Annotated in this window: 55 protein-coding genes and 1 pseudogene (1 of these 56 running past the window's edge); 27 read left to right on the top strand and 29 right to left on the bottom strand. The window is 65.7% G+C overall.

Annotated features, from left to right (window positions below; translation table 11 throughout):
• A protein-coding gene (locus tag A5745_RS13645) for an NAD-binding protein (RefSeq protein WP_076116598.1) crosses the window boundary here: on the bottom strand, positions 1-196 show its 5' portion. Its footprint begins 1,565 nt before the window's first position; the window shows 196 of its 1,761 coding nt (coding positions 1-196); its start codon is at positions 194-196; its stop codon lies beyond the left edge, outside the window.
• A 436-nt stretch (positions 197-632) separates the two neighbouring features.
• Here A5745_RS13645 and glnA point away from each other — a divergent pair, with 436 nt between their 5' ends.
• Entirely contained in the window at positions 633-2,069 is a 1,437-nt protein-coding gene (glnA, locus tag A5745_RS13640; protein ID WP_076116596.1) for a type I glutamate--ammonia ligase, read from the top strand.
• Positions 2,070-2,097: 28 nt separating this feature from the next.
• On the opposite strand, the gene A5745_RS13635 is transcribed toward glnA, so the two are convergent.
• The gene (locus tag A5745_RS13635; RefSeq protein WP_076116593.1) at positions 2,098-4,275 is read right to left on the bottom strand and encodes a glutamine synthetase III; all 2,178 of its coding nucleotides are present in this window, start codon (positions 4,273-4,275) and stop codon (positions 2,098-2,100) included.
• 397 nt (positions 4,276-4,672) lie between these two features.
• Between A5745_RS13635 and A5745_RS13630 the strand changes: the two genes are divergently transcribed.
• The 4 genes from A5745_RS13630 to A5745_RS24390 all read left to right on the top strand — a co-directional run bounded on the left by A5745_RS13630 (position 4,673) and on the right by A5745_RS24390 (position 7,764).
• Positions 4,673-5,926, top strand: coding sequence for a cytochrome P450 (locus tag A5745_RS13630; RefSeq protein WP_076116591.1), 1,254 nt, complete (start codon positions 4,673-4,675; stop codon positions 5,924-5,926).
• The gene (locus A5745_RS13625) at positions 5,919-6,599 is read left to right on the top strand and encodes a TetR/AcrR family transcriptional regulator (protein WP_076116589.1); all 681 of its coding nucleotides are present in this window, start codon (positions 5,919-5,921) and stop codon (positions 6,597-6,599) included. The genes A5745_RS13630 and A5745_RS13625 overlap by 8 nt, the downstream gene beginning before the upstream one ends.
• Before the next feature lie 56 nt (positions 6,600-6,655).
• Positions 6,656-7,222: a dihydrofolate reductase family protein gene (locus A5745_RS13620; protein ID WP_076116657.1), complete on the top strand. Its 567-nt coding sequence runs from the start codon at positions 6,656-6,658 to the stop codon at positions 7,220-7,222.
• A gap of 113 nt (positions 7,223-7,335) precedes the next feature.
• On the top strand, positions 7,336-7,764 hold the full coding sequence (locus tag A5745_RS24390) for a hypothetical protein (protein ID WP_139329592.1): 429 nt from the start codon (positions 7,336-7,338) through the stop codon (positions 7,762-7,764).
• A 9-nt stretch (positions 7,765-7,773) separates the two neighbouring features.
• Here A5745_RS24390 and A5745_RS13615 read toward each other — a convergent pair whose 3' ends face one another.
• From A5745_RS13615 to A5745_RS13605, 3 genes are all read right to left on the bottom strand, one after another.
• A complete protein-coding gene (locus A5745_RS13615) occupies positions 7,774-8,409 on the bottom strand; it encodes a TIGR03085 family metal-binding protein (protein ID WP_076116587.1) in 636 nt (211 codons plus the stop codon).
• 71 nt (positions 8,410-8,480) lie between these two features.
• On the bottom strand, positions 8,481-8,909 hold the full coding sequence (locus tag A5745_RS13610) for a nitroreductase/quinone reductase family protein (protein ID WP_076116585.1): 429 nt from the start codon (positions 8,907-8,909) through the stop codon (positions 8,481-8,483).
• Positions 8,910-8,944: 35 nt separating this feature from the next.
• Complete coding sequence (locus tag A5745_RS13605; RefSeq protein WP_076116583.1) at positions 8,945-9,790, bottom strand: oxidoreductase; 846 nt, start codon at positions 9,788-9,790, stop codon at positions 8,945-8,947.
• 108 nt (positions 9,791-9,898) lie between these two features.
• On the opposite strand from A5745_RS13605, the gene A5745_RS13600 reads away from it, so the two are divergent.
• On the top strand, positions 9,899-10,459 hold the full coding sequence (locus A5745_RS13600) for a TetR/AcrR family transcriptional regulator (RefSeq protein WP_076116580.1): 561 nt from the start codon (positions 9,899-9,901) through the stop codon (positions 10,457-10,459).
• Positions 10,460-10,488: 29 nt separating this feature from the next.
• Here the strand turns inward: A5745_RS13600 and A5745_RS24385 are convergent, their stop codons facing one another.
• Positions 10,489-11,997 (bottom strand): hypothetical protein, encoded by a 1,509-nt coding sequence (locus A5745_RS24385; protein WP_175879820.1) that lies wholly within the window; start codon positions 11,995-11,997, stop codon positions 10,489-10,491.
• On the opposite strand from A5745_RS24385, the gene A5745_RS13590 reads away from it, so the two are divergent.
• The gene (locus A5745_RS13590) at positions 11,906-12,433 is read left to right on the top strand and encodes a DUF732 domain-containing protein (RefSeq protein ID WP_371336938.1); all 528 of its coding nucleotides are present in this window, start codon (positions 11,906-11,908) and stop codon (positions 12,431-12,433) included. The two genes, A5745_RS24385 and A5745_RS13590, sit on opposite strands and share 92 nt — an antisense overlap.
• Positions 12,434-12,442: 9 nt before the next feature.
• Here the strand turns inward: A5745_RS13590 and A5745_RS13585 are convergent, their stop codons facing one another.
• Both A5745_RS13585 and A5745_RS13580 read right to left on the bottom strand, forming a co-directional pair.
• Entirely contained in the window at positions 12,443-12,931 is a 489-nt protein-coding gene (locus A5745_RS13585; protein ID WP_076064731.1) for a glutathione peroxidase, read from the bottom strand.
• Positions 12,932-12,985: 54 nt separating this feature from the next.
• Positions 12,986-13,969: a glycoside hydrolase family 6 protein gene (locus A5745_RS13580; RefSeq protein ID WP_076116574.1), complete on the bottom strand. Its 984-nt coding sequence runs from the start codon at positions 13,967-13,969 to the stop codon at positions 12,986-12,988.
• An 86-nt stretch (positions 13,970-14,055) separates the two neighbouring features.
• Here A5745_RS13580 and A5745_RS13575 point away from each other — a divergent pair, with 86 nt between their 5' ends.
• The 6 genes from A5745_RS13575 to A5745_RS13550 all read left to right on the top strand — a co-directional run bounded on the left by A5745_RS13575 (position 14,056) and on the right by A5745_RS13550 (position 22,910).
• The gene (locus A5745_RS13575) at positions 14,056-14,955 is read left to right on the top strand and encodes a YgcG family protein (protein WP_076116571.1); all 900 of its coding nucleotides are present in this window, start codon (positions 14,056-14,058) and stop codon (positions 14,953-14,955) included.
• Positions 14,956-15,109: 154 nt separating this feature from the next.
• A complete protein-coding gene (locus A5745_RS13570) occupies positions 15,110-17,575 on the top strand; it encodes a SpoIIE family protein phosphatase (RefSeq protein ID WP_076116655.1) in 2,466 nt (821 codons plus the stop codon).
• Positions 17,575-17,901: an STAS domain-containing protein gene (locus A5745_RS13565; protein WP_076116569.1), complete on the top strand. Its 327-nt coding sequence runs from the start codon at positions 17,575-17,577 to the stop codon at positions 17,899-17,901. The genes A5745_RS13570 and A5745_RS13565 overlap by 1 nt, the downstream gene beginning before the upstream one ends.
• Before the next feature lie 112 nt (positions 17,902-18,013).
• Complete coding sequence (locus tag A5745_RS13560) at positions 18,014-18,922, top strand: DUF4436 domain-containing protein (protein WP_076116567.1); 909 nt, start codon at positions 18,014-18,016, stop codon at positions 18,920-18,922.
• A gap of 83 nt (positions 18,923-19,005) precedes the next feature.
• Complete coding sequence (locus A5745_RS13555; protein ID WP_076116565.1) at positions 19,006-20,310, top strand: esterase family protein; 1,305 nt, start codon at positions 19,006-19,008, stop codon at positions 20,308-20,310.
• Positions 20,307-22,910, top strand: a complete 2,604-nt coding sequence (locus tag A5745_RS13550) for a bifunctional lysylphosphatidylglycerol flippase/synthetase MprF (protein WP_083662923.1) — start codon at positions 20,307-20,309, stop codon at positions 22,908-22,910. The genes A5745_RS13555 and A5745_RS13550 overlap by 4 nt, the downstream gene beginning before the upstream one ends.
• 21 nt (positions 22,911-22,931) lie before the next feature.
• Here A5745_RS13550 and A5745_RS13545 read toward each other — a convergent pair whose 3' ends face one another.
• The 7 genes from A5745_RS13545 to A5745_RS13515 all read right to left on the bottom strand — a co-directional run bounded on the left by A5745_RS13545 (position 22,932) and on the right by A5745_RS13515 (position 29,184).
• Positions 22,932-23,561: a Type 1 glutamine amidotransferase-like domain-containing protein gene (locus A5745_RS13545; protein WP_076116563.1), complete on the bottom strand. Its 630-nt coding sequence runs from the start codon at positions 23,559-23,561 to the stop codon at positions 22,932-22,934.
• Positions 23,558-24,247: a glycoside hydrolase gene (locus tag A5745_RS13540; RefSeq protein ID WP_076064376.1), complete on the bottom strand. Its 690-nt coding sequence runs from the start codon at positions 24,245-24,247 to the stop codon at positions 23,558-23,560. The genes A5745_RS13545 and A5745_RS13540 overlap by 4 nt, the downstream gene beginning before the upstream one ends.
• A 69-nt stretch (positions 24,248-24,316) precedes the next feature.
• Positions 24,317-25,561 carry a hypothetical protein gene (locus A5745_RS13535; RefSeq protein WP_076116561.1) on the bottom strand — a complete coding sequence of 415 codons (1,245 nt, stop codon included), beginning with the start codon at positions 25,559-25,561 and terminating at the stop codon, positions 24,317-24,319.
• 23 nt (positions 25,562-25,584) lie between these two features.
• Positions 25,585-26,325: an esterase gene (locus A5745_RS13530; protein WP_254848569.1), complete on the bottom strand. Its 741-nt coding sequence runs from the start codon at positions 26,323-26,325 to the stop codon at positions 25,585-25,587.
• A gap of 46 nt (positions 26,326-26,371) precedes the next feature.
• Positions 26,372-27,028 carry a hypothetical protein gene (locus A5745_RS13525; RefSeq protein ID WP_076116559.1) on the bottom strand — a complete coding sequence of 219 codons (657 nt, stop codon included), beginning with the start codon at positions 27,026-27,028 and terminating at the stop codon, positions 26,372-26,374.
• Complete coding sequence (locus A5745_RS13520; protein WP_076116557.1) at positions 27,028-27,933, bottom strand: hypothetical protein; 906 nt, start codon at positions 27,931-27,933, stop codon at positions 27,028-27,030. The genes A5745_RS13525 and A5745_RS13520 overlap by 1 nt, the downstream gene beginning before the upstream one ends.
• Before the next feature lie 69 nt (positions 27,934-28,002).
• On the bottom strand, positions 28,003-29,184 hold the full coding sequence (locus tag A5745_RS13515) for a hypothetical protein (RefSeq protein ID WP_076116555.1): 1,182 nt from the start codon (positions 29,182-29,184) through the stop codon (positions 28,003-28,005).
• A 140-nt stretch (positions 29,185-29,324) separates the two neighbouring features.
• Here A5745_RS13515 and A5745_RS13510 point away from each other — a divergent pair, with 140 nt between their 5' ends.
• A complete protein-coding gene (locus tag A5745_RS13510) occupies positions 29,325-30,689 on the top strand; it encodes a serine/threonine-protein kinase (RefSeq protein ID WP_076116649.1) in 1,365 nt (454 codons plus the stop codon).
• Positions 30,690-30,712: 23 nt separating this feature from the next.
• Positions 30,713-31,846, top strand: a complete 1,134-nt coding sequence (locus tag A5745_RS13505; protein WP_076116553.1) for a BTAD domain-containing putative transcriptional regulator — start codon at positions 30,713-30,715, stop codon at positions 31,844-31,846.
• On the opposite strand, the gene A5745_RS13500 is transcribed toward A5745_RS13505, so the two are convergent.
• Positions 31,843-32,814, bottom strand: coding sequence for a YihY/virulence factor BrkB family protein (locus tag A5745_RS13500; RefSeq protein ID WP_076116551.1), 972 nt, complete (start codon positions 32,812-32,814; stop codon positions 31,843-31,845). The genes A5745_RS13505 and A5745_RS13500 overlap by 4 nt on opposite strands.
• 542 nt (positions 32,815-33,356) lie before the next feature.
• Between A5745_RS13500 and A5745_RS13490 the strand changes: the two genes are divergently transcribed.
• Positions 33,357-33,992 (top strand): class I SAM-dependent methyltransferase, encoded by a 636-nt coding sequence (locus tag A5745_RS13490; RefSeq protein ID WP_076116549.1) that lies wholly within the window; start codon positions 33,357-33,359, stop codon positions 33,990-33,992.
• A gap of 10 nt (positions 33,993-34,002) precedes the next feature.
• Here A5745_RS13490 and A5745_RS13485 read toward each other — a convergent pair whose 3' ends face one another.
• Entirely contained in the window at positions 34,003-34,689 is a 687-nt protein-coding gene (locus A5745_RS13485) for a histidine phosphatase family protein (protein ID WP_254848572.1), read from the bottom strand.
• Positions 34,690-34,793: 104 nt separating this feature from the next.
• Here A5745_RS13485 and A5745_RS13480 point away from each other — a divergent pair, with 104 nt between their 5' ends.
• On the top strand, positions 34,794-35,717 hold the full coding sequence (locus A5745_RS13480) for a TIGR03619 family F420-dependent LLM class oxidoreductase (RefSeq protein WP_076116546.1): 924 nt from the start codon (positions 34,794-34,796) through the stop codon (positions 35,715-35,717).
• Positions 35,718-35,723: 6 nt separating this feature from the next.
• Here the strand turns inward: A5745_RS13480 and A5745_RS13475 are convergent, their stop codons facing one another.
• The 3 genes from A5745_RS13475 to A5745_RS13465 all read right to left on the bottom strand — a co-directional run bounded on the left by A5745_RS13475 (position 35,724) and on the right by A5745_RS13465 (position 39,060).
• A complete protein-coding gene (locus tag A5745_RS13475; RefSeq protein ID WP_076061186.1) occupies positions 35,724-36,206 on the bottom strand; it encodes a hypothetical protein in 483 nt (160 codons plus the stop codon).
• Between the two features lie 82 nt (positions 36,207-36,288).
• Entirely contained in the window at positions 36,289-38,214 is a 1,926-nt protein-coding gene (locus A5745_RS13470) for an alpha/beta hydrolase (RefSeq protein WP_076116544.1), read from the bottom strand.
• Positions 38,215-38,469: 255 nt separating this feature from the next.
• Positions 38,470-39,060 carry a chitin-binding protein gene (locus A5745_RS13465; protein WP_076060996.1) on the bottom strand — a complete coding sequence of 197 codons (591 nt, stop codon included), beginning with the start codon at positions 39,058-39,060 and terminating at the stop codon, positions 38,470-38,472.
• Between the two features lie 270 nt (positions 39,061-39,330).
• Between A5745_RS13465 and htpG the strand changes: the two genes are divergently transcribed.
• Together htpG and A5745_RS13455 are read left to right on the top strand one after the other, a co-directional pair.
• Entirely contained in the window at positions 39,331-41,265 is a 1,935-nt protein-coding gene (gene htpG / locus A5745_RS13460) for a molecular chaperone HtpG (RefSeq protein WP_076116645.1), read from the top strand.
• Between the two features lie 82 nt (positions 41,266-41,347).
• Positions 41,348-41,566, top strand: coding sequence for a hypothetical protein (locus A5745_RS13455; RefSeq protein WP_076061000.1), 219 nt, complete (start codon positions 41,348-41,350; stop codon positions 41,564-41,566).
• A gap of 24 nt (positions 41,567-41,590) precedes the next feature.
• On the opposite strand, the gene A5745_RS13450 is transcribed toward A5745_RS13455, so the two are convergent.
• Positions 41,591-41,950, bottom strand: coding sequence for a hypothetical protein (locus A5745_RS13450; RefSeq protein WP_254848568.1), 360 nt, complete (start codon positions 41,948-41,950; stop codon positions 41,591-41,593).
• Here A5745_RS13450 and A5745_RS25060 point away from each other — a divergent pair.
• Positions 41,943-42,113, top strand: a complete 171-nt coding sequence (locus A5745_RS25060; RefSeq protein WP_254848567.1) for a hypothetical protein — start codon at positions 41,943-41,945, stop codon at positions 42,111-42,113. The two genes, A5745_RS13450 and A5745_RS25060, sit on opposite strands and share 8 nt — an antisense overlap.
• A gap of 3 nt (positions 42,114-42,116) precedes the next feature.
• Here the strand turns inward: A5745_RS25060 and A5745_RS13445 are convergent, their stop codons facing one another.
• Both A5745_RS13445 and A5745_RS13440 read right to left on the bottom strand, forming a co-directional pair.
• Complete coding sequence (locus A5745_RS13445) at positions 42,117-43,796, bottom strand: NRAMP family divalent metal transporter (protein WP_076116540.1); 1,680 nt, start codon at positions 43,794-43,796, stop codon at positions 42,117-42,119.
• A complete protein-coding gene (locus tag A5745_RS13440) occupies positions 43,793-45,118 on the bottom strand; it encodes a magnesium transporter MgtE N-terminal domain-containing protein (protein WP_076116538.1) in 1,326 nt (441 codons plus the stop codon). The genes A5745_RS13445 and A5745_RS13440 overlap by 4 nt, the downstream gene beginning before the upstream one ends.
• Before the next feature lie 193 nt (positions 45,119-45,311).
• Here A5745_RS13440 and A5745_RS13435 point away from each other — a divergent pair, with 193 nt between their 5' ends.
• The 3 genes from A5745_RS13435 to A5745_RS13425 are packed head-to-tail and all read left to right on the top strand — an operon-like array spanning position 45,312 to position 48,099.
• Positions 45,312-45,671, top strand: coding sequence for a VOC family protein (locus A5745_RS13435; RefSeq protein ID WP_076116642.1), 360 nt, complete (start codon positions 45,312-45,314; stop codon positions 45,669-45,671).
• A gap of 56 nt (positions 45,672-45,727) precedes the next feature.
• A complete protein-coding gene (locus A5745_RS13430; RefSeq protein WP_371336937.1) occupies positions 45,728-46,570 on the top strand; it encodes an acyl-CoA thioesterase domain-containing protein in 843 nt (280 codons plus the stop codon).
• Positions 46,567-48,099 (top strand): class I adenylate-forming enzyme family protein, encoded by a 1,533-nt coding sequence (locus A5745_RS13425; RefSeq protein ID WP_076116536.1) that lies wholly within the window; start codon positions 46,567-46,569, stop codon positions 48,097-48,099. The genes A5745_RS13430 and A5745_RS13425 overlap by 4 nt, the downstream gene beginning before the upstream one ends.
• A gap of 5 nt (positions 48,100-48,104) precedes the next feature.
• On the opposite strand, the gene A5745_RS13420 is transcribed toward A5745_RS13425, so the two are convergent.
• Together A5745_RS13420 and A5745_RS13415 are read right to left on the bottom strand one after the other, a co-directional pair.
• The gene (locus A5745_RS13420) at positions 48,105-48,965 is read right to left on the bottom strand and encodes a DMT family transporter (protein WP_076116534.1); all 861 of its coding nucleotides are present in this window, start codon (positions 48,963-48,965) and stop codon (positions 48,105-48,107) included.
• Positions 48,966-49,180: 215 nt separating this feature from the next.
• Entirely contained in the window at positions 49,181-49,573 is a 393-nt protein-coding gene (locus A5745_RS13415; protein WP_076061012.1) for a hypothetical protein, read from the bottom strand.
• Positions 49,574-49,673: 100 nt separating this feature from the next.
• On the opposite strand from A5745_RS13415, the gene A5745_RS13410 reads away from it, so the two are divergent.
• A complete protein-coding gene (locus A5745_RS13410; protein ID WP_076061014.1) occupies positions 49,674-50,849 on the top strand; it encodes a thiolase family protein in 1,176 nt (391 codons plus the stop codon).
• A 9-nt stretch (positions 50,850-50,858) separates the two neighbouring features.
• Here the strand turns inward: A5745_RS13410 and A5745_RS13405 are convergent, their stop codons facing one another.
• The gene (locus A5745_RS13405; RefSeq protein ID WP_076061194.1) at positions 50,859-51,416 is read right to left on the bottom strand and encodes a hypothetical protein; all 558 of its coding nucleotides are present in this window, start codon (positions 51,414-51,416) and stop codon (positions 50,859-50,861) included.
• 182 nt (positions 51,417-51,598) lie between these two features.
• On the opposite strand from A5745_RS13405, the gene A5745_RS13400 reads away from it, so the two are divergent.
• Entirely contained in the window at positions 51,599-52,327 is a 729-nt protein-coding gene (locus tag A5745_RS13400) for a 3'(2'),5'-bisphosphate nucleotidase CysQ (RefSeq protein ID WP_076116532.1), read from the top strand.
• 121 nt (positions 52,328-52,448) lie between these two features.
• On the top strand, positions 52,449-53,432 hold the full coding sequence (locus tag A5745_RS13395) for an amidohydrolase family protein (RefSeq protein ID WP_076116530.1): 984 nt from the start codon (positions 52,449-52,451) through the stop codon (positions 53,430-53,432).
• A 52-nt stretch (positions 53,433-53,484) separates the two neighbouring features.
• Here A5745_RS13395 and A5745_RS13390 read toward each other — a convergent pair whose 3' ends face one another.
• On the bottom strand, positions 53,485-54,390 hold the full coding sequence (locus A5745_RS13390; RefSeq protein ID WP_076116528.1) for a haloalkane dehalogenase: 906 nt from the start codon (positions 54,388-54,390) through the stop codon (positions 53,485-53,487).
• 115 nt (positions 54,391-54,505) lie between these two features.
• On the opposite strand from A5745_RS13390, the gene A5745_RS13385 reads away from it, so the two are divergent.
• Positions 54,506-55,234 (top strand): DUF2652 domain-containing protein, encoded by a 729-nt coding sequence (locus A5745_RS13385; protein ID WP_076061020.1) that lies wholly within the window; start codon positions 54,506-54,508, stop codon positions 55,232-55,234.
• Positions 55,235-55,267: 33 nt separating this feature from the next.
• Here the strand turns inward: A5745_RS13385 and A5745_RS13380 are convergent, their stop codons facing one another.
• Both A5745_RS13380 and A5745_RS13375 read right to left on the bottom strand, forming a co-directional pair.
• Entirely contained in the window at positions 55,268-56,464 is a 1,197-nt protein-coding gene (locus A5745_RS13380) for a MalY/PatB family protein (protein ID WP_076116526.1), read from the bottom strand.
• A gap of 9 nt (positions 56,465-56,473) precedes the next feature.
• Positions 56,474-56,807 (bottom strand): annotated as a pseudogene (locus A5745_RS13375) (dihydrodipicolinate reductase); the annotation flags it as partial.

Genomic DNA, 56,807 nt, shown 5'->3' with positions numbered 1-56,807 from the left:
TTGCCAATAGCGCGATTTCGAGGTTCACCGCGTCGTTGGGACCGGCGCAGACGACGGCGCGCGCGCGATTAACCCCGGCGCCGAGCAAATCGGCGGCAGTATTGATCTTGATTATCCGCGCCCCGGCGCCCCTGAGTTCCTCGGCGATCGTCTTGGACAGCGCGTCATCACCGCTGACGATGACCTCGCGATGCATGATCTCGCGTAGTTGGGGAGAACCGGGTTGCCGCCCAAGCTTGTTAGCGAGATCGACCTCTGGCGTTCGTTCAAGCCCGGGAAGCGCTGACATCGCCTTCATCATTCGACCGTGGGTTTGTGTTGTGCGGCATGAATGATCCGACCACTGCTGGCACCTGCGTTCCCTCGTCGTACCTCGTTCATATGACTATCGGGCACCGCGCCGGATCGCGCCACCGGAGCCGACTCAGTGGCGCCAACGGCCTTCAACGCAGATGTCACGCAGACGGAGGCGCAACAGGTTCGACTCGGGCCCGTCACGCATACGAAATAGATGAAGCGTACAAAAAACCGGCGCGCCAACACTGCCCATGTGCTGCGATGGCATGGCGCGCGTGAGTCGTCAGTGAGGGGTTCGGCGTCAGCCCGCGGACACCCAGGGAAGGGAGCGTTCCGTGCCCGAACAGACGCCCGACGATATCTTCAAACTCATTAAGGACATGAACGTCGAGTACGTCGACGTCCGCTTCTGTGACCTGCCAGGCACCATGCAGCACTTCACAATTCCGATTTACGCGTTCGACGAGAACGTATTCGAGGAGGGTCTGGCGTTCGACGGCTCCTCGATCCGAGGATTCCAATCGATTCACGAGTCCGACATGCTGCTGCTTCCGGACCCGGAAACCGCCACGATCGACCCCTTCCGAACCGCCAAAACGCTGAACGTGAACTTCTTCGTGCACGACCCGTACACCCTCGAGTTGTACTCACGCGATCCACGCAATGTCGCCCGCAAGGCCGAGAATTACCTGATCAGTTCCGGCATCGCGGACACCGCCTACTTCGGCCCGGAGGCCGAGTTCTACATCTTTGACTCGGTGAAGTTCGACTCGAACATCAACAGCTCGTTCTACAAGGTGGACGCGACCTCGGGGTGGTGGAACACCGGAGAAGAGACCGAGTCCGACGGCAGCCCCAACCGCGGCTACAAGGTCCGACCCAAGGGCGGCTACTTCCCGGTGGCCCCGGTCGACCACTACGTCGACCTGCGCGACGAGATGCTAACCAACCTCACCAACGCTGGATTCGTCTTGGAGAAGGGCCACCACGAGGTGGGCAGCGGCGGCCAGGCCGAAATCAACTACAAATTCAACACATTGCTGCACGCGGCTGACGATCATCAGATGTACAAATACATCGTCAAGCAAACCGCATGGCAGGCCGGCAAGACCGTGACGTTTATGCCCAAGCCGCTGTTCGGCGACAACGGCTCCGGCATGCACTGCCACCAGTCGTTGTGGAAGGACGGCGTCCCGCTGATGTACGACGAGACCGGGTACGCCGGCCTGTCGGACACCGCACGCCACTACATCGGCGGCTTGCTCTACCACGCACCCTCGTTGCTGGCCTTCACCAACCCCACGGTCAACTCGTACAAGCGTCTGGTCCCCGGCTACGAGGCACCGATCAACCTGGTGTACAGCCAACGCAACCGCTCGGCGTGCGTGCGCATCCCGATCACAGGCAACAACCCGAAGGCCAAGCGGCTGGAGTTCCGTTGCCCCGACTCGTCGGGCAACCCGTACCTCGCGTTCTCCGCCATGCTGATGGCCGGCCTGGACGGTATAAAAAACAAGATCGAACCGCCTCCGCCGGTCGACAAGGATCTATACGAGCTGCCGCCGGAGGAGGCCGCGGAGATCGTCCAGGCCCCTACCCAGCTATCAGCGGTGATCGATCGCCTGGAGGAAGACAGCGAATACCTCACCGAGGGAGGCGTATTCACGCCCGACCTTATCGAGACGTGGATCAGCTTGAAGCGCGACTACGAGATCGCGCCGCTCAATCTCCGGCCTACCCCCGGCGAGTTCGCGCTCTACTACGACGTCTGACCAACGTAACCCCTGACGTGTTAACGGCTTAGAGGATGTAGAGCATCTCCTGGTAGGTGGGTAGCGGCCACAAATCGTCGGCCACAACGCTTTCCAGCGTGTCGGCGGCGGTGCGCACCGCTTGCATCGCCGGCAGCAGCTGCTCCTGAGCGTGCTTGGCCTCGTCGAGGGCCGACACCGCCGAGTGGTCGGACAGCGCCGTCCTCAGCGTCGCCAACGCCCCGGAAAGCTCGGCAAGCGGAGCCGAAACCGCTTCCAGCGCAGCCGTGCTGGGATTCACCCCGGCGGCCTTCAAAGTCGCGACGTTCTGCGCGAGCTCCGTTTGATAGCGAATCGCCGCCGGCAGGATGATTGTCGTTCCGATCTCCAGCGCCAGCTTCGCCTCGACTGCGATGGTTAGCGCGTACTGCTCCAGGCGCACCTCGTAGCGACTCTGCAGCTCGCGCTCGGTGAAGACGCCATATTTCTCGAAGACTTCGATCGCTGCCGGCTTGATCAGCTCCGGAATCGCGTCCAGCGTGGTCTTGAGGTTCGGCAGTCCCCGCTCGGCCGCCTCGATCTGCCAGTTCTCGGAATACCCGTCCCCGTTGAACACCACCGCGCCGTGTTCGGTGATGACCTCGGTGAGCAGCTTTTGCACTGCCACGTCGAAGTCTTCGCCGTTTTCCACAGCCCGCTCGAGGGTCGTCGCGAGGTAATCGAACGAATCGGCCATGATCGTGTTGAGCACAATCATCGGCACGGCTACCGTCTGCCCTGAGCCGGGCGCCCGGAACTCGAATCGGTTGCCCGTGAAGGCGAACGGACTCGTGCGATTGCGGTCGCCCGCGTCGGTCGGCAGCGGGGGCAGCGTATCGACACCAATGATCATGGTGCCCTTGCCCTTTGATGACGTCGCCGCTCCTTTGGCTATCTGCTCGAACACATCGGCGAGCTGTTCGCCGAGGAAGATCGAGATGATCGCCGGCGGTGCCTCGTTGGCGCCCAGCCTGTGGTCGTTGGTGGCTGACGCGACCGATACCCGCAGCAGCCCGGCGAACTTGTGCACGGCACGGATCACCGCGGCGCAGAACACCAGAAACTGTGCATTCTCGTGCGGGGTGTCACCGGGCACCAGCAGCGAGCCCAGCTCAGAGTTGCCGACCGAAAAGTTGACGTGCTTGCCCGATCCGTTCACCCCGGCAAACGGCTTCTCGTGGAACAGGCACTCCATGCCGTGCTTTTTGGCCAGCGTCTTGAAAATCGTCATCAGCAGCTGCTGATGGTCGGAGGCGATGTTGGCCCGTTCGAACATCGGGGCCACCTCGAATTGGCCCGGGGCCACCTCGTTATGCCGAGTCTTGGCGGGAATACCGAGCTTGAACAGCTCGCGCTCGGTGTCCATCATGAAGCCCAGGACACGCTCGGGCACCGCGCCGAAGTAGTGGTCGTCGAACTCCTGGCCTTTGGGCGGCTTGGCGCCGAACACGGTGCGACCGGCGTTGATCAGGTCGGGCCGCGCGAGGAAGAAGTGCCGATCGATTAAGAAGTACTCCTGCTCGGGGCCGCAGAACGACACGATTTTGTTTAGGTCCTTGTGGCCGAACAGTTTCAAGATGCGCTCGGCATGCACACCCATCGCCTGCTGGCTGCGCAGCAGCGGTGTCTTGTAGTCCAGTGCCTCACCGGTCATCGAGACGAAAACCGTTGGGATGCAGAGTGTGTTGCCGTTCGGATTCTCCAGGACGTAGGCGGGGCTGGTGACGTCCCAGCCGGTATAGCCTCGCGCCTCGAAGGTGCTTCGCAGGCCACCCGAGGGGAAGCTGGACGCATCGGGCTCACCCTGGATGAGGGTCTTGCCGGCGAACTCGGCGAGCGTCTGCCCGTCGGACACGGGCTCCAGGAAACTGTCGTGCTTCTCGGCGGTCAGCCCGGTCATCGGGTAGAAGACGTGGGCGTAGTGGGTGGCGCCTTTCTCCAGCGCCCAATCTTTCATGGCTACCGCGACCGCGTCGGCGACGGCGGGGTCGAGCTTGGCGCCTTTCTCGATGGTCGCCGCGACGGACTTGTATACCGACTTCGGCAGCCGTGCCTGCATCTCCGCCTTCGTAAAGACGTTGGAGCCGAAGACCTCGCCGGGGGCTTCACCAGCGACAAAGCTGACGGCCGGAGGGATATAGGCCTCGACGTTGTTGATCGCCTGCAGGCGGACGGGGTTTCCGCTCAATTGAGTTCCTATCGCTGAGGGGGGTCCGCGATTTTCCGGTTCGGACGATGGACCGCCTCACCCTAGGAAGGTCCGATGACAAATTTGTTACGGCGACGTCAATGGTAAAACCCGAACGGTTAGAACCTTGATCGCGAACTTTCCTGTAATGAACCGTGACCCCCGGCAGGTTCATCTGCGGCACAACGTTGGACGGTCCGGGACGCTGGCTCCATTGGATTACTGCCCCAGCGATACGACGCCATCTAGCAACTCGTATGACCGCAGCAAGCAGCGAGTTTGCTCACCTGCGAATACTGTGTCTTTTCTTGACCGTCTTGGGAGAGTGGTCATACACTTTGGACACATATGTCCGTGCCCAGCACCTATCCGGGCGTCAACGGAAGTTGAGACATCGATGAACGCGCACAGCACCGCCCCCAGCGTCTTCGACGCTGGTCTACCCACGTTCGATTACAGCCTCACCGCCAGTCCACACGACATCCTCGAGGACGTCCGAGAGGCGCAGTCGTGCGCGCCCATTGCCATTGGGCCCTTCGGCCCGGAAATTCTCTCCTATGACTTGGCTCGGGCAATATTGCGCGACAGTAGATTCCGCCTGCCGCCCGGTATCACTCTGGCATCGCAGGGCATCACGTCAGGTCCGTTGTACGACAAGATGGCGAACAGCCTCCTGGGCCTGGACGGCGCACCACATGTCCGGTTACGCAAATTGGTCTCCAAGGCGTTCACCCCCCGGGCGACATCACGTCTGCAAGAAACGATCCACGAGGTGGTGAACGGGCTGATCGATCAGGTGGCGGACGCCGGACGGTGCGACGTCGTGACCGACATTGCGCGTCCCTACCCGACCCCGATCATGTGCGCGCTGCTCGGTGCGCCTAGCGAGGATTGGCAACTGTTCGCGGACTGGACTGAGGAAATCTTCAAGGCCCTCAACTTTCAGCCGGATGCCACCTTCGATGAGTCCGCGATCATGCGCGCATGGGGTGAACTCGACGCCTATGTCGACGACATGGTCGCCGCCCGCCGAAATAGCCTGACCGATGATCTGCTCTCCGAACTCATCCGCGCCGAAAGCGACGGCGATCGTCTCAATCTCGACGAACTCCGCATGCTGGTGGCCGGCTTCTTGATGGCGGGAACGGATACGACGCGGAACCAACTAGCCGCGTCGGTGCAGGTGCTCTGCGAGCATCCGGATCAATGGACGAAGCTGCGTGACCATCCAGAACTCGCGATGCAGGCGGTGGAGGAGAGCATGCGCCACTCACCCGCGGGCAGTATCGTGCCGCGAGCCGCCCTCGAGGATGTCGAGTTTGGGGGCTATATGTTCCCGGCGGGGACCTTCGTACTCGCGAACACCTTTGCAGCCAACCGAGATCCAGCGATCTACCGCGATGCTGACCGCTTCGATATCGGGCGCAAGGACGTACCCGCCATTCTGACGTTCGGTGGAGGTGCGCACTACTGCCTGGGGGCCAACCTCGCGCGCCGGGAACTGGCGGAAGCACTCACAGTCCTCACCCGCCGGCTCCCCGTTGTCCATCGCGCCGGTCCGGCCCCGTGGAAGTCCCTGCTGGGAATGACCGGTCCGACAACTCTTCCCATCGAATTCACCAGCGAAAGGCTGGTGACGGCGGATGCGTAGTCGCGGTTGGGCGGGTTCGACGCCCTCATCGGACGAGGAGGCGATTTCGCGCATTCTGACCGCGGTAGACGAAGAAGTCGCCGAGCACGGATCGGACTTACGCCTCGCCGACGTCGCCCGCAGGCTCGGTGTCACTCGCCAAACTGTGTACCGCTATTTCCCCAACGCTGACGCGCTACTTATCGCCAGCTCTATGCGCGCTGTCAACGGGTTCATCGACCAGGCCGTAGAACACGTCGGGGGCCTCAACGACCCGGTCACTGCGGTCGTCGAATGCGTTTCGTTCGGCATCGAGAACCTCACGGGTGATCCGCAGCTGGAGAGCCTATTGACCCGGCGACATGAGGGCGAATCCGTCACCTCGCTGACGTCCGACACGGCGATCGCATTTTGCTTGTCGGTTCTGCACCGCCTCGATGTCGATTGGAGGCTCCACGGCTTCGACAGCGCCGCGCTCCATGAACTCGCCGAAATGACCCTACGTACAGTGCAGTCTCTCCTGACCGACCCCGGGCCGGCGCCGCGCGACGGAATCGCGTTACGCCGCTTCGTGTCTCGATGGCTCGGCCCGGCGATCCTCTATCCACGGATTATGTCGCTATCGATCCACGAACGACACGCATCATCGGACCAGTTCGAGGCCGCCGCGATGCGCACGCCTGGCGCGCCGTGAAGGCGCCGCACCGGGGCGTCGCGATGAGTTTTGCCCTCTGGTGCAGTCTGATCAGCATGGGCAAACTCATCTATGGCTTCAACGTGTCGGTGGACGGGTACATCGCCGACGCACAAGGCAATATCGACTGGGCCGATCCGAGCGAAGAACTGCACCAGTACTGGAACGACTTCGAGCGGGAGACCGCCCTGTCGTTCTACGGCCGGCGGCTCTACGAACTGATGTCCGCGTACTGGCCGACCGCCGACCAGGCTCCGGACGCCACCCCTCTGATCGTTGAGTTCGCTCGCATCTGGCGCGACATGCCCAAGGTCGTGTTCTCGCGCACCCTCGAGTCCGTCGACTGGAACTCCCGCCTGGAACGCGGCGACCCGGTCGAAGTGGTGACGAAGCTGAAAGCCGAAACCGACGGCAGGCTGGAGGTGGCCGGCGCGACGCTGGCCGCACCGATCGTGCAGGCCGGACTGGTGGACGAATACCGGATCGTGGTCGCGCCCACCGCGGTGGGCGGCGGCACGTCGTTCTTCCCGACCCTGCCCTCTTGGATCCCGCTGCGCCTGCTGGAGAACCGCACCTTCCCTGGTGGCACGGTCCTGCTGCGCTACGAGGCGAAACACGACTGACCGGACATATACAGCGCGGAGCGCCCGGAGCAGAATCGAAAGCGTCCGCAACAGCGTCCACATCGTCGGGGAGAGTTGCCCGTAACGATCGATCGTCAGGGAGGAACAGGATCATGACGATCACACGGGGGATCGCCGCAGCCGTCATGCTCGCCGGTTCAGCGGTCGGTACAGCTAGCAACGCGTCTGCGGACACGACGATGAGCGGCCACTACATCATGACTGAGACGTATAAAGATGGTCGGCCGGTAACCAACGATTGGGATTTCACTCCGTGCGGTGACGGATGCGCCTCATTAGTTAGCAATGGAATCCCTATTGGTCGGGCGCGATTGGTCAACGGACAATGGATCAGTCCAGAGGCCGCGGGTGACATCCACTGTCCCGACGGCACAGTGGTTCCCAATGCGAGTTCCGCACATATGGTGTGGGATCCGAACACCCTTGCAGGCATAGACCAAATAACCCTGACCGTGCCGGCCTGCGGTGCCCCGGCGGGGTATCAATACGATCGCAAGATCCAACTCACGCAGGCGCCCTGACGCAGATGTCTAGAAGCCGCGCTTGGCGGCCCGCACCGCGGCAACGCTATCGTCATCCCCGCCGAAGTCGGCGCGGACGGCGTTGCGGCCGAACGCGAACAGCAGCAGCTCCAGCGGTTCGCCCGTCACCGTGACCGGCGAACCGCTGCCGACCGCTACGACTGTCTGACCGTCGGGGGTGCGCAGCGTCAGCCGCGCGCGCACCGCGTTCATTGACTTCGACATTCCGGCCCGGCTGATCATCGCGACGCGCCGCTTCACCGCCGCGCTGGTGCGCGCATCGAGTTCCCTTGGTTCCCAGCCATTCTGCGCACGGCGGACGTCCTCATGGTGGACGAACATCTCGTGGATGCTCGCCACCGGGTCGAGAACCTTGAACAGGGAGAGCGCCGGGGGACCCGAAGCGAACAGTTCGACCAGATCCTCCCACGTCCTCGTCGTCGCCAGTCGGGTCTGCATGCGTGCGGTGTAGGACGCCAAGGGCCCGAACACGAGGCCGGGCAACGCGTCGGGGCGGCGTTCACGCACAACGAGGTGCGAGACCAGGTCGCGGGTCGTCCAGCCCTCGCATAGGGTCGGGGCGTCCGGTCCCACTGCGCGCAGGGTTTCGACCATGGCGACACGTTCGCGTTGAACTACCGACATGCCCACACGATAAGCCCACGACGCAAGGGTCTACGCAACTCGGACGTGCCTCCGCACGCCGGCCCATCCCATCAGTCGGTGAAATCGATCCGCACCGACACGGGTGTCGTTTCCAGAGCCTTTACCACCGTGGCTCCCAGTCGCCCGAACTTGCGACCTCGCGCGACGACGTCATCGTCTGGCCTCAATGTCGCGATACCGGTGCGCCACTGATCCCCTTGTCGCACACGGATATTCGGATTGCCAGCGATATTACGGCCCCACCCGGAGCGGGTGCCGTGCTGACTAATAACCCACGCGCCTTTGTCGTCGAATTGAGCGGACACGGGGACGCGGCGCACCTGGCCAGTCTTGCGCCCGATGGTCTCCAGTTCGGTGGCCAGCGCGGTTCGCACTCCCAGCTTGCTCAACCCTTTCACTATTGGGTTGAGAAAATAGCGTCCGATAGCCCGTTCCCTGCGGAACTTTCGTAGCGTCTTGGCGCCGTTCGTATCCGTCATGGCAATCTCCGCTTTTCAGATGTGTTGAGCCTGTATCAACCGTTAGCCAGTACCGGCGTCGATCGCGGCTTGCTCAGGCCGCTTTGCTTGCGGATGCCGTTGTCCAGCAGGGCGGCTGGCGCGATGCGCTTCAGCAGAGTCAGTTGTCGCGCCTGGCGGCCCGCGGGGTAGCGGAGTCTGACCCGCTTGTCGGTGGCCGCGGCGTACGTGGCGTCAGCGACAACGTCGGGCATCTCGGCGCTGCGAATTTTCTCGGCGACCATCGCGCGGGCGGTTGCGCGATTGTCGGCGTAGGTGGCCTGCGGCGTGTCGGCGTCCCACATGTTCGCCTCGAAAGCAGTTCGGGTGTAACCGGGTTCGACCAGCAGCGCGCGCACGCCGTACTCGCGAAGTTCGTGGTCCAACGATTCGGTGTAGCCCTCCAGGGCATGCTTCGACGCCGAGTACAGGGCCGCGTACGGCGCGGGAAGGTAGCCGAGCACGGAGCTGATGTTGATGATGCGCCCATTGCCGCGACGGCGCATGTGCGGGAGCACCTCGTTGGTGAGGCGGATGACGCCGAAGAAGTTGGTCTCGAACAACGAACGGGCTTGCGCGATCGAACTCTCCTCGGCGGCGCCCACGATTCCCAACCCGGCGTTGTTGACTAGGACGTCGATGTGTCCGGCGCGGTCAATGACCTCCGACACCGCCGCGTGGACTGCTGTCTCGTCGGTGACGTCCAGCGCCAAGGTCTCGACGCCGGGGATCGGAGCGAGGCGCTGCGGTGCGCGCGAGGTGCCGAACACCCGGAATCCCTCGTTCACCAGTTTCTTTGCAATGGCGGCGCCGATACCTGAGGACACTCCGGTGATCAGCGCGACGGGCGGTGTGGATGTCATCGGGGCGACCTCTCCATGTGTTAGACCGGTTGGTCTATCTGACGTTAGTAGACCAATCGGTATACTGCAACCGGCGGGCTTAACCGAGGGCCCGGGAAGGGTGAGACGATGACCGCGCGCGAGCGTCTGATCGGCAGCGCCATCGAACTGCTGCGCCGTAACGGAGTCGCCGGTACCGGCCTGGCTGCGCTGCTCGAACACAGCGGCACGGCGCGCCGGTCGGTCTACGTGAACTTCCCGGGCGGGAAGTCGGAACTCATAACCGAGGCAACCCGGACCGCGGGCCGACTCATCGATTCGACGCTGACGGGCACTGCGCAGGACGGCGATCGACGCGAATCGTTGGCCGCGTTCGTCGAGTCGTGGAAGGAGACGTTGCGTTCCAGCGATTACACCGCCGGATGCCCGATCGTTGCCGCCGCGCTCGGACGCACGGAGTCGCCCTCGGCCGCAGATGCCGCCGGTGAGGTATTTGCCGAGTGGCAGACGATGATTGCCGGACACCTGAGGGCCGAGGGAGCCGAGATCGACGCGGCGGAATCTCTGGCCACCACCGTGGTGGCTGCCGTCGAGGGTGCGGTCATCCTCTGCCTGGCCGCGCGATCCACCGAGCCCTTGGACCGGACCGTGCAGATGCTCGACCAGTTGATCGCGCACCACATCCGCTGATGTCGAGAGGGTCCAGTGAACGGCGCTTCTTAGTGAGGGCCGTTAGTGGCCGGTGAAGGCGGGGCCTCAAACATCGTTGGGTCGGCCACGGTGACGCTGGGCGGCACATCGCCCGTCCGGGTCGCGACGACGGGTGTTCGGTACACCGTTCCCTGATTGCCGCATTCATTGGTGAGGACGGTTTCGGTCGCAACGCCGCGGAGCGTGCCGTCGGGCTGTGGGTCCAATGACCAACTCAGTGTCGAGGTGTCAGCGGCTGTGCTGGTTGCTCCGCGGCACTGTACTGGTGGATGAAGATAGGGCGTGTCCTGCCAGTGACCGTCGGCGAAGTGGAGTACGTGTGCAACACCTTTGGCCTCGTTGTGGTTGGTGTCGTCAAGCCGGGATCCTGTGGCCACGCATCCCGCGGCTGTGCACAACGAACGGAACGCCCACCAGTTAGTGGTCTGGGCGGTGGTGGGATCGCCGGTTGTTGGGTGGTCGTTGGCCGTTTGCTTTGACCAGTCGTAGTCCACGCGATAAGTCCCGTCGAACGCCGGACCAGCAGCGGCCGGGGCGGGGGGGCTGGTCGCCGGGGCCCCGGTGACTGTCGCTGGGTCGGCCACAGCGACGCCCGGGGGCACATCGCCTGTGCGTGTCAACACAAACGGTGTCTGGACCAACGTTCCTTGGCCCGCGCATTCATTGGTGAGGACGGTTTCGGACGCAACGCCTCGGAGCGTGCCGTCGGGCTGTGGATCGAATGACCACGTAAGCGCTTCGGTTTCTGCACCTGCTACGACTTTTTCGTTTGCTCCGAGGCACCGCGGTTGCTGGATTTGGCCTTGAACAGGCGCGGCTTGCCAGTGACCGTCGACGAAATGGAGAACGTGCGGAGATGCCGGCGTGCGCGCCCCTTGATGGTTGTTGTCGTCTGACTGCGCCCCGGTGGCTACGCATCCCGTGGGTGTGCACATCGAACGAAAGGCCCACGCAGAAGTTGACAGAAAGGCCCAACCGGGCTGGGTTTGCGCACCGTTCTGCGTTTGCTTTGCAAGGTCGTAGTCCACGCGATAGGTCCCGTCGAGTACGGGACCCGCAGTGGCTGGGGCAGCCGCTGGTGCAGGGGTGCCGGTCGCGGGCGCGGAGGTCTTCTGGTCGGGGGCGCCGATGTTGTAGACGAGGACGCCGAGCATGACGGCGAAGGCGGCCACCGCTGCCGTGTCGACCACGATCCGGCGGCGCCTGCGCCCCAGAGCTCCCCACCCCGAATTCGCGGTCGCCGAGTACGCTGCCGCGCTGTTTCGTCCCTCGGGCGCCGACCCGCCGGGCTGCAGGAAGAAATCGCGCTGGTCGCCGGGCGGCCTGGCGTCTTGCACCATGCGCGGATAATACGACGGCACATCGGTGGGCGCCTGTTGTACGGCGTTGAGCAGCTCGCCGAGACTGACGGGATAGGCACACGAGATGCGGTCTGACCTCCCATCTGCGACGATCAGTACAGCCATGAAATTACTGCTGACCCTGACGAGCTTTGCCGCCATCATCGGCATGGCCATCCCCGCGCACGCTGATAGCACCGACGACGCATTCATCGCCTCACTGAAGGCGGCGGGAATCAGCTATTCCGACCCGGATGCGGCGGTAGGTGCGGGCAAATGGGTGTGCGACAAGGTAAACGGGGGCACGGATGTGTCTTCTGTCGTCAAGACGCTCGCAACCAAGAACGCCGCGCTAAACCCCGACAAAGCCACCAAGTTCGCGGCGATCGCCGCCAACGCGTACTGCCCGGGCGCGATCTCGACCACTGATGTCCCTGCCAGCGCCCCGAGCAGTGTGCCCAGCACTGCCCCGAGCAGTGCCCCCGTGAGTGCGCCCAGCAGTGCCCCCGTGAGTGCGCCCAGCAGTGCCCCCGTGAGTGCGGCTGGCAGCGCGCCGAGCGGTGAGCCTAGCAGCGCTCCGAGCAGCGTCCCTCGGAGCACCCTAACGCCCTAGCCACGCCGTCTATCGGGGCAGCACGGCCTCGATGGCGCTGATGACTTCGGGCGCGTCCGGTTCGGTCCGCGGCCGAAACCGATTGACCACCTCACCGTCCGGCGCGACCAGAAACTTCTCGAAGTTCCACTGAATGTCGCCTGCTTTGCCATCGGAATCGACTGCGTTGGTCAGCTCGGCGTAGAGCGGGTGGCGGTCGTCGCCGTTGACGTCCGTCTTCTCCAGCAACGGGAACGTCACCCCGTAGGTGGTCGAGCAAAACTCCTGGATCTCGTCGGCTGTGCCGGGTTCCTGGCCCATGAACTGGTTGCACGGCACCCCGACAACCGTCAAGCCACGGTCGCGATAATCCTTGGCCAGCTTCTCCAATGCCGCGTACTGCGGAGTGAGTCCGCATTTGGAGGCTACGTTCACGATTAGCGTTGCGCCGGTGGACAATTCGGCTAGCGTGGCCGGCTTGCCGTCGAGAGTGGTCAGGGCGATGTCTTTGAGGGTCACGCCGACGACGCTAACACTCCTCGCAGGGTGTGAGCACCCTAGCCGCGGACCCCGCTACTGGCCCGCGTTGTGGGCCATATCGATGGCGTACTGACTCACGAAGGTGCCGGCCGGCGGATCACCCTTGTCGCATGACCCGTCGGATTCACCGGGACGCTTGATCCACAAGTAGGCGTCAGCGTGCGCGCCCGCGGTAGCGGTGGTAGGCGGAGTGCCCAGCCCTCGGCCGCTGGGGTTGCACCAGTTGAGCCCGGAGTCGGGCGCCGGCCCGGCACCGTTGCGCGACGTATCGATCACGTAGTGCGAACCATTCGTAAGCCCCGAAATCGCTTCCCCGTAACCGATTTCGTCCCCGGTGGTGTAGAAGTTCGCGGTGTTGAGGCTGAAACCGCGTGCGCGGGAGACGTCGACCTTGTTGAGCCTCGCGGCCATGTCCTCGGCGCTGTGCCAGCGCAAGTGACCACCGTCGACGTACACGGCCGTCGCCGGACTGCGCGTCAGCGTGTCGACGGCGTAGCGAATCAAGTCGTAGCGTTCCTGGCGCTGGTCGGCCGACAGGCAGTCGGCCATCGCGAGCGCATCGGGCTCGAGGATGATGGCCGTCCGCGTACCACCGACGCCGGATGCGATGCCGTCGATCCACCCGCGGTAGTCGTCGGCCGTCGCCATGCCGCCCGCCGCGAAGCTGCCACAGTCGCGGTGCGGGATTCCATAGATCGCCAGCACCGGTATCGCGCCGGCAGCCGCCGCGTCGCTGGTGTACTTGCCGACCGTCCCCGCGGAAGGACCCGGCACGATCCAGTACGCCTGCGGCGTGTTGGCGATGGCGGTCAACTCGGGACTCGGCGGATCGGCATGCTGTGCGGCACGCATGGCCGCCGAGCCTGGATTGACGTAGAAGGGCATCCCGGCCATCGGGTTGGCGTCGTCGGCCAGGCGCACCGCCGGCGCGGGACCGACCCCGAGAAAACCAACGGCCGCGACCGCCAGCAAGACGGTGACCCACCGCGCGACTGCACCACCAGCTGAGAACATCACCCCAGGAAAAGTAGTGCATTGAGCGCCAGTCGGCGACGGCAGGTGTAACCGCCGGGCAGCGGCCGGCAGCGGGCTAGATTACCCGTATGCGCCTTGTCCGCCTGTTCGGTGTAGTCCTGATGATCCTCACCGCGGGGCTGCTATTCGCAATCCCCGCGGAAGCCCAACCGCCGTCCAAGCTCACCGATCACGTCACCGACAACACGGGGGCGTTGACGGATTCCAGCCGGGCGGCGGTCAGCTCGGCAATCGACCGGCTCTACCGCGACAAGCACATCCAACTGTGGGTGGCTTACGTCGACAACTTCTCCAGATTCAAACCCGAGAACTGGGCCGACAAAACCCGGACCGCCAGTGGGATGGGCGACCACGACGCCCTGCTGGCCGTGGCCACCAACACCAAGGCGTACTCGCTAAGCGTGCCGCCGACGGTGCAGGGCCTCACGACCGACGAGTTAAACAGCCTGCGCAGCAACCAAATTGAACCAAAAGTGAACGCCAAAGACTGGAGCGGTGCTGCGGTCGCTGCGGCTGACGGGTTGAACAAATCGGCGAGCTCGTCACACCGGATCTGGCCGCTGATCGCGATCGGCGTGGCGGTGATCGTGCTCGTCGTCGTCATCGTGATGCTTCTCCTGCTCTACCGCCGCCACCGCCGACGGGCCCGCCACGTCGACTCCCGCGATGTGCCCATTAAAAGCGATCAGCGGCAGGCCTTGTCCACCGCGGACGCCAGGCTGCGCCAAATCTCCGACTACATCGCCCGGCATCGCGACAGCATCGGCGCCGAGGCGAAGGCCCGCTGCGAAGACGCGAAGCGGTATTTGGCCGCGGCGAATGGCAAAGGGGGAAGCAACGACTCCGACGCAATTGCCTATGCCAACCGCGCATCGACGCTGGCCGCTGAGGCGCAGACGCTGGCCAACGCCGACGTGCAGGCAGCGCACCGCACGCCACGACGGCGAGGCACCACCTCCACGCGTTGACCCCGACCGCGATGGTTGCTCATTCGACTGACTAGCGCTCATCTGACCGATAAATTGTCTTCGTGAACAGCGACCGGCGGAGTCCGTATTCGCCTGCCAGGGCGGGAGCGCGCCGGTGAGCCGCGAGGACGAGCTGGCCGCGGCGGTCGACCAGATGGAGCGACTGGTGCGCGCCATCGTCGAGATCGGTTCCGATCTGGACCTGAACGTGACGTTGCAGCGAATCGTCAGTGCGGCGATGGAACTAACGGGCGCCCGGTATGGAGCGCTAGGGATACGCGCTCCCGACGGTGCACCCGTCTCCTTCGTTCGAGCGGGAATCGATGAGGACACCGCGCGGCGGCTCGGCGGTCTGCAGGTAGGCGAGGGCCTACGGGTCGACGATCTGAGCGCTCATCCGCAGGGCGCCGGGCTGCACACAGCTGGCGCGCCGCTGCGGGCATTCCTCGGAATCCCGATCACCGTGCGGGACACTGACTTTGGGACCCTTTATCTGGCCGACGACCGGCCAGACCACGTGTTCTCCGACGCGCAGGAGGCAGCCGTCCGCGCGCTGGCCACCGCGGCGGCGGCGGCCATCGACAACGCACGACTCTTCGAGCGCGAGCGCGAGTCGGCGAAATGGACCAGGGCGAGTCGCGAGATCACGACCGCGCTGCTATCCGGCGACCCGCAGACGGGGCCGTTGCAACTCATCGTGAACCTGGCGCTCGATCTGGCCGAGGCCGAGCAGGCTATTTTGCTGGTTCCGAGGGAGCCCGATTTGCCCGCCGAAGACGTCGACACCCTTGTCGTGGCCGCCACCGCGGGCCGGTACGCCGCGGAGGTCATCGGTCAGCAGGTCCCGATGGACGGCTCCACCACAGGCGGCGTTGCGCGCCGTGGCCTACCGCTGATCACCGACTCCTTCCAATATCCGATCGAGGGATTCACCGATGTCGGTGAGCGTTCGGCGATCGTCATACCGCTGATCGCGGACGGTGCTGTGCTTGGGGTGATCGCGGTCGCCCGCCACCCGTACCAGCCGCCCTTCGGCAACGATTACCTCGAGCTGGTCAGTGACTTCGCCCGACACGCCGCCCTTGCGCTGGCGCTCGCGGCAGGTCGAGAACATGCGCTCAACCAGGAGCTCGCCCAAGCGGGCAACGTCACTGACGCGGTGCACGCCGCCGCCGAGGAATTGCGCCGCCTGTGGCGGGCGCGCCGGGTCGTGGCTGTCACCTTCCCCGCCCATATGTCCGCAGCGGAAATCGATTCCGGCGCAATGGATTTGGTCTCGGTCGGTGCACCCACGGCGTGGGCCGATCTGCCGTCGGACACAAGAGAGATGCTCAGCTCGATGCGGGAGCTCGACCTACTCACCCCCCACACGACGCAGCCCGGTGAGGCGGCCATCGCGCTCCAGCATCCCGAGGGCGTGCTCGTCGTCTGGATCGAGCTGGCGGAGGAACGGCCGTTCACCCTCGAGGACCAGACCTTGCTCACCGTGCTGGCCGGCCGCCTGAGCCAGGGCCTGCAGCGGGTGCACCAAGTTGACCAGCAGCGTGAAACCGCGCTTGCGCTGCAACACGCGATTCTCGGCCCCGCCGATCTGCCGCGCGGGTTCGCCGTGCGCTATCAGGCCGCGACCCGACCCCTGCAAGTCGGCGGTGACTGGTACGACGTCTTCGACCTCGAGGACGGCCGCATCGCGTTGATTGTCGGTGACTGTGTTGGCCACGGCCTCGGCGCGGCGACCGTAATGGGACAGGTGCGCAGCGCTTGCCGCGCGCTGCTGTTCGAGAACGCCAGCCCCGCCGCCGCCCTTGCTGGGCTGGATCGGTTCGCCGCCCGGCTTCCCGGCGCCAAATCCACGACCGCCGTCTGCGCGGTGCTCAACCCCGACACCGGTGAATTGGTGTACTCCACTGCCGGGCATCCGCCGCCGGTCATGGTCCACGCCGACGGCACCAAACGGATGCTCGATGATGGCCACACCATCGCATTGGGAGTGCGACCCGACCGGCCCCGCCCCGAAGCCCATGTGACCGTACCGGCGCGCGCGACCCTGTTGCTCTACACCGACGGGCTGGTCGAACGTCGCCGTGTTCCCCTCGACGAAGGCATCGCCCGCGCCGCCAGCTTCCTCGAGGAGGGCCGCGGCTCGCCTTTGGAGGACTTGGCGAACGAGATCATGTCTGGTCTCGCGCCAAGCGGCGGCTATCAGGACGACGTTGCCCTTTTGCTGTATCGCCAACCCGCCCCGCTGGAGTTGAAGTTTCCCGCCCAAGCCGGCAACCTCGCGCCATCCCGGAAAGCCTTGCGCACCTGGCTATCCCGGGCGCGGATAGGCCCGGATCAAGCCCTGAACGTGCTCATTGCCGCCGGAGAAGCCGTCGCCAACGCCATCGAGCACGGTCATCGCGACGATCCAGACGGCACGATCAGCGTGGCCGCGATCGCGCTTGTCGACCAATTGCTGGTGACCATCGCCGACACCGGCTCGTGGAAGCCCCCACAACCGGCCGCTAACCCCCATCGCGGCCGGGGTATCACCCTCATGCGAGGGCTGATGCACGATGTCACGATCAACCTCGACAACGACGGAACCACAGTTCACCTATCCACGAGGATCACCTGATGCCCGCCTCGCTTACCCTCGACACCGCGCGCGACGACGACGGGAAACTCGTGCTGAGCGCGGCCGGAGAAATCGACCTGAGCAACATCGACACATTCGACCAAGCCCTCGGTCTCGCCATCACCGAGGCCGCGAACGACGGCGGAACTCTCACCGTCGACCTCACCGCCGTCGAATACTTGGACAGCGCCGCAGTCAACGCCTTATTCGCCCGGGCCGACCACATCCGCCTGATCGCTCATCCGGTCCTCATGCCCGTCCTGACGATCAGTGGCCTCGCCGAACTGGTCCCGATCGAATCCGCTCCGCCGGCATCAGAAAACTGACGCATCGCGCGCCGTCGAAACTGGGCGCGGGTATCCCGTCGATCAATTACATTCCCTCATTGGGCATTCTGCAGGAGTCGACTCGATAAGGGCATCGAACAGGGGCGAATGCATGCGATCGATAGTTGTAAGGCTCGGCGTGTTGGGTTCCATCGTGATCATTGCTGTCACCTACGCCGCGCTGATCGGTCTCTACGAGGACACGGTCGAAGGAACCGCGGCCGGAATCCTCAGTGACAACACGGAGCCGGCCACCCAAAGTATGGCGACACTGACCGTGGAGGAAATGCAGTCGAACTACAGCGCGGCTACGGCCAACCTCGCCGTCGCACCCGGATCCGAGCTGTTGGATCCGCTGACGCAGCGCCTCAAGGACGACCTCGTACTCAGGGTCAGATCCTCCGCCGCGCCCAGTCGACACGAATACTCGAAGGGCATGTTGCCAGGGGTCTTTCCGGTCCCGCTGACCCTCGCCGGGCACGTCGAGCGGTGGCCGTTCGACAACTACAGCTCCGGGCCGATCGAGGTCCAGCTGTTTCCCGGCGGCGATACGACCAAGCCGCCCATGCTCATTCCGGTGCGCTTCATCGACCATCTGCCTGGCTTGAAGGTCTCCGCCAGCAAAATCAATGGTCAACTGACGTACCGGATGACCGTACGGCGCGCGGCGAGCACCGCGTTGTTCGCCATCGTCATTTGCGGCGTGCTCATCGCCATCGCCGCACTGGCCCTTGTCGTCGCGATCCAGACGTTTCGCGACCGCCGGAAGTTTCAGCCGCCGATGACGACGTGGTACGCGGCGATGCTCTTCGCGGTGGTGCCGCTGCGGAACGCGCTGCCCGGCTCGCCGCCATTCGGGGCGTGGATCGATGTCACCGTCGTGCTCTGGGTGATTGTCGCGCTGGTGCTTGCGATGTTGCTCTACATCGTCAGCTGGTGGCGGCACCTGAAGCCGGATGTTGTCGCCCGGCCGGAAGTCGCTGCGCCTCCCGCGGATCCAGTTCCGGCACCAGCGGGCTGAGGCTCGACTACATTGCGCGGCGGGCAAGTCAACTGCGCGGTAGGCGCCTGGGTGAGAACTACTGCGGAGTCAAACGGAGGCGTATGAAGTCACCCTTGGACTGGTCCCTGATCGACTTCCCGGCGCAGGCGCTGATCGCCGTCTCGGTGGTCGGTCTGCTGGCGGCGTTGCTGTGGCGGCGCGGGCGCCAGTGGTGGCTGCGGGCGGTGCCGCTGTGCGTGGCGATAGCGGTAGTGGTCGCGGTGGCTGCCTATTTCACGGTGAACTACCGCTGGCATCCCTACCCCGACATCATCCCGTGGACGCTGTTCGCCTGGGGCGGGTTCGCCGCCCTGGTGTTGTGCCTGTCGGCTGCCAGGATGCGTCGTTCCGGCTGGCCGGTACGCGCTCTGATGGTGCTGGGCGTGCTGTGGTCGGTGCTCGTGATCGTCGCGCAGGCCAATATCCACTACGCGGCGTTCACCACCGCACGCAAGCTTGTCAACCCGCTGCTGCACCCCGTCGGCGACCTATCCTCGATCACCTCGAGGCAGCCCAGCGCGGTGCTCGCCTCGACCGGCAGCACGCTCGAAAACCTGTGGCAGCCCCCATCGAACATGCCCACGGACGGCAAGGTGGTGAAGGCACCGATTCCGGCTTCGGGCCGGTTCAACCCGCGTGAGGCGCTGATCTACCTGCCCCCGGCTTACCTGGCCACGCCACGGCCCGAACTGCCCGTGCTCGTACTGCTTCCCGGCGACCCGGGAGCACCGCGCGACTGGATCGACAAGGTGCATGTCGACGACGCGCTCGGCCAGTTCGCCGCGCAGCACAAGGGTCTGGCGCCGGTAGTCGTAATGGCCGACCAGCAGGGTGTCGCGGAGAACAACCCCAGCTGTGTGGACTCGTCCTGGGGCACGCCGCAGACTTACTTGGCCGAGGACCTTCCGCGCTGGGTCTCGACGAACCTGCAAGTGAGCCGCGACCATCGCCAGTGGGCCATCGGCGGCCTGTCGTCGGGCGGCACCTGTTCGCTGCTGGTGGCCCTGCACGCCCCCGAGACCTTTCCGAACTTCGTGGACATGTCCGGCCAGCGCGAGCCGATCCTGACCAGCCACGCCGAAATCGTCGCCAAGTTGTTCAACGGCGACGAGGCCGCCTACAACAACGTCACACCGAAGGACATCATGGCCAAGCGGCAGTATCCCGACACCAACGCGCTGATCACGGTGGGCTCCGATGATCGGGTCTACAACCCTCAGCAGCATGAGATCTACGATGCCTGCCGCCAGGCGGGCATGAAGGTGCAGTGGCAGGAATTTCCCGGGGGGCACACCTTCGCCGTCTTCCGGGCCTCATTCGAAGCCGCGATTCCGTGGCTGGCGACGCACGCGGGGCTGACCCAATGACCGCTGCTGTGCTCGATAAATCGACTACGGTGCTCGACAAGCACGCCGTCGTGCGGCACAACGCGCGCTGGGCGCTCGCGCTGCTGCGGCAGTCGCCAGTCACCGTCGGGCTGGTTGTCGCGCTGTGGATGCTCGGCGCGATCACCCACGCCTGGTCGGTGTGGTCGAACAACACCGAGAACTCGCCGGGCATGCCCCACGGCCTCGTATCGAAAGTGGCCATCGGCACATCCCAGCTAGAGCACGGCTTCTGGTGGACCCCGTTCACCGCCGGGCTGTGGAACGTGTCGCTGGCAGCCTATGTGGTCGCCACGCTGTTCACGCTGGCCGTCGGCGTTCCCGCCGAACGGTTGCTCGGTCCTCGCCGGACCGCTCTGTTCCTCGTGACCGGCCAGGTGCTGAGCAGCCTGCTCGGTGTCGGCGCCGTCGCGCTGCTTTCGCGCACCGGTGACTCGTGGTTGACCAACCTCGACAAGGAAGTCGCGGTCGGCACCACGCCGGCGCTGGTTTGCCTCGGCGTGGTGATGACATTCAAGCTGTCGGCGTTGTGGCGCCGCCGATTGCGGTTGTTGATGTTCAGCGGCGTGGTGGTGTTCGCGCTGTACTCGGGCACTCTGCTCGATGTCCTGCGAGTTTTTGGCGCGGTCGTAGGACTGCTGTTGGGCTGGCTGTTGTATCGCTCGGAAGCGCGTGCCGCCGTCTCGCCCCCCTCGCGCTCGGAGTCCAGGGTGCTGGTTGCCACAGTGGTCGCCGCCACGGCCTTCGGCCCCCTTCTGACCCTGCTCGGCTCCACCGGCGCCTGGCTCGCCTACCCCGGCTACGGCCCGCTGCGGATCTTGCAGTCGCTGTTCGCCTCGCCTGCCGAGGACAGCGAACGCATGCGACAGCTGTGCGTCGACCCCGGGCTCAGTGAAGCGTGCCGGCTGGCGGTCTCGCAGACCCTCGGGACGGGTGTGGGCTCGGCGATCACCTCGGTGGGGCCGGCGCTGCTGCTGCTGGCGGCGGCGGTCGGTCTGCGCCGCGGGCGCCGCTTCGCTTGGTGGTTGGCGCTGCTGCTCAACGCGGCACTCGTCGCGGGCAGCGCCTGGTTCGCCGTGCTATGGACGCACGACGCGGAGGACGCGGGATCTTTCGTGCACGACGCCGACGACACCTACTCGTTCGCTCACGACACGTTGATTCTCGTCGCGCCGATTGTCGTTCCCTGCGTGATGATCGCGCTGTTGCTGTTCACCCGGCGGTTGTTCACGGTGACCGCACCACGCGCCACCTATCTGCGGCTGGGGCTGGGCCTCGCGGCCACCGCTGTGCTCACCGCCGGCGGATACCTCCTGATTTCCTATTGGGAGCGCAAGGAATTCGACCCCCCGCCAGGACTCGCCCAGCTGGTCTCCGACTTGCCCACCCGCTATCTGCCGCCGGCCTACGAATTGGCGCACAGCGCAAAGTTCTTGCCCAACAGCGGGCTTGCGCTCTTGGCGTGGGAGTTCTGCGGCGCGGTGTTCTGGGTGATGCTGCTCGCCGGGTTGCTGGTCAGCTTCTGGCGGGCGAGCCTCGTCGGCGACGACGAGGCGCGGACCCGGGCGCGAGAACTGATGGTGGCCAACAGCGGATCCTCGCTGGCCTACATGAGCACCTGGCCGGGCAACGTGTACTGGTTCACCGAGGACGGACGCGCGGCGTTCGCCTACCGCGTGGTGGCCGCCGTGGCGCTGACCACCGGCGGTCCGCTGGGCGATCCGGGCGCCCAGGCGGACGCGATACGCGGCTTCGAGCGGTTCTGCGACCGGAACGGCTGGACGGCGTGCATGTACAGCATCACCGAGGAGGTGCGCGACCGCGCGGTGGAGCTGGGGTGGTATGCAGTGCAGGTGGCCGAGGACACCGTGGTGCCGTTGGCCGAGCTGGAGTTCAAAGGCAAGAAGTGGCAAGACATTCGCACCGCGCTGAACAAGGCGGCCAAGGAGGGCATTCGCGCCGAGTGGACGAGCTATCCGGAGGCGCCACTGTCGATACGCGACCAGGTGCGGGTGATCTCCGAGGAATGGGTAGCCGACAAGGGCATGCCTGAGATGGGTTGGACGCTGGGCGGTTTGGACGAGCTCGACGACCCGAGCGTGCGCTGCCTGATCGCGGTGGACGAGCAATGGATCGTGCACGGCATCACCAGCTGGTTGCCGGTCTACCGGGACGGGCAAACGGTCGGCTGGACGCTGGACTTCATGCGCAGGCGGGGCAGCAGTCCCTTCAAAGGCGTGATGGAATTCTTGATCGCCTCTGCCGCACAAAGCTTCCGGGAGGAGGGCGCGGAGTTCCTCAGCCTATCCGGCGCCCCGCTGGCCCGGCTGGCCCGAGGCAATGAGGTCACGGCGTTGGACCGCATCCTCGACGTCACCGGCAAGGCGCTGGAGCCGGTGTACGGGTTCCGCTCGTTGCTTAGCTTCAAGGCCAAGTTCCAGCCCGAGTACCGGCCCCTGTACATGGCCTACCGTGACCCATCGACGTTGCCCTCGATCGCCAACGCGATCAGCCGCGCCTACCTGCCGAACCTTACTGCGCGCCAAGGGATTCGGCTCGCGCGAAAACTAGCCAGGCGATAGTCGACAGCGCATCGCAACTGCTCAGGGGATCGCCACATAGGGACGCCGCAGCGGCTCGACGGTGGAATCCGGGTGCACGATGACCCCGCCACCGGAGGGGATTCCCAGCCCGGTGGCCGCCCCCCGCAGCGAGTGAACCGCGCGCGACAGCCGCGCCCACTCGTCCCGCTCGTCGTGCGTGTCGACGATCATCGGGACGAGGCCGAACACATCGAACAGCTCGATGGATTCCGGCGTCTCGACTATCCCGCAGCGTCCGAGTTGGACGGCGCCGGCTGAAATACCCACCAGGACAGCCCCATTGGCGTGCCGGCCCAAAATCACGTCCTTCATGCCGGTTCTCTCGAACGTGTTCCAGCCAAGGCGCACATCGCCGCCCGCGAGGACGATCAACTGCGCACCCGCCAGGAACTGGCGGTCGTCCGGGCCGAACGATGAATCGATCATGTGCCGCTCGGTGATTCCGATCGCATCCATTGCCGCCTCGAAGATCTCGTAGAACTCCGGACGATCCCCGTTGGAGGCACCGATGTAGGCCGCGGTGAGCGGATGCCGTGTGAATCCGGCGAGGGCCGCCTCGAGGATCAAACGATCCTGCCGTTTCCAGAACAGCAACTGACTGTCCGCCAGCAGATACAGGGGTTGGATCACGCGGGCGGCGTGGGCGTCATGGATGCGATGTAGTAGGTCTCGTGCCCAGTCGGGTATCCGCCGCCGTTGGTGGCGATGTGCACGTGGTCGTAGTGGTTGGCGGTTTCCGATCCGTAGTCGGCCGTCCAGCTACCCGCGCCGACGCCCGGGTAAATCTTCTGCCGCCAGATCACGTGGTTGATTCCCCATCGCTTGGCATTCGCCAGGGCATACCCCGCGATCTGGTTGCCGAGCTCGATACCTTCCGGCGTGTGCGGGTTGGGGATCATCACGTCGATCGCCAACCCATTGGGATGCCACGGCAACGGATCCTGCCGGTAGCCGTAGATGGTCTTGATCTCGGGAAACAGCACGCTGATGACGCGGGCCGCCCAGATGGTCTTGACTTGCAGTCTGTCCTCCGACGCGATACCGGGCGACAGCGGGAACTGGAATTGCTGGGCGGTGGTGGGCGCGGTTGCCGCCAAGGCGGCCAACTGTTCCGCCTCGGCCTGACTGGCGACGTGTGGGGCGCCGGGGGGCGGCGCGGCCGGATCTTTCGGGGTCGCTGACGGGGTCGCCGTCGGAGTCGCCGCCGGGGGCTGGACGTAGGGCCGAGGCTTGGTGTCTTGGGCATAGATCATCGCCGCGGCGACGACGAGCGAGGCCACGATTGCCAACCATCGGCCCCGGCCGTTGGCCAACACGTTCGTGCTCACCAGCAGCACTTTAGTGCCGGGTGCGGCGCGTGTGGCGATCTTTTGACGTTGACTCGACTACTTTCGGCCGGGAAAAACGATCGCCTGAGTCACGCTGCCGCCGTTGACGGTCGGCCCGAGCAACGTGCTGAACGTGTTGGCCGCCGGGTCGTAGGCCAGCAGCGAGGTGCCCGGACCGCAGCCGGCGGTGGCCACGAGTACCAGCCTGTCGTCGCTCACGCCATTGACGATCACGCTGCTTGACACGCCGGGCACCTTCACCCGTGTGGCGTGCCCGTCGGACGTCAGGCGGGACAGAAACACGGTGCCGCACCCGCCAGTTGACTGCGTGAACGTGCCGCTGGGCAGCTGCCACGCGTCGGTGTCGCCGAGGTCGCCGCTGAATCCGGGATCATTGCCCCCTCCCGAGTTGACCGCCGTGAGTGCGGTCGGCGCCGTGCCGTCGACGGGCACCTGCCACAGCTGAATCGCGTGTGAAAAACGGTTGTCATCGCTGCAACGTGCTAGAACCACCGTTGAGGTCCACCACCGAACCGGCGAGCACGTGGTGAGGACCCCGGGTATCGGCAACTGTTTCCCGGGCGTCCCGTCGCCGCCCATCAGGGCAAGGCCTTTCGACGAGCCGAGGACCAGCTGCGTGCCGTCGGGCGTCGGCAGGGCTCCGCCTTTGTAGTCCGATCCCACGGGATATGTCAGCTCCTGCTTACCGGAAAGGTCGACGCGTTGAAGCGACGGCCGATCCGGGTTGTGCCCCTTGCTGGTCAGCACGGCGGTGCCGTCGGGGCGCGCGTAGCCGATGGGGCCGCCATCGCCGAGGGCGAGCGTGGTCTGGTTGCCGTTGCGAAGGTCGACGGCGATTGCCGTTTCGTTGTGCGACGACCCGGGTTTGGTCGCGTAGAGAAGGGCGTGGCTCCGGTCGCCGGACCAGTCGAGCAGCCGGGCGGTGGAGCCCGGCGGGAACGTGGTGATCGGGTAGCGCCCACCGGCCGGGTCGACCAAATACAGCGTCGTGGTGACCTTGTCCGGGTCGGGCCCGTCGGGCGCCCCTTTCTCCCCGGGGCGATGGCTGATGGCCGGGCTCCAAAGGGCAAGCATCCAACCCGTGCCGACCTGCGCCCAAGGGATGGTCTCGATCGCGGCCTCTACACCATGAGCCGCCGGCTGTGCCTCCGCCGCCGGTCTGTGCGCCGCGATCGAACCGGTCGACAGCGAGCACCCGGCGGCCAGTACCGCCGCCAGTGCGACGACTCCGGCCCGACCGCGCCAGGCGGCGGCGTGTCGTCGAATTCCTTTGGAGTTCATGTTGATTCGTTTCCTTTTCTGGATCAGGCCAGCATTGAGGCGAGTTCGATGCGGGGCACTGCGACTTTGTGTGGCCCGGCGTTGTCCTGCAGCACTTGGTCTTGGCCGAAGAAGAAGATCACCGTGTCGTCGGTTATCCCGAAGTTTTGGTACGTCTTCTCGTCGAGATCGGCGGACGGCGCGTCCAATTCGGCCCGGACGATCGGGTTGAGCACCTCCAACGGCTTTGCCCCGGGTTTGAACAACGTGTCGAATGTGATCGGGACGTGCTTGGCGAGGTCGAAGTTGAACGCCTGGAACGTGGTGTTCGGGTGGCCCTCGTGGGCGAGGCCCGTGTCGTTGTCAATCTTGAGCACCAGGCTTTGGGTGCGGGCGTCCGGTTTTCCCGAACTGTAGGTCTTGGCGGTGACGGCGTACTGATACGCGCGATTGCGCCCACCGCGTGGCCCGAATTTGGCGACCCAGTCGACGAAGCTGTCGCGATTCCGTTTCAGGAACGCGGTCACCGCCGGCATTTCCGGGTAGTCGATCGGAAAGCTCATGTCGATCTTGTAGGTGGGGGTGGCGCTATGGACGTGGCAGACCTTGTCGGGGCCAACGGTCCCGCCGAGATCGGTGCACGCCGATTGCCCCTGCGCCGCAGTCGATGTGGTGGACGTCGCGGGAGGTGCCGTCGCCATGCCGGTGGTCGTGGAACATCCCGACACTGACAGCGCCGCCGTGGCGAGCCCAATCGTCAGGGCTCGGGCGATAGGTTTGATCATGCGCATCAGCGTGCGGGAGAGGCCTTGCGCGATTCTTGCGTGAACCTCAGTCCGGTGCCTGAACTCCGTCGTGCTGCATGGTCAGGCCGCCGCAGCTGATGTCGGCCGCCGTGCTCCATGCCGGGTCTTGAACCGATGTCGCGGTGACGGTGTCCGCGCGGCCGATCTTCGCCGTCGCGCCATTCAGGTCAATCTCGGTGCGGCGCACAGTCAAAAGGGGGGTGCCGTGTTCGTCGCGCAGCTGTAGCAACCCGACCAGGTGACGGCCGTCGCCGAGGTCGCTACAACCGATGCCGTCGCCATTGCCCCTCCGGTGCCCGAGGTCGAACCGGAAGGACGCACCCCGCTGATCGACAACCGGGGTGATGGCACAGCCGGACACCGCATAGAGGATGGCCTCTCGGCCGGTGTCGACGATGATCTGGTGGTTGCCGTCCTGTTGGGCGTCGATCAGCAGCGCGGAGCGTCGAAGGGGGCTGGGGCTCTGTATCTTTGCCTGACCGTAGCCCTGGGCGGTGGCGATGCCGACGACAGTGTCGGTGATCCACAGCGTGGCCGGCTGGCCGTAGGCATCGCTGACGTCCTTGCTGGCCGCCCCGGGTGGTGGCCCGTTCGGCCCGCACTGCGCGTGCGCGATTGCGGGCGGTGCGATCACGACACCGAACGACGCGATCGCGACGGTGAGGAGGAGCGACAGCTTCATCAGGTCGCCGCAAGTTTGAGCACGCTGTGGTTGCCGACGTCGGTGACGTAGACATTCCCCGCGGCGTCCACCGCCACCCTTACGGGCTGATTGAGGCCGCTGAACGGCAGCACGATCGGTTTGTCCGTCCCGGCCGCCAATTTCAGCACCTGCTTGCGGTCGGCATCGACCACATACACGCTTCCGGCGGAGTCCACCGCCACATCTACGACGCTGCGAACGTCGAACGGCAGCACCGTTTGGATGTCCGTCCCCGCCGCCAGCTTCAGGATTCGCGAGTAGTCGCCCACGTACACGTTTTCGGCGGCATCCACCGCCATTCCGCCGAGGCCGAGGAGGTGAGTGAACGACAACACCGTCGGGGCATGCGACCCCGCCTCCGACTTCACCACGTGAACGGGCACGCAGCACCCGCCGTCGGGGTACACCCCGCCGCCGTCGATGCCATAGGCGCTTCCCGCGGCATCCACTGCGAGGACTTCGCTGCGCAAGCCGAGATTGGGCAACGGCAGCACGGTCTGGGTGTCCGACCCGTCCGACCCGGGCGGCAGCTTCACCAACTGCTGGTGTCCCGCGTCGATGACCCACACGGCGCCTGTCGGGTCCGCCACCAGACCGGCATGAACGAACTGCGGCAACACGGTTTGGCTGTTCGATCCCGCCGGCAGCTTGATCACCCGGGCGGTCACGGTGGGGTGTCCTTTGTCGTCCTGGGAGCGGTGAAGGTCGGCGACGTACACGTTGCCCGCGGGGTCCACCGCCAGATCGCGGGGACTTTCGAGGCCGCTGAATGGGAGCACGGTTTGTCGGGGCACGGACGCCCGCCCGTTGGGTGGAATCGTTGAGCCCGCGTTGTGGGTGCTCATCGAGCAGGCGGCGCCGAACGCGGTAATCGCGATGGTCACCGTTGCTATCAGCAGACGCTTTCTAAGTCGTTGGCGGCGCGCGCTTTTGGTCATGTCGGTGGCCTCTCGCTACTTCTGGCCCGGGTAGGGCACCGCGGTGATGACGCCGCCGCCGTTGACCGGCGGTCCGAGCAGCACCGTCGAGGTGCCGGTCGCGGGGTTGTAGTCGATGAGTGCCTGACCGCCACCGCAGCCGGCCCTCGCTTTGAGGTCGAGGTCGCCGCCGTTGACGCCGACCACGACGACGCTGTCGGTTTTCACCTCGGGCACCGACACCTTGGATGTCGTACCGTCGCCATTGAGCTTGGCGAGGAAAACGACGCCACACGCGCCCGCCGCCTGCACGTACGTTCCCGTCGGAAGCTGCCATGCGTTCAAGTCGCCGTAGTCGGGGCCCTGGTGTCCGTCGTTGGGCGCGGTGAGGGCCGTCGGTGGTCCGCCGTCGATCGGCACCAGCCATAGCTGGGACGTGGTGGAGGTACCGCAGCGTGCAAGCGCGATCGTCGAGCCCGCGTCCCACCACCGCAGGGGTGTGCAGTCGCGCTGCCCGGCGATTGTCACCGTCGGGCCGGCGACCCCGTCGTTGCCCATGACGGCGAGGCCAGAGTGCGTGCCCAGCACCAGCCGCGTGCCGTCCGCAGTGGCCAGATACGAGGTGAAGTCCTCGGCCAGCGGGTACGTCAGCTGGTGGTTACCCGCTAGGTCGACGCGTTCGAGAGATCCTGGTCCCGAGCCCTTCCGCCTGGACACCAGCACCGCCTTGCCGTCGGGCCGCGTGTAGCGAGGGGAGCCGCCGTTCTCGGTGGTGAAGGTGGTCTTCGCGCCAGTGCGCAGGTCGACCTCCGTGACGACCGTTCGGCCCTTTTCCGTTGCAGAGAACAGGGCGCGGGTCCCGTCGCCAGACCAGTCGTCCAACGTCGGGCTGTAACCGTTGCTGCCCGGCGGCGGGAAGGTGGTGATGGGGTATCGGCCACCGGCCGGATCAACCAAATACAGCGTCGTGCTGGCGGTTTCCCAGGTTGGTGACCCGGGGGGAGGTTTCTCGCCGGTGTGCAAGCCGGGAACCGGGCTCCACACGGCGAGCATCCAACCCGGACCCACCTGCGACCAGGGGACGGTCGAGAGTGGGGCCTCGACGCCGTGGGCCGCCATAGGCTGCGAGGGTTCGGCGTGCGCGGCCGGCGCGAGGGCGGCCGTCGCAGCAGTCGCTATTGCCGTCAGGGCGAACATCGCGCGGGACGTGATGGTCATATCGGGCTCCTCAGAAACGTGTCCGGGGTCTTGTTGCCCGGTCACGTAGAGGCTGCGGCGGACGCCTTGCGTATTTCTTGCGCGAACCTTTTGCTCACGGGAGATACTGCGTCGGTACCCGAGGAATTGAGGCGGTGGTGGTGGATTCGCGCGTCGGTACGACGTTCGGCAATTACAACCTCACGCGCCTGCTCGGCAGGGGCGGGGGCGGGGTGGTGTACGAGGCATACGACACCGGCAAAGGGCGGACCGTCGCGCTGAAGATCCTCGCCGACGAGTTCTCGACCAACGACACGTTTCGGACCAGGTTCCAGCGCGAGTCCCAGGCGGCGGCAATGCTGCAAGAACCCCACGTCATTCCGATCCACGACTGGGGCGAGATCGACGGCAGTCTCTACATCGACATGCGCCTGGTGCAGGGGCAGACGCTTCTTGACCTGATCACAGAGGGCCCGCTGGCGCCCGCGCGGGCGGTCGCGATCATCGGTCAGGTCGCCGCCGCACTGGATGCGGCGCACGCCGAGGGATTGGTTCATCGAGACGTCAAGCCGCAAAACATCATCGTCACCCCGGCCGATTTCGTGTACCTCGTCGACTTCGGCATCGCGCAGACCAAGGGGGACCCCCGGCTGACGACCATTGGCACGCAGATCGGCACGCTGAATTACATGGCGCCCGAACGGTTTAACGACAAGGTGACCACGCCCGCGGTGGACGTCTACTCTCTGGCGTGCGTCTTGTACGAGTCACTGACTGGAGACGCCCCGTTCGCCGGTGACAGCCTCGAGCATCTGGTTGCGGGCCACCTCGCCTTGCCACCACCACGACCGAGCGTGGCGAATCGGCGCGTTCCGGCGGCGCTCGACGAAGTCGTTGCCCGCGGCATGGCCAAAGACCCCGACGAGCGGTACGGAACGGCGGGCGCCCTCGCACGCGCCGCGCAGCGTGCATTGGGAAGCCCGTCGGCCGACGCGGACAGCACCCGACCGTTCACGGCGGTCGCGCCTCCCCAGCGCGATTCGAGCAAGCGCGGGCGCGGGTGGGTGCGGCCGACCGTGATCGCGGTCGGCGCGGTGCTGGTTCTCGCGGCGGTTGGTGTGGTCATCGGGCTGTTCGTCTATGGACCGAGCGGGCAGCGGGAGAGCCCGACCGCGCGCGCTGCAGTGCCTCCGCTGGTGACCGGACCCGACCTGAGCAGCTTGCACCAGTCCTGCGATCAGGGCTTCTCGTTGCCCACCGACACGGGATTCGGCACCCACGCCGGGCGGGGAACCCCAGAAACGTCATGCCTTTTCACCAACAGCGTGCTGACTTCGTATTGGGCCGAGTACGGCAACGCCAGTCCGCTACCGCGGGCGGTCTCGGCGCCGGGGGCCGTTGACTGCAAGACCGTGCCCGGTGCGCTTTGCAACGGTTCGAATTTCCTCATGCACTGCCAGCAGCACCCGGGAGACAGCTGGATCACGTGCATCGGGGGGAAAAGCGCGCGCGTGTACATGTGGTGAGAGCTGAAGGGACTGCTACCGCGATGGCCCAGGATGATCTCTGGTTCGGGGTGTTAGGGCCGTTGCGGGTGAGCGCCAACGGCACCGACGTGCCGTTGGGCCCCGCGAAGCAGCGGGCGGTCTTGGCCACGCTGTTGATCAATCGAAATCGAACCGTACCGGTTGACTCATTGATCGACGCGGCATGGGAGGAGAGCCCACCGCCCGAGGCCCGGGGAAGCCTGCACGCGCACATATCTCGGCTCCGCCGAATAGTGAGCAGCGCCGGTGTTGATCCGGCCACCGCGCTGGCCAGTGCCCCGCCGGGATATCGGCTCAGCGTGTCCGACGAGGCGTGCGATGTCGGCCGCTTTTCCATCGCGCGGAAAGCGGGATTCGAGGCCGCGGCCGCGGGCAGATTCGAACAGGCCAGCGGCCACCTATCGGATGCGCTGGCGGAGTGGCGGGGCCCGGTGCTCGAAGATCTGCGCGACTTTCGATTCGTCGACGCCTTCGCGACTGCACTGGCGGAGGACAAGCTGGTGACGCTGACCGTGCGGGCCGAAGCTGAAATAGCCTGTGGCAGAACCAACTCCATAATCGGAGAACTCGAATCGCTGGTGGCCGAGCAGCCCTACCGAGAACCGCTATGGGCACAGCTGATGACCGCCTACTACCTGACGGAGCGCCAATACGATGCACTCGACGCTTACGACCGAGTGAAGACTGCGCTCGCCGACGATTTGGGCATCGACCCTGGGCCCACCTTGCAGAGCCTGCATCAGCGGGTCCTTCGCCAAGAGCCGCTGGACGTCAAACACGCGGCCCAGGTAACCGCCAAGCGCGCCGCTAGCACCCTGCAGTGGCGTACCGATTCGGCCCGCGAATCCTCCGCCGCGCATCTGCACGACGCCGCGGGACGTCGTTATCCGTTGCGGGGAGCGGCCACTCGGATCGGCCGACTTTCCGACAACGACATCGTCGTTGACGATGACACCGTTAGTCGCTACCACGCGGTGATCGTCGACACCGGAAACAGCTTTGTCATCACCGATTTGCAGTCAGCCAACGGCGTGGATGTCGCCGGCCAGCGGATTCGCACCAGTGCGACGCTGGCCGATGGTGACCGCATTTCCATCTGTGGCCACGAATTCACGTTTGAGACGGACCGACGCTAGCGCGTGGCCTTGGGGCGGCCGTCGCCGAACCTGACGCTGACACGCTGAAAGCCTTTCACGCGTTCGGCTTTGGCCCGTTTGGCGTAGGTCTTGCGATCCGCCGGGGTGAGGTCGGCGTCGTCGGTGAACGGAGTGAGCAACGCCCGGGGGTAAAGCTTTTCCACCAGAACGACATTGATCTCCGCACACAGCACCAGCGTCGAGGACACGAGGAATAGGAAGGCGAGCAGACCGAGGACCAACGCGAAGACGCTGTTGGTGGCGCTGGCCGATTTCACCGTGTGCCCTACATAGCCGGCTCCGAACCACTGCAGGATCTGCCAGATGAAGGCCGCCACAATCGCTCCCGGCAGGACCTGCCGGTAGGTGAGTGCGCGCGCGGTGGTCACGCGGAAAGCCACCAGGCAGATCATCGCGTTGATCGCCACGGCGGCCAGGGCGACGCCGATCCTTCCGAAGACGCCCAGCGACCCGGTAGCCTGGCCGATCGCCGATAAGGCGGTGGCCGTGATGGCCGCCGAGCCGAGCACCAACAGCAGCAGCAAGCTCCGCAGACGTGATCGGAGCGGATCGGGACGCTGGTTCCTCGGGACGGCCCACACAGAGTCCATCGCATTCTGCACCGCCTGACCGACGCCCAGGCCGCCGTAGAGCGCGCCGCCGATGCCGACGATCAACGCAACGCTCCCGCCGCTGAGTCCGTGCGGCTCGTGCAGCTGGCTACCGATGACCGGGAATTGGCTCAACGTGCTCTGCAGTACCTGGTGTTGCAGGGCTGGGTGACCGGCGAGCACCAGCCCGAGGCCGGTGGTCAGGAGAAGCAGCAGCGGGAACAACGACACGAACCCGTAGTAGGTGATCAGCGCGGCGAGGTAACCGCCTTGGTCGTCGAGGTACTTGTAGATGACCGCAATGACGACACCGACGGCGCGATTCCGTCGTTGTAGCCTGTCCAGCCAGCCGACCATCCCCACTCACTTCGTCCCCAAGCCGACGCCCAATCGATGGGTTGGCCAGGTAATACCCGCGTTTGCCCACCGTCAATCGCTGCGGTCGAGCGTGACGCTGCAGTCACGCTGGGCCCCGAACGTGACTGCAGCGTTACGTTCGGGGCGTCGGAGCTGCGCCAATATGGCCAATCCGGAACGCGAGCGTGTCGACTAGGCGCAAAATGGGCGAATGAGTCGTTTCCAGCGGCGTTGCGCAATTGGCGCGTTCGCTCTTGTGTTGGCGGGCCTGCCGCTGCCCGCACTCGTCTCCCCGGCGGTGAGCCGGGCAGACGAACCCTGCGCCCCGGGTTGGGCGTGGAGCGTTGACTTGAATCAATGCGTGTTCGTGCTCCCTGCCGCCAATGGACCCGGCGGACCTGGGGGGCCGGGGGGACCTGGCGGCCCGGGCGGGCCTGGTGGTCCTGGCGGGCCTGGGGGACCCGGTGGGCCAGGCCGCCCGGGCCGCTAGGCGAACTTGATCGCAGTTCACCCCGCCGCTGGCGCCGGGGCAGAATGAGCGCATGACGGCACCGCAACGCCGGGGACTCAACAGCGCGGTCACGCGGCTATGGAGTTTCCTGGCCCCGGCCTACGACCTGCCGATCTTGCAGCAGTGGGTGTACCGGCCGCCGCACGACGAGGTGATCGCGCAGCTACGCGAGCACGGAGCCCGACGGATCGCCGACATCGCTTGCGGCACAGGCATTCTCAGCGATCGGATCCAGCGCGAACTGCAGCCCGACGAGATCTACGGCATAGACATGTCCGACGGCATGCTGGAGAAAGCCCGCGCCAGGTCCGACCGGGTGAAATGGCTGCGCGGGCCGGCCGAACAGCTGCCCTTCGGCGACGGGGCCCTCGACGCCGTCGTGACGACGTCGGCGTTTCACTTCTTCGACCAGCCGGCGGCGCTGCGGGAATTCCACCGCGTGCTGGCCCCCGGCGGCCTGGTGGCCGTCAGCGCCCTGAGCACACGGCAACCGCGACTACAGGCTTCGGCGGCCAACAGGTGGAAACCCCAGCACAACGCGTCGCCGACCGAGATGCGGTCGTTGTTCGAAAACGCGGGGTTCACGGTCGCCGATCAGCACCGAATCCCGAGACCGCTGTGGACGCAGATCGTGTCGGATCTGATCACCGTCGGAACCAAGAGCTAGGCGTAGGGACTCAGCACTGCGGGGGATCGGCATCCCAGTCGGTCAATGTCCAGCCGCCGGAGGGATTTCCGGCGATCACCACGCGCCCGACGTTCGGGAGTGGCTTGGCGGTCAGCTGCGACGGGACGTTGCGGACATTCATCAGCATCCAGAACATGATCGCCGCGCTGTGCGAGAAGGCGACGGGGTTCTGCTCGCCGCTGTCGTAAATCTGTTGGACGGCAGCGTCGAACCGCGCGTCGAACTCGTTGCCGTCCACCGAGCCCGGGATCCGCGCGCTCCGGTCACCCTGCAGCCATTGCCGGGGTGCGGCGAAGTAGGTCTGCGGGATGTCGGCCTCGGGGGTGCCCTCGTACTGGCCCGCCTCAATCTCCCGCAGCCCGGGCAGCACGGTGATGGCTTCGCCCAGCGCCTGCGCCGTCGGTGTGGCCGTCTCCTGCGTGCGGATCAGGGGCGAGGCGTAGATGCCGTCGTAGTGATTGGGGGCCAATTGGGTGGCCGCCAGCGTCGCCTGACACCACCCCTTGGGGGTTATGTCCGGGCCGGGGATTGAAGTGTCGATCAAGCCGGACGCGTTGGCCGCCGACTGGGCATGGCGCACTAGCGTCAACGTAATGGTGCGCGGGCCGGCCGCATGCGCCGATCCGCAGCCCGCGGCCAGTACCGAGACGGCGACCACGGCAACGAAACGCCGCAGGGTTAGCACGATTTCACCGGATTCACGCGAGCAGTCTAAAGCCCGCGGCGCTTTACCGGGCACCCGACGGGTGCAGCTCATTGTTGACCCGACATCATGGCGGGATGAAGTTGGCATTCGCCCTGCCGCACACGCTGGAGTTGCCCGCGATGACGGCCGACTGGGAGTTCGCCGTGACGGGACCGCAGCAAGCGGCGATGCTCAAGCGGGCAGACGAGCTGGGCTACGACATGGTCTCGGTGCCTGAGCATTTCGTCGTCCCGCATTCGCACCTGGAGCTGTCCGGCCCGTTTTATCTGCATTCGACGGTTGCGCAGGCGTTCATCGCGGGGGCGACACAGCGGATCCGGGTCAATTCGAGCGTGACGATCCTGCCGTTGCATCATCCGGTGGTGCTGGCGAAGGCGCTGGCGACCGCGGACTGGATGAGCGGCGGGCGCATCACCGCGACGTTCGGGGTGGGTTGGGACGCAGAGGAATTCGATGCGCTGGGGGTGCCGTTCCGTGAGCGGGGCCGCATCGCCGACGAATACCTTCAGGCGATGGTCGAACTGTGGACAAACGAGGCGCCGAGTTTTTCCGGCAAGTATGTTTCTTTCGACGGAATCGCCTTCGCGCCGAAGCCGGTGCAGCGCCCGCATCTGCCGATCTGGATCGCCGGTGACGCCGACGCGGCGCTGAAACGGGCGGCGCGGGTCGCATCGGGGTGGTGGCCGTTTCTGTCGAAGGTCGAAGATGTTCCGGCCAAGATCGATTTCATCAAGTCGCAGCCGACGTATGACGACAGGCCGTTCGACGTCATGTATCCGCTGGGCATGGGCCGAGTCGGCGAGGGCCACGTCGCGACGGACGATCCCAATTATCGGCCTGGGATGGGCAAGCAAGAGATCATCGACCAGCTCTGCCGCTTCGCCGAACTCGGCGTGACGTTCAGCTCGGTCCCTCCGCCGCGGTTGAACAGGCCGGAGGCTTACCTGGACTACGCGCAGTGGGTGATCGAGGAAATCCAACCGCACGTTGCGGATTGAGCATCGTCAACGCAATTGGTCGGTGATCTTCACCCAGTTGGTCTTGCCATCGCTGTGGTGATCGGTCATGTTCCGGCATTCGCCGTACAGCTGGATGCGGTTCCAGCCGGGGTTCGGCCCCGCGGACATGACCGCCATGACGCCGTTCCTGTTGATCACCCGTCCGTTCGGGCGCAATCCGGGCGGGGGTCCGTCGGTCCACCCGTGTGCGACCATCGTCGCGGCGATTTGATTGAAGAACGTGTCCGGGTCGACCTCGGCGGGATACCCCTTGCGGTCGTCCGTCGGCAGTTTGAAGCTCATCTCGACGACCCCGCGGTAGGGTGGGTCCCCCTGGTCGTTGCACGATTGAAACGCGAAGCCCCCGTACACATCTGGCAGGCTCACCTGCTGTGCGATTTGCTTGGCGGCGTCGACAACCTGGGCTTGGGATTGGTCATCGGACAGCGGGTTGGCCGGATGGTCAATGTCGTGCCGGTCAGGAAACATCAGCGAACACCCTCCCGTGGCGATCGACAGGACGAGGACTAGCGCAGTGAAGATCACGGAACGCCATGGCATTTGGTGGCTATCAGCGAGGGGCGTACGTGGGGTAGGCATGGTTGTCGTTGATCGTATCGCGTGGGCGATCGTGCTCGGGATCGATATATGCAGGTATACCGGGTATTCGGAACGGCCCGATATGTGGTTGTCGCCGGCCGTCCGCGAGTAGTCCGTCGGTCGCCAAGTGGTTGGACTGGCCGCTGGCGATGTCAGTCATGCTGCGCAGCGCCTCGCTGCCCATGTCGTAGTAGTGCGAATGGTCGTGCCGGTCCATGTCCGTGGAGCCCGCCACTTCGGCGTGGAAGCGGATCGACCCGAACCCGTCGCCGGCCGGATCGCGGCCCAGGCCGGCGTCGTAGGGAACGGGGAGTCCGTAGTCCCTGAGCTTGCCTTTGAGCCATTCTTCGGGCAGGCCGCTGCCCTGGCCGATCCAGCTGACAGGGTCGGTGGAGGCCGAGCCGACGTAGACGTGCCCGCCATCGAGGTGGAAGTCTGCGGCGCTGTGCGCCAGATCTGTTCCCGGACAACCGATCAGCACGGCGTCGTTGGCGTGCATGTTGCTGTGCGCAAACGCGTCGGCGACGGTGGTTGAGCCGTAGGAGTGCCCGATGACCGTGATGTGCTCCGGCGTGAGGCTGTTGTGGGTTACCCACAGGCCGTTGACGTCGGCGGCGAGCAGATCACCGCCGGCCCGCGCCAGTCCGGGTTCGCTGACCCGGACATCGGAGAAGCCGTGCGGCGCTTCATAACCCATCCACGCGATCACGGACGTGTAGTGGTGTTCGGGGTCGGCGGCCAGGGACTGGTCGTAGAGGTTGGTCGCGTCTTGGTGCCCCGACATCCAGCCTTGCTGCACGCTGCTGCCGGTGCCCGGGACGATGACCGCGGTGTTGCGCGCGTAGTCGGGATTGCCGATCGCGATCGCCGCCCTGCCCCAGCCGTTGAATGCCAACGGGTCGTAGGCCCAGAGCATGACGGGTCGTTGGTTGGGGCCTTCCGGGCCCCTGTCGTAGTTCAGGCCGTCGCGCGTCTTTACGGCGTTGCCATAGCGCGTGACCTCGGTACCCGATAGGCCATATAGTCCCGGGTTGGCGAGGACGTCCGCGACGGATACCCCCCGCTGCTTGGCGATGTTCTCGACGAGGTTGATGTCGTCATTCATCACCGCTTGGTTGACGGCGTCGCGGGCGATGGCGTTGATTCCGTTGAGGTTTCCCAGCTCCGGCGGGTGCTCAGCAATCAGCTGATCCCGTTGTTGCTGGCTCAGCGAATCCCACCACTTCTTCACATCCTCGGGCTTGGTATTGGGTGGCGGAATCTGAGGCGCTACACCCAATCCCTGGATGACCGGCGGCTCGTATCCGTCGGCGCGCACGGTGGCCAGTGATTTCTGCAGACAGGCCGAGTAACCGTCGCGCAGCGAGACGAGTTGGCCCAGCGTTGATTTGGTGTCGTCGATGGCTTCTTGTTCGAGGTGAGTGATCAGCGTGTCGAGCGCGGACTTGTCGGCCGCGCTGAGGTGGATGTCTTTCTCCGCTTGGACCGCGTGGCCGATTTCGTTGTCGAGCTGTTGTAGTTGGCCCTCCAGGTTTGAAATCTGCACCGCGCCGGTTCGCTGCGCTTCGGCCAGGGCGGCGGCGATGTTTTCCAGCTCGACACCGATCTTCGGCAGCTCTACGGACTGGGCGCCCAGCGCTTTGGACACGCGCTGCACTTCGGCGGAGTCGTTGATCGGATTCTCGCCGTTGTCCCGATTCCAGGACGCCTCGAAGCGGCGGCGGGCTTCGTCGAAGGCGGCGCTGGATTCGGCGGTGGAGCGGCCGGCGGCGTGAAACGCCTCTGCCAGGTCGGAGATCTGGGCCGGGCGGCCGGCTTGCAGGCTGTGGTTGATCGCCCAGGGATCGCCGCCGGCTTCGGCGACGAGTGCGGCGACGCTTATGTAGCGCAGCTGCATCGCACCGCCCGCGGTTTCGCGACGCTGCGCTCATCCATGCCGGCGAAATCCGTGGCAGCACAGTGCGCCTCGCGGCCCAGCGACTCGTTGGCTCCCGAGTACAGCATCTGGCTGCCGACGACCACCGCTTCCCCTTCTCGAACTCGAGACCACGCTACTACCGCCCGTGCGGTCGTCAATTCACCTTGGGCAGTTACGCCGACGCCGACGCCCGCCTCGCCGAGTGGCAAGGCGGGCGCCGTGTGAGGTGGCTTTTTACAGCGGGATCCAGACCCCGAAGAACCAGAACCCCCACTGGTTGAAGCCGGGATCCCAGACCGGAGTTTCCTGGTAGCCCCAGTAGTTGATCGGGCCGTAGCCCCACTGCCCGCCGGGCGGTGGAAGCGGCCGGTCCCACGCGGGCCGCGGCGGCTCACCCCATCCCCAGGGTGCGGGTCCGTCACCCCAGGGGGCTGCGTGGAAATAGCCACGGTGCGGATCGCCTCGCCACGGTCCGGGGCCGCCGGGGCCACCGGGCCCGCCGGGACCGTTCGGGTGGTAGTCCCCGGGACCGCCGGGCCCGCCCGGACCGCCAGGTCCGCCCGGGCCGTGGTCGCCGGGTCCGCCGGGACCGTTCTGGTGGTAATTCCCGGGTCCACCGGGGCCGCCTGGGTTCCCGGGCCCACCGGGATTGCCGGGCCCGCCAGGTCCGCCGGGTCCGCCGGGTCCGGGCGGATCATGGGGAGCGCCAGGAGCCAGCGGTGGCGAAACCGGAGCCGCGTACGCCGTGCCGGCGCCCACCCCAAACACCGCTGCACCGAGAGCGCCGGCGATGGTTCCCCCCGCGATCAGTTGCTTGAATTTCATGGTCGGTCACCCGTCTCTAGTTGCTTGATTCCCCCTACGCCCACCGACGCTAGGAAGCCCGGCTATGCGTGCGCTGTGTTCGGGACGTGCAGACTCTTTGCGCGGCGGGGCCGGCGCCGGCTGATTTTCGGGGCTCGCGGGACGGTGTTTCGCCTGGTTGTCCGCGCTTATGCCGGCGCGGCGGCCGGTCTGGTTTCATGAGCGAATGTGTGAGGCCCCCCACCCTTCACAGATTCAGATCTCGGTAGATTTTGGTTTATGTCGAATCGCATGAACGCCGGTGTAGAGCAGTTGGAGTTTCAGGCTGAGGCCCGACAACTGCTCGACTTGATGGTCCACTCGGTCTACTCCAACAAGGACTCGTTTCTGCGGGAGTTGATCTCGAACGCTTCTGACGCACTCGACAAGCTGCGCCTCGAAGCGTTCCGCAACAAAGACCTCGACGTCGACACCTCCGATCTGCACATCGACATCGAGGTCGACAAGGGCGCACGCACGTTGACTGTTCGCGACAACGGCATCGGGATGACACGCGCCGAGGTCGTTGACCTGATCGGGACTCTGGCCAAGTCCGGTACCGCCGAGCTGCGCCAGCAGCTGCGTGAAGCCAAGAACGCGGCCGCGTCCGAGGAATTGATCGGGCAGTTCGGTATCGGCTTCTACTCGTCGTTCATGGTGGCCGACAAGGTCGAGCTGCTGACGCGCAAGGCCGGTGAGAGCGAGGCCACCCGTTGGGCGTCGAGCGGTGAGGGCACGTACACCATCGAATCCGTCGAGGATGCCCCGCAGGGAACGTCGGTCACGCTGCACCTCAAGCCCGAAGACAAAGAGGACGAGCTACACGACTACACCGCGGAGTGGATGATCAGGAGCCTGGTCAAGAAGTACTCCGACTTCATTGCCTGGCCGATCCGGATGGAGGTCGAGCGGCGGACCCCGCCCAGCGAGGAGGGTGGCGAGGAGGTCGTCACCCTCGAAACCGAGACCCTCAACTCGATGAAGGCGCTGTGGGCCAGGCCCAAAGACGAAGTGTCCGAGGAGGAGTACAAGGAGTTCTACAAGCACATCGCGCACGCCTGGGACGACCCGCTCGAGGTCATCGCGATGAGGGCCGAGGGCACCTTCGAGTACCAGGCCCTGCTGTTCATTCCGACCCACGCCCCGTTCGACCTCTTCAACCGCGACGCCAAAGTCGGGATACAGCTTTACGTCAAGCGCGTGTTCATCATGGGCGACTGCGACCAGCTCATGCCCGAGTATTTGCGGTTCGTCAAGGGCGTCGTCGACGCACAGGACATGTCGCTCAACGTTTCTCGCGAAATATTGCAGCAGGACCGGCAAATCAACGCGATCCGTCGCCGCCTGACCAAGAAGGTCCTCTCCACGATCAAGGATCTGCAGTCCGAGCGCCCGGAGGACTACCGCACGTTCTGGACTCAGTTCGGCAGGGTCCTCAAAGAGGGCCTGCTGTCGGACTTCGACAATCAGGACACGCTGCTGCGCATCTCCTCGTTCGCGTCGACGCACAGCGAGGAGGAAGCTACCACCCTGGCCGAGTACGTCGAGCGCATGAAGGAAGGGCAGGAGCAGATCTTCTACGCGACCGGTGAGTCACGTCAGCAGATCCTCAAGTCGCCGCACCTCGAGGCGTTCAAGGCCAAGGGCTACGAGGTGTTGCTGCTCACCGATCCGGTCGACGAGATCTGGGTGGGGACGGTGACCGAGTTCGACGGGAAACCGCTGCAGTCGGTGGCCAAAGGTGAGGTGGACCTGGACGCCGAGGAGGAGCAAAGCGAGGCCGAGCGCGAGGAGCAGGAGAAAGAGTTCGCCGATCTGCTGGCCTGGCTGAAGGAAACCCTGAGTGAGCACGTCAAAGAAGTTCGGCTGTCAACCCGGCTGACCGAGTCGCCGGCCTGCCTGATCACCGACGCTTTTGGCATCACGCCGGCCCTCGCGCGGATGTACCGCGCCTCCGGGCAAGCGGTTCCGGTGGGGAAGCGGATTCTCGAACTGAATCCGAGCCACCCGCTGATCATCGGGCTGCGGCAGGCGCAGCAGCAGGCGGACGACGATGCCGCTCGTGCCGAGGTCGTCGAAACCGCCGAACTGCTTTATGGCACAGCGCTTCTCGCCGAAGGCGGCGCCCTCGAGGATCCGGCGAGGTTCGCCGAGCTGCTCGCGGGCCGGCTGACGCGCACGGTCTAGCTCGGTCGAGATTTCCTTCCTGGCACTTGTCGGCGGACATTACTTGCGATTGAATGCCGATAAGAAGGGATAACCACACCGTATGGCCAGGTTTCGAGTTGTCGGCCCGCACGGCGAAATCATCGCGACCAGGGATTTCGACAGTGCCGAGGCCGCGCACGCCTGGTTTACGAATTCCGTTGCACACACCTCCGAGCTTGGTTGGCGCATGGAGGTCGACGATGAGGGGGAGTGGGCCTTCTTCGATGACACCGGGGGGTTTACCGCCCCGGGCAGCCGACCGCCGCGCTCGCGCCGATAGAGGTTTGACTTCGTCGGGAGTGCTTCATGGCCCGATGACGAAGCAGCGGCCGTTACTCGTGTTGAGCAGTACCTCTTGCACCGAAGACGTGTCGATTGCCGGAAATTCGAAGCGGTGCACCTGCTGACCGGCCTCGATGTCGGCGTTTTGGGACTCGTTGGTGCCGTCATTTTTGCGGACGACCGCCGTCACTTTGTCGGGCTTGGACAAGTTCTGTGGCTCGTGAAAGTACCAGACCTCGATGCCCGCGCCAGAGCCGTTGGCGCGCCACCCGTCGGAGTAGTAACACGCCGGGTTGCCCTCGGCGTCCGGCGGCGCCGGGGGGCAGATCGATAATCCGACGCACTGCGGCGTAGTGCCGGGTGCGCCCGGCGACATGGCCACGCTGCCAGGCGTGCTGGGCGAAACCGACGTGCTGGCGGGTTTCGTCGTGCTCGGGCCGGACGCGGCCGGCGGCGACGGCTGGTGCGACCCACACGCGGCCACGCCGGCACAGGCCATCAGGCTCATCGCTGTCAATCGGAAGTTGTTGATGATTAGCCAGTAAACACTATCCGCGGCTGACCTGAATTGCCTTGACCACCAGCAGCAGCGCTCCCACGATCAGGTAGGCGCGCAAGGCGATCATGCCGAGCCGGGTGCCCGGCGACCAGGTGACCGGCTCCAACAGTGTCAGCGGTGGCATCCGCCAATGGGTGCGGTCGACCCCGCGCGCCGGGAGCTTCGGGGCCGGTGGCGCGGGTTGCCGGCGAGCCATCCAGCGCAGCGCCGGTGCGGCCGCGGCGGCGAGCACGACCAACGTCAGGGCCAGGTAGCCGGCGACGGCGATGACGTCGATGCCGGGGAAAAGGGTAGTGGCCATCAGTATCCCCGACAGCAGCAACAGGGTGCCGACGATCAATCCGGCGACCCAGTTGAGCCAGGGCCGATTCACCCACGGCCCCAACACTTCCCGGTCGTTGCACAACAGCAGCAGAAACACGCTGGCGCTGGGCAACAGCAGTCCGGCGAGGGCTTGCACCGCGGTGGTGATCAGCCCGAGCGGGGCGCCGGGGATCAGCACGATGGCCGCGGCCAGCACCACCATCGCGGTGTAGGACAGGTAGAACTGTTTGGCGTCGGCGAAACCGCGGTGCAGCGAATGCTTCAGGCCGAACACGTCGCCGAAGGCGTAGCTGGTTGCCAGGGTGACCGCTGCGGCGCCGATGATCGACGCGTCCATCAGCACGATCGCAAAGAACGAGCCGAGCGTCGCGCTGTGCTGGCCGAGCAGGTGTGCAATGTCGCCGGCATCTGTGAAACGGCCCACGGTGTTGGTGGAGCGTGCCGCCCAGTCGCCGGTCATGAGCAGTGCCGCGGCGCCGACGATCACGACGAAGGCCCCCAACACGGTGTCCGCGCGCTCATAGCCCATGAATCGGGGAGTGATGCGTTTGTCGACGACGTTGGACTGCTGGAAGAACAGCTGCCACGGCGCCACGGTGGTGCCGACGATGGCGATGATCAGCAGCACTGCGTCCGAGCTGACACCCCCCGAAATGCTTGGCACCACAAGCGACTTCGCCGCATGTGCCCACTGCGGATGCGACATCAGCAGCATCGGGATCTGCAGCAGGGTGACGGCGATGAAGACGAACATCGCCCGCTCCCAACGCCGGAAGCTGCCGCTCGCCATGATCGCGACCAGTGCCACCGCCGAGATCGGGACCACAACGTATTTCGAGACGCCGATGTAGTTGGCGGCCAGCGTGATTCCGATGAACTCGGTGACGATCGTCAAGAAGTTGAGCAGGAATAGGTCGCCGACGGAGAACCAGCCCCACCCGCGACCGAAACGTTCGTTGATCAACCGGGCGTGCCCGACGCCGGTGACCGCGCCGAGTCGGACCACCATCTCCTGGTTGACGACCAGCACCGGGATGAGCAGCAACAGCACCCACAGCAGGGAGTAGCCGTAGTTCTGGCCGGCTTGGGCGTACGTGGCCACCCCGCCGGCGTCGTTGTCGCCGACCATCACGATGATCCCCGGACCGACGATCGCCAGCAGGGTGAGCAGTCTGGTCTTCAGGGTGCGGGGATGGTCGGTCTCGCCGACGCTGATGCGCCCGAACGCGCCCTCGATATCACCCAGGTGTTTGCTGTCGAGCACCGCGGTACGCCGCACCTCGGGCGGTTCAACGCCGGGACCCGACGCTCCCGCGACGGTGGTGTTGTCGTCGCCGGAGCTCACGTAGCTTCCCCACTCGGCGCCGACGCGTTGTCCTCATCACTGGTGATATCGCGGACCGGTCGGGGCGCGGGCTCGCGGCGTCGCCAGTCCTCGGGGATGGTCGCCTCGAGCACGTCGTCCACGGTGACCACCCCGAGCATGCGGTCCTGCTCGTCGACCACCGGGATGGAGTAGAGGTTGAAGTCGGCCATCAGCAGCGCGATGTCCGTCAGGTCGGCTTCGGATCCGACCCGGATCGGATCGGAATCCATCAGCGCCCCAACGCTTTCGGCGGCGTCGGCCTGCAGCAGTGCGATCACCGACACCACACCGGCGAGGCGTTTGTCCTCGTCGACTATGTGCATTTTGATGAGCGCCTCGGGCTGGATAGCGCGGGCGTCGGCGATCAGTGCGAGCGCGGTGCCGGCGGTTGCGGTGGCGGCGCAGGAGACGAAGTCGACGTTCATCAGTCCGCCGGCGCTGTCGGGGTTGAACCCCATCAGGGTGATCACCTTGGTGCGCTGCGGGGCCGGCATCAGGTCCAGGACGCGCCGGCGCCGAGATTGCCGCAGGTCTGCGATCGCGTCGGCCGCATCGTCGGCGCGCATCCGGCCCAGCAGCGCCGCGACCTCGCCGTCGGGCATTCGATCGAGTAGTTGGCTCGCCTTGTCGGGATCGAGCTCTTCGAAGACATCGGCTTCCAGTTCCGGGTCGCTGCGGACCCGATCGAGGATCTCGCCGCCCTCGGCCTTGTCGGCGTCTTCGAGCAGATCGGCGATCTCGGCGGGTTTGAATCCGCCGAACCGGCCCGACATACGGCGGACGGCATCGGAACGCGCGTGCCCGATCAGCGGTTCGAATGCCTTCCAATCGCGCGCCGCGTGGCCACCGGAGCGCTTGATCAGCCCGAACAACAACGGCGGTCGGCGCGTGTCCAGCCGCGCGAGCACCCACCCGGCGCCGGTGTCTTCCAGCTCGACGTCGTAGGCGCGCACCAGTTCCACGGCGGCGACATCGATCAACCTGTGCCCCAGTACGTCGGCGCGCAGCAGCACCTCACCGTCGCGGCGCTCAAAGCCGCGGAGGTCAATCTTGTTCTTGGCCAAGATAACTCGATCCGTGGCGTACTCATCAATGGATTTGCTTCCGATGAACACTCGCCGGCCACCGACCCCGGCGACGATCCCGGTCAGCAACGGATACTCCTCGGCGCCGCGCAGCCGCACGATCACGTCCTCGACCCGGCCCACCGTCTCGCCGGAGCGGGCCAGCACCGGTGCGCGCAGCAGTTGCGACAGATGGATGACCGGCAGCCCCCCGGCCGTCGTCTCTGATGTGCTCACTTGTCCTCCTCGACGCTGTGCGATGGCCCCCGCCAGCAGGCCCGCACTGTGATGGCGCAAGTATCGTCGCTTGACCGGCTCGGCCGCCAGAGTGTACGCCCTGGTCGTGGCGGCTTTCCACGGCCAACAGGTAAACGGCGTGAGGCCATTTGGGCGACGTCCGACACCGCTGACACACTGTGGTGTGCCCGCGATTGATTTCACGTCGGTATCACCGATCGTCCCGGTCCGAAACCTTGACCTCGCACTCGATCGTTACCGCGGACTCGGATTCGATGCCCGCGCCTACGAAGGACCCGAGCGGTACGGTTTTGCCGATCGCGGATCGGTCTCGATCCACCTCACCGAGTGGGCCGAGCGCGATCCCCTCCGCACGGCCGCGAGTGTGTACCTCTACGTCAGTGACGCCGACGCGGTGTACGCGGAATGGAAGGCGCTGGAGCACCTCGAAGGCCGCTTGATCGCGCCGCACGACACACCCTACGGCTTACGGGAATTCGTCTACGTCGATCCCGACGGCACCGCACATCGTGTCGGCTCACCGCGCGACTAGAAGGCAATACTGTAATATTCACGGTTCGTGGCTTTACAGGAGAAGGCAGGCATGCGGTGACCGAGACGAGGATCGTGCCCGACGACATCGGCGCGTCGGCGGCGACACCGTACTTCGTGCGTGACGGAAGCCATTACGTGCCAACCCAAATCGCCCGCGGAGGGTGGGGACCGTCGCTCAGCGGCCACGTCGCCGGCGGCCTCTTGGGCTGGGCCGTCGAACAGGCCGTCGACGACCCCGAACTGCAACCTGCGCGGCTCACCGTCGACCTTCCGGCACCAACCGCGCTGGAACCGATCGAGGTGCGCACGCGGGTGCGACACGAGCGACGGCGGCTGCGGCTCGTCGAGGCGGTCCTGATCCAGCACGACGCCCCGGTCGCGCGCGGCAGTGCGCTGTTTCTACGGCGCGGCCCGCAACCCGACGGGGACGTGTGGTCACAGCCGGTGCAGATGCCGCGGCTACCGATCGAAGAGGACGGAACCCACCCGTCGCTGTTCATGCGGACGTACGGCTGGGGCGCGGGCGTCCAGAATCCCGATCCTGACTGGGTCAATGCGTCCGGGCAGAAATACACGTGGTTGCAGGAAACACGCCCGTTGATCGACGGCGAGCCGTTCACGGCGTTTACCCGAGCGGCGATGGCCGCCGACGTCACCGCTGCAATCGCCAACTGGGGCACTCAGGCTCTGCAGTTCATCAACGTCGACTACACCCTGACCCTGAGCCGGCTGCCGGAAGGGCCCCATATCGGGCTGGCCGCGCTCACCCACTACAGCAACGAGGGGGTCGCCACCGGGTCGGCCGTCCTCGTCGACCACCAGGGTCCCGTCGGCAGCGCCGTGTCCGTCTCGCTCGCCCACTCGGGATTTCGGCCACCGACCGACGTACCTAGATGACGTTCTGGGAGTTGATCGCCGGCGCGGCACAGCGCGACCCGAACCGCCGTCTGCTCGCCGATGAGCACGGCCGAAGCCTTACCGCGCGTGAGTTTTGTGATGCCGCGTGCGCGACGGCCGCCGCGTTCGCCGAACGGGGGATCGGCGCGGGAACGGTGGTGTCCTGGCAGCTGCCCTCCACGCTCGAAACCATGGTGGTCATGGCGGCGCTCGCCCGACTTGGCGCGGTGCAAAACCCGATAATTCCGATACTGCGGGAACGCGAAGTCGACTTCATCACCGGGCAGCTGGCAACGGAATTCTTTGTGGCGCCCGACTTCTGGCGCGGATTCGACCACGGTGGGCTTGCCCGGGCTTTGTCGGCGGACAAGGGCTTCGAGGTCATCACCGTCGACCTGGAGACTCCGCCCGCCGTCGGCCAGCTGCGGCTGCCCCGCGGCAGCGTCGATACCCTCACGGCGCCAACGGGATCCACCGGCGATACCCGCTGGATCTATTACTCGTCGGGGACCACCGCGACCCCCAAGGGGATCCGTCACACCGACGCGTCGGTGATCGCCGGCTCGACGGGCGTGGTGGGCATGGTCGGCGCGACGAGCCGCGATGTCGATCCGATCGCGTTCCCGATCGCGCACATCGGCGGCGCGGCGATGCTGGCCGCCGCGCTGTTGACCGGTATGCGGCTGGCATTGTTCGAGGCATTCGACCCGGCGACGACGCCGTTTTCCATTGCGGCGCATAACCCTACGTTCCTCGGCACGGCGACGCCGTTCTTCGTGGCGTTCCTCGAGGCCCAACGCGCCCACGGCGATCGGCCCCTGTTCCCCGCGCTGCGGGGCTGCCTGGCCGGGGGCGCACCCATCACACCCGAACTCGGGCGTCAGGTTCGGGAAATCTTCGGAGTGGCCGGGATCGCCAATGCCTGGGGGCTCACCGAGTTTCCCTGCGCCACCTCACCGTCTTTGACCGCCCCGCCGGAGGTCCTCGACCACACCGTGGGCGCGCCGGTAGCGGGGGTCAGCGTCCGCGTGGTCGACGGCCGAGAAGTCGAACTTCCCGCCGGGCGTGAAGGCGAGTTGCGGCTCAAGGGCCCGCAATGCTTCCTGGGCTATGCGGACGCGGCGCTCGACGCCGACGCATTCGACGGGGAAGGCTGGTTGCGCACCGGCGATCTCGGGTTGATCGATGCCGACGGCAATGTTCGCGTCACCGGCCGTCTCAAAGATGCGATCATCCGCAACGCGGAGAATGTTTCCGCGGCCGAGATCGAAAACGTGCTTGTCACCCATCCGGCGGTCGCCGACGTCGCCGTCATCGGGGTGGCCGACCGCAGCGCCGGTGAGCGTGTCTGCGCGGTGGTGGTACCAACTTCAGCCGACAGTGTGTCGCTGGAATCCCTTGTTCAGCACTGCCATTCGCACGGGCTCAGCCGTTACAAGCATCCCGAACGTCTCGTGGTCGTCGATGCGCTGCCGCGAAACCAATTCGGGAAAGTGATCAAGAAAGAACTCCGCGAGACCTTCGGCTGAACGCGCTAGCCGGTCGATGCCGCGGCCTGTCCATGGGCCAGCGCCACCGTCGCGGCGATCATGACCGCGACCGACACGCCCAGTGCTACCAGGCCGACATTGTTGGTGCTCATCGTTTCGCCGAGCACCGTGACGCCGAGAACCGATCCGACGATCGGCTCGGCGACGGTCACGGCGGGCAGCGACGCCGTCAGCGGGCCGGCCCGAAAGGCCGACTGTTCCCACGCCGTCGCGGCGATCGCCAGCACGGCCCAAACGTAGAGCTCGGGCATGCGCAGCAAGGGCATGATCCCGTGGCCAAGCTGGTCGACGACGCCCTTGGTCAACACCGAAAACAGGCCCCACAGCGAACCTGACATCAGGCCCAGCAACAGGGCGCTGGTCCACCCGGAGAAAATCCGCGCACCGATCACGCACAGGATCAGCGCCGGTCCCATGACGAGGGCCACGACGCTCCACATCCTGAATGACCCTCGCGGGTTCCCGGCCTGTGGATCGCCGACGACAACCACCACCGTCACCGCCACCGCGAGGAGCACGGCCCAGATCGCTTGCGGGCGTGTGACTTTGCGGTGGCTTGTCTTCGTGCTGATGACCAACGCGAACAGCAACGAGGTGACCAGTAACGCCTGCACGAGTACCACCGAACCCAGCGCGAGTGCCGCGGCTTGCAGACCGAACCCGGCTCCGGCCACGAGGCTGCCGGCCCACCACCGACGATCGCGGAGCAGCTCGCGAAACAGGGTCCACGTGCCGACGGGCTTGTCTGTGACTTGCTGGGCGGATCGCTGCTCGATCACGTCTCCGATGGCCATCGTCAACGCCGCCGCGACCGCGAGCAGGGCCGCGATGTCCGCCTTCGTCACTAAAGCCTCCCGTGCGTTCGGGTGTGTTTACGCCGCAATGATCTCAACTGCCACACCAGTTTCCGCGTCAGGCGGCGGACAGTTTGCCCGCCTCTTAGCGACAAGTCGGGCGACCAGGCGGGACGCCGCCAACTACCGGTTGTCGCTCGGAGGCGGGCACGACGGACACCGCCGCGGCCAGCGACGCATGTGGCGCATGTGGCGCATGTGACACGCTAGCTGTCGCGCCGGATTTTCAGCACCGTGGTGATCATCGGAATCTGCAGCGGCAGCCGGGCCAGGGCGGCGACTCGCATCGGCCAGGGCTTGCCCCACCACAAGCGGACCATGTTGACGTTGGCCGGGAACACCGCGACGAACAGCAGGGCGGCCGCCAGCGCCGCGGATCGCCGGGTGCGGCGCGGCAACAGCAGCGCGCCGATCGATACCTCGGCGGCTCCCGACACGTAGGTGTACAGCCGCGCGTCTCCAGGCAGCTCGGCGGGAACGATCCCGTCGAACGGTTTGGGTGCCAGGAAGTGGAGGGTGCCGATGCCCATCAGCATCGCCGCGACGCGGTACGCGGCCGCCTGGGCGTTGTCGGGTTTTATGAGGGGGGTTGCGGTCATTGCGCGAGCGTAGCGCTAGGTGTGACCCGGCCGTGGCGTTACGCTTAAGGCGTTTAGTGTAAACTTGGCGCACCGCCCACCCAACAGTTCGAGGTAAACAATGGCCACACCCGTCATCGTCGGAGCAGTCAGGACCGCGATCGGGCGCTCCTTCAAGGGAACGCTCGTCAACACACCGCCCGAGGTTCTGGTCACCACGGTGCTCCCCGAGGTGGTGCGTCGCTCCGGCGTCGACCCATCGGCCATCGACGACATCATCTTCGCCGAATCGCATTACGGCGGAGGGGATCTGGCGCGTTACGCGGCGGCCGCGACCGGGATGGAGGACATTCCCGGCCAGGCGGTGAACCGGCACTGCGCGGGAAGCCTCACCGCCATCGGCAACGCCGCGGCCCAGATCGGCTCCGGGATGGAGCGCGTGCTCATCGCGGGCGGGGTGCAGTCGCTGTCGATGACGCCGCTGATGAACCAGCGAATTCCCGGTCCCGAGCTGAAGTTCGAGGAGCGCTGGCTGCCGCCGACCCATGTCGAGACGCCCGATGCGCCCACCAAGGACATGTCGATCACGGTGGGCTGGAACACCGCGCAGACGGTCGGCATCACCCGCGAGGAGATGGACGCCTGGGCCGCCCGGTCGCATCAGCGCGCCATCGCGGCCATGGACGCGGGCAAGTTCGTCGACGAGATCATCCCGCTGAAGATCACCCAGCTGGACGGTTCGGTGACGGACTTTTCGGTCGACGAGCATCCGCGCCGCGACACCACCGTCGAGAAACTCGCCGCGCTCAAGGTGCTGCACCCCGAGATCGAGGGATTCTCCATCACGGCGGGCAACAGCAGCGGCACCAACGACGCCGCCGCGGCGGTCGCCCTCGTCGACCGCGACTACGCGGAAGCCGAAAAGCTCAACGTGATGGGCACGGTCAAAGCGTGGGCCGCAGTGGGCGTGCCGCCCCGGGACTGCGGTCTGGGTGCGGTCAAGGTGATCGGGAAGGTGCTACAACGCGCCGGCCTGTCGGTCGGTGATGTGGCCCTGTGGGAGATCAATGAGGCGTTCGCCTCGGTGCCGATCGCGGCGTGCCGCGAGTACGGCATCGACGACGAGAGGGTCAATTTCTCCGGCAGCGGCTGCAGCCTTGGCCACCCCATCGCGGCATCGGGTGCGCGCATGGTCACCACGTTGACCTACGAGCTGGCCCGCCGCGGCGGTGGCATCGGCGTCGCCGCCATGTGCGCCGGCGGTGGCCAGGGCGGGGCGGTCGTCATCGAGGTCTAGCGGTCGCGGCTAGTTGCAGAACGTGTAGCCGATGAATTGGGTGTCGCGACCGTTGCCGACGGCGTAGTTCACGTAGTGCACCGCCGGCATTCCGTTGTACTGGGTGGTCATTTTCTGCGCGGTGGGCGGCGGGACATCCTTGGGGAACGCCAGGATCAGGTCGGCGAAAATCCTGAGCCCGACCTGACAGATGGCATCCGGACGCGGCGGCTGCGGATTCCACGCATGCACGACGACCGGATCGGTGAGTTGATAGCCGGCCGCGCAATTCGGGTCGCACATTTTGAAAACGGCGGTGCCGGTCCCGTCGGCGCCCTGGGGTCCCCAGGAGCTCCACGACATGTCTTGCAGCGCAACGGCTACGCTCGCGCAGCCCAGGACATTCAGCTTCTTTGGACGCTCAGCGGGTTGAACCGCTGGGTTGTAGCAGGCCGGAATGGCGAAGCTGCTAGGAGGTGCCGGCTGGGTGGTGGTCGGCGGCGCGGCGCCATTCTGGTGCTGGGCCAGCTTGATCCCGACGAAGCCGAGCCCACCGATCAGCAGCACCGCGAGGACGACACCGATCACGGTCTTGCGCCCCCGCGGAATCCGCCGCGGCCGGCTCGATGAAGAGACGTTGCCGCTCACGTTCACCAGGTTATGGCAGAAATGCCACCCCCGGGGTGGCGGGCGCCGCATGAATCGCGGCGCGGTAAGTTTGGTCAATCCGACCAACATATTGAGGATGGCGATGATCTCCGGAGTGACCGATGAATGACCACGAGCTGGCCGCGCGGCTGGCCACCGAGGCGGGCCGGCTGCTGCTCGGAGTGCGCGACGAATTCGCCGAGTCCGATGCCAGCGAGCGGAAAGCCGCGGGGGACAAGCGATCCCACGACTTTCTCATGGAAGCGCTCGCGAACGAACGCCCCGACGATGCGGTGCTGTCCGAGGAGGGCGCCGACGATCCGGTGCGGCTGCGTTCGCAGCGGGTGTGGATTGTCGATCCGCTCGACGGCACCCGGGAATTCTCCGAACTCGGGCGCGACGACTGGGCGGTGCACGTCGCGCTCTGGGAGGCTGGCGAGCTTGTCGCCGGTGCGGTGGCGCTGCCGGCGCAGGGCATCACGTTGGCCACACCCGACGTTGCCGCGCCTCCCGCCGCACCGGACAAGCCGCGCATCGTGGTATCACGCACCCGGCCGCCCGCGATCGCCTTGGCCGTTCGCGACGCCCTGGACGGCGTCCTGGTCGAAATGGGATCGGCCGGAGCCAAGGTGGCCTCGATCGTGCAAGGTCTGTCCGACGTCTACGTCCACGCCGGCGGTCAGTTCGAATGGGATTCGGCCGCCCCGGTGGCGGTCGCCCGGGCCGCGGGTTTGCACACCTCACGCATCGACGGCTCGGCGCTGGCGTACAACCAGCCGGACCCGAAGCTGCCGGACCTGTTGGTGTGCCGTCCCGAGCTCGCCGCGGCCGTACTCGCTGTCACCGGCTGAGGGCTGCGCGGGGGCGCCTGACACCCACGACCAAAAATGCCGCATTTCAGAAGTATTGACGTTTGGTCCATACTCAGGAGTGTCACTCGATGACCCGACAAGCTCGGGGAGCGGAGCAAGAATGTTGCGCATCGACACCCACCACCACGCCGTCCCCACCGACTACCGAAACCTGCTGCGCAAGACCGGAATTGACGAGGCCGGTGGCCGCGCCCTACCGGAGTGGAGTCCGGAGGGGTCGCTGGAGGTCATGTCTGAAGTCGGTATCAGTACGGCGATCCTGTCGGTGTCCGCGCCCGGTACTACCTTCCTACCGAACTCGGCCGACGCGGCCGCACTGGCCCGAGACCTCAACGACTACCTGGCCACGGTGGTTGCCGCGCAACCGGAGCGGTTCGGCTTTTTCGCTACCGTTCCGATGCCACACATCGACCAGTCCGTCGCCGAGGTGGTCCGATCAATCGACGAACTGCACGCCGACGGCGTGATCCTGTTGGCCAACGCGGCGGGCGACTATGTCGGCCAGGACGGTCAAGACGACCTGTTCGCGGCCCTCGATGCGCGTTCGGCGGTGGTGTTCATCCACCCCGCCGAGCTTCCCGGCCCGACCGTGGACGGAGTCGTACCGTTCGCGGCGGACTTCCTGCTCGACACCACTCGGGCGGCATATCTGCTTGTCCGCAACGAGATTCGCCGCAGGTACCCCAACATCCGGTTCATCCTCAGCCACGCGGGCGGATTCGTGCCGTACGCCTCGTATCGATTGGCGATGGCCATCGTGGGCGACACCGGCCGGAGCCCGGCCGACATTCTGGATGACTTCGCAAGCTTTTACTTCGACACCGCGTTGTCCTCGAGCGCCGCGGCCCTGCCGAGCCTGCTCGCCTTCGCGAAACCCGGACACATCACCTTCGGCTCCGACTCGCCCTTCGCTCCCCTCGAGGTCGCAAAGCTGTTCGCGGCCGGCCTCGAGGCCTACCCCGAGCTCGACTCGACGGCCCACGCTGCGATCGACCGCACCAGCGCGCTGGCGCTGTTCCCGCGCCTTGGGGCGACGCCACCACCGGATCCCGGCGCAGCGCTCGACCAGGCCGTCACTTCGTAAATGAAGCGGCCACGCGCGGCTTGGTGTGGCTGATCAATACCGGCAAACGCTTTTAGCGCACCGCCTGCTGCCAGGCGACGATGCGGTCGGCCAGCTCGGGGCCGCTGTCTTCCTGAATGAAATGGCTGGCGTTGATGCGGGCATGCGGCTGGCCGGCCGCGCCCGGGATGTGCTTGATCAGGGGACGATCAGCGGCACCGAGGATCGGGTCGCGATACCCAAAGATGGTCAGGCACGGTTTGTCCCATTGGCCCAGGGCTTTCCACGCGGCGCGATTGGCCGGAATCGCGGGATCGTCGGGAGAGGTCGGCACCAACTGCGGGAACGCGCGGGCCCCGGCCTGATAGCTCTTGTCGGGGAAGGGCGCGTCGTAGCCGGCCCGCACCTTGGTCGGAACCCTGCGGACGGTCCCGACGGACACCAGGCGGCCGGCGGGCAGCACGGGGGAGTAGCGCGCGAAGGCCCGCCACGCGTAGAAAGCGGGCGGGGTACGTTGCTGGGCCGTAGGGAGAAAACCGTTGGCGATTACCAGCCGCGATATGCGATCACTCTGCTCGGCGGCGATGCGTAAACCGATGAGCGATCCCCAGTCCTGGACGAACAGCGTGACGTCCTTCAGGTTGAGGCGCTCGATCCATGACGTCACCCACTCCACATGGCGCAGATAGGTGTAATCCTCGATCCTGCTGGGCTTGTCGGACCGGCCGAAGCCGATCAGGTCGGGCGCGAGCACCCGGTTTCCGGCATCGGCCAGGGGCGGAATCATCGTCCGGTACAGGTAGCTCCAGGTGGGCTCCCCGTGCAGCAGCACGATCGGTGGCCCATCCGCCGGACCCTCGTCGAGAAAGTGCATTCGCAGCGGCTGAGTGTCGCTTGCCGCCACGTTGAGATAGTTCGCTACGAACGGATAGCCCTCCAGGTTTTCGAATCGGGAGTCCGGGGTTCGCAGCACATCCACATTCAGCTCCTCCGGTGAGCGGGCACCTCTGCAAGCCTCTCTCTCCGAACGCCCCTTCGTCCAGTACGAGATTTCTTTGAGGGTTGTCAGTGGGGGCCACTACACTCCAAAACTCATGGCCATCCGGCACGCGGTTCTGCTGATCGCCGACATCAGCGGATACACCGACTACATGAATTGGAACCGGACGCACCTGGCGCACGCGCAGCAGACGGTGGCCGGGTTGCTGGAGGCGGTTATCGATGCTGGTAAAGGGCTAAAGCTGGCGAAACTGGAGGGCGACGCCGCGTTCTTCTGGGAGCCCGACGGCAATGCCAAAGTGCTGGTGTGTGACCGGCTGTCACGGATGCGCAGGTCGTTCCTCGCGAAGCGGGAGCGCTTTAAAGCCGACATCGCCTGCGAGTGTGCAAGCTGCGTACAGCTGGACAAGCTGTCGCTCAAATTCGTCGTCCACCAGGGTGAGGTGGCCGAGCAGCGGGTCAAACGCCACACCGAGCTCGCCGGCGTCGATGTCATCCTCGTCCACCGAATGCTGAAAAACTCGGTACCCGTAGCTGAATACGTGCTGATGACCGACCCGGTGGCCGAGTGCCTCGACGAATCGACCCGCGGCCTGTGCAAGCCGCTGATCCACGACTTCGCCGGGATCGGAAACACCTCGACGCACTACATCGACCTCGCCACGTCCGAGGTGGTGCCGACCGTGCCGGAGCGCGGCTTCTTCGGCCGGCTGGGAAAGACGACGAAGTTCGAATTGAGTACGCTGCCGTTCCTACTGCGCCTCAAGAAGCCCGCTGAGGGCTTCCGAAACCTGGGCCGGGGCGTCGAGGAAATCCCCGCCTAACTGAAAATCGCTGTTTCAGAAGAACTTCGGCGCTCATCGCTGCGCAAGCGCGCGGCCCATTCGCGATACCGCCTCGGTGAGAATCGCTTGCGAGGTAGCGAAGTTCAGCCGCACATGTCCGGCTCCGCCGGTACCGAACACGTGGCCGGAACTGAGCGCGACGCGGGCGTGATCGAGGAACCAGCGGGCGGGCCCGGATAGATCGGCTACCACCGCGAGTCCCTCGGTTTTTTCTTCGTCGAACCCGAGCGCTCGGCAATCGAGCCACGCGAGGTAAGTGCCTTGCGGCCGTAGACATTTCACTCCGGGCAGGTGTTCGGCGACCAGATCGCCCAGCAATGCCCGGTTCGCGTCCAGGCCCGGCAACAGCGCGTCGAGCCACGCGCCGCCGGTCCTGAACGCTTCGGCGTGCGCGATGATGCCGAGGTGGCTGGGCCCATGCCCGACCTCCTCCGGCATGCGGCGCAGGTCCGCGGCCGACTCCGGACCGGCAATGGCCAGGGCCGCCTTCAGCCCGGATAGGTTCCACGCCTTCGACGCCGACGTCAGGGCGAACGCGTTCTCGGCACCGGGAACGGTCAGATACGGGACAAAGCGTGCGCCGGGGAGGATGACCGGTGCGTGAATCTCGTCCGACACCACCCGGACTCCGAAACTCCGGGCGAGTTCGGCAACCCGGCGCAGTTCGTCGAACGTGTGCACCGCGCCCGTCGGGTTGTGCGGATTGCACAGCAGGTAAGCGGCCTTCCCGCCCGAAGCGCACGCACAGGTGAACGCTTCTTCCAAGGCGTCCAAATCAATTCGGCCGTCGGCGTCCAGGGGCGATTCGATCACGCGGCGGCCGTCGTGCGAGACGAAAGCATAGAACGGCGCGTACACCGGTGAGTTGACGACGACCGCGTCGCCGCGGTCGGTGACCAGACGCAGCGTCTCGACGATGCCGAGCATGACGTCCGGAACGGTCGCGGTGCGGCGGACCTCCAGGTCGTGCCATTGCCAACGCCGCGAAGCGAATTCGCCGACTGCCTCGGCGAACGCGTGGCCGGCGGGATAGCCGGTATCGCCAATGTCGATGGCTGCGCGGAGGGCGTCGGCGATAGTCGGCGCGAGCTGGACGTCCATCTCCGCGACCCACAGCGGCAGCACGTCGGCCGGGTGCGCGCGCCACTTCATGCTGGTCCGGAGGCGCAGCTGCTCCAGCGTGAGTTCCTCGAGCGGGTTAACCGTCACTCGGGCAGACTAAGTGGCGAACGCGTGCTTTGGAATCGTCAGCGGCAAGTCCACGGAACTCAGCAGGCCGGGTTCGGCGGCAACGACATACGGCACCGCGTTAACGACTCGCATTGCGGTGGCGACCATCGCGCCCGCCCCCGAGGTCATTCCGCCGACGCCGGCCTTGTGCGGATCCCTGAGTGTCGCCGCCATGCTGCAGTCGATGTCGGGGTCGCCGGTGATCATGACGCGGTAGGACAGATCGCCGATCCCGGTCGGCCAGTCGGGGGCGACATCGTGCGCGAGCCGGGTCACGTGCTCGATGACGATGGCCTCGTGACCGTCGACCACCCCGATCGCC

Origin of the sequence: Mycobacterium sp. IS-2888 (assembly GCF_001954215.1) — a bacterium.
In the GTDB taxonomy this organism is placed as follows: Bacteria; Actinomycetota; Actinomycetes; order Mycobacteriales; family Mycobacteriaceae; genus Mycobacterium.
Note: the sequence above shows the minus strand (reverse complement) of the source record. Positions and strands in the feature narration are given on the sequence as shown.

What these genes read in the sequence shown, in the direction of transcription:
- A5745_RS13560 (WP_076116567.1), top strand. Translation starts at nt 18,014, where the DNA reads ATGCGATCGATAGTTGTAAGGCTCGGCGTGTTGGGTTCCATCGTGATC.
- A5745_RS13550 (WP_083662923.1), top strand. Translation starts at nt 20,307, where the DNA reads ATGACCGCTGCTGTGCTCGATAAATCGACTACGGTGCTCGACAAGCAC.
- A5745_RS13500 (WP_076116551.1), bottom strand. Translation starts at nt 32,814, where the DNA reads ATGGTCGGCTGGCTGGACAGGCTACAACGACGGAATCGCGCCGTCGGT.
- A5745_RS13590 (WP_371336938.1), top strand. Translation starts at nt 11,906, where the DNA reads ATGCGGTCTGACCTCCCATCTGCGACGATCAGTACAGCCATGAAATTA.
- A5745_RS13395 (WP_076116530.1), top strand. Translation starts at nt 52,449, where the DNA reads ATGTTGCGCATCGACACCCACCACCACGCCGTCCCCACCGACTACCGA.
- A5745_RS13455 (WP_076061000.1), top strand. Translation starts at nt 41,348, where the DNA reads ATGGCCAGGTTTCGAGTTGTCGGCCCGCACGGCGAAATCATCGCGACC.
- A5745_RS13415 (WP_076061012.1), bottom strand. Translation starts at nt 49,573, where the DNA reads ATGACCGCAACCCCCCTCATAAAACCCGACAACGCCCAGGCGGCCGCG.
- A5745_RS13530 (WP_254848569.1), bottom strand. Translation starts at nt 26,325, where the DNA reads ATGATCAAACCTATCGCCCGAGCCCTGACGATTGGGCTCGCCACGGCG.
- A5745_RS13610 (WP_076116585.1), bottom strand. Translation starts at nt 8,909, where the DNA reads ATGACGGATACGAACGGCGCCAAGACGCTACGAAAGTTCCGCAGGGAA.
- A5745_RS13600 (WP_076116580.1), top strand. Translation starts at nt 9,899, where the DNA reads ATGACCGCGCGCGAGCGTCTGATCGGCAGCGCCATCGAACTGCTGCGC.
- A5745_RS13535 (WP_076116561.1), bottom strand. Translation starts at nt 25,561, where the DNA reads ATGAACTCCAAAGGAATTCGACGACACGCCGCCGCCTGGCGCGGTCGG.
- htpG (WP_076116645.1), top strand. Translation starts at nt 39,331, where the DNA reads ATGAACGCCGGTGTAGAGCAGTTGGAGTTTCAGGCTGAGGCCCGACAA.
- A5745_RS13565 (WP_076116569.1), top strand. Translation starts at nt 17,575, where the DNA reads ATGCCCGCCTCGCTTACCCTCGACACCGCGCGCGACGACGACGGGAAA.
- A5745_RS13625 (WP_076116589.1), top strand. Translation starts at nt 5,919, where the DNA reads ATGCGTAGTCGCGGTTGGGCGGGTTCGACGCCCTCATCGGACGAGGAG.
- A5745_RS25060 (WP_254848567.1), top strand. Translation starts at nt 41,943, where the DNA reads ATGGCCACGCTGCCAGGCGTGCTGGGCGAAACCGACGTGCTGGCGGGT.
- A5745_RS13470 (WP_076116544.1), bottom strand. Translation starts at nt 38,214, where the DNA reads ATGCAGCTGCGCTACATAAGCGTCGCCGCACTCGTCGCCGAAGCCGGC.
- A5745_RS13400 (WP_076116532.1), top strand. Translation starts at nt 51,599, where the DNA reads ATGAATGACCACGAGCTGGCCGCGCGGCTGGCCACCGAGGCGGGCCGG.
- A5745_RS13575 (WP_076116571.1), top strand. Translation starts at nt 14,056, where the DNA reads ATGCGCCTTGTCCGCCTGTTCGGTGTAGTCCTGATGATCCTCACCGCG.
- A5745_RS13515 (WP_076116555.1), bottom strand. Translation starts at nt 29,184, where the DNA reads ATGACCATCACGTCCCGCGCGATGTTCGCCCTGACGGCAATAGCGACT.
- A5745_RS13465 (WP_076060996.1), bottom strand. Translation starts at nt 39,060, where the DNA reads ATGAAATTCAAGCAACTGATCGCGGGGGGAACCATCGCCGGCGCTCTC.
- A5745_RS13425 (WP_076116536.1), top strand. Translation starts at nt 46,567, where the DNA reads ATGACGTTCTGGGAGTTGATCGCCGGCGCGGCACAGCGCGACCCGAAC.
- A5745_RS13480 (WP_076116546.1), top strand. Translation starts at nt 34,794, where the DNA reads ATGAAGTTGGCATTCGCCCTGCCGCACACGCTGGAGTTGCCCGCGATG.
- A5745_RS24390 (WP_139329592.1), top strand. Translation starts at nt 7,336, where the DNA reads ATGACGATCACACGGGGGATCGCCGCAGCCGTCATGCTCGCCGGTTCA.
- A5745_RS13505 (WP_076116553.1), top strand. Translation starts at nt 30,713, where the DNA reads ATGGCCCAGGATGATCTCTGGTTCGGGGTGTTAGGGCCGTTGCGGGTG.
- A5745_RS13525 (WP_076116559.1), bottom strand. Translation starts at nt 27,028, where the DNA reads ATGAAGCTGTCGCTCCTCCTCACCGTCGCGATCGCGTCGTTCGGTGTC.
- A5745_RS13620 (WP_076116657.1), top strand. Translation starts at nt 6,656, where the DNA reads ATGGGCAAACTCATCTATGGCTTCAACGTGTCGGTGGACGGGTACATC.
- A5745_RS13555 (WP_076116565.1), top strand. Translation starts at nt 19,006, where the DNA reads ATGAAGTCACCCTTGGACTGGTCCCTGATCGACTTCCCGGCGCAGGCG.
- A5745_RS13615 (WP_076116587.1), bottom strand. Translation starts at nt 8,409, where the DNA reads ATGTCGGTAGTTCAACGCGAACGTGTCGCCATGGTCGAAACCCTGCGC.
- A5745_RS24385 (WP_175879820.1), bottom strand. Translation starts at nt 11,997, where the DNA reads ATGGCCATGCCGATGATGGCGGCAAAGCTCGTCAGGGTCAGCAGTAAT.
- A5745_RS13570 (WP_076116655.1), top strand. Translation starts at nt 15,110, where the DNA reads ATGGAGCGACTGGTGCGCGCCATCGTCGAGATCGGTTCCGATCTGGAC.
- A5745_RS13475 (WP_076061186.1), bottom strand. Translation starts at nt 36,206, where the DNA reads ATGTTTCCTGACCGGCACGACATTGACCATCCGGCCAACCCGCTGTCC.
- A5745_RS13630 (WP_076116591.1), top strand. Translation starts at nt 4,673, where the DNA reads ATGAACGCGCACAGCACCGCCCCCAGCGTCTTCGACGCTGGTCTACCC.
- A5745_RS13490 (WP_076116549.1), top strand. Translation starts at nt 33,357, where the DNA reads ATGACGGCACCGCAACGCCGGGGACTCAACAGCGCGGTCACGCGGCTA.
- A5745_RS13410 (WP_076061014.1), top strand. Translation starts at nt 49,674, where the DNA reads ATGGCCACACCCGTCATCGTCGGAGCAGTCAGGACCGCGATCGGGCGC.
- A5745_RS13385 (WP_076061020.1), top strand. Translation starts at nt 54,506, where the DNA reads ATGGCCATCCGGCACGCGGTTCTGCTGATCGCCGACATCAGCGGATAC.
- A5745_RS13605 (WP_076116583.1), bottom strand. Translation starts at nt 9,790, where the DNA reads ATGACATCCACACCGCCCGTCGCGCTGATCACCGGAGTGTCCTCAGGT.